This window comes from Pseudomonas sp. 7-41 (genome assembly GCF_021233075.1).
Taxonomy (GTDB): domain Bacteria; phylum Pseudomonadota; class Gammaproteobacteria; order Pseudomonadales; family Pseudomonadaceae; genus Aquipseudomonas; species Aquipseudomonas veronii.
Genome location: NZ_CP089551.1, coordinates 2,009,288 through 2,066,004, shown reverse-complemented (window position 1 = coordinate 2,066,004; position 56,717 = coordinate 2,009,288). Strand labels below are relative to the sequence as shown.

Annotated in this window: 51 protein-coding genes and 3 pseudogenes (2 of these 54 running past the window's edge); 24 read left to right on the top strand and 30 right to left on the bottom strand. The window is 59.4% G+C overall.

Annotated elements, in window-relative coordinates:
• Together LQ249_RS09320 and LQ249_RS09315 are read right to left on the bottom strand one after the other, a co-directional pair.
• Nucleotides 1–199, bottom strand: the 5' portion of a protein-coding gene (locus LQ249_RS09320; protein WP_057003769.1) for a hypothetical protein. It extends 23 nt beyond the left edge of the window; 199 of the gene's 222 nt are visible here — the first part of the coding sequence; the start codon lies at nt 197–199; its stop codon lies beyond the left edge, outside the window.
• Between the two features lie 139 nt (nt 200–338).
• The gene (locus tag LQ249_RS09315) at nt 339–704 is read right to left on the bottom strand and encodes a DUF6124 family protein (RefSeq protein ID WP_057003770.1); all 366 of its coding nucleotides are present in this window, start codon (nt 702–704) and stop codon (nt 339–341) included.
• Between the two features lie 846 nt (nt 705–1,550).
• Here LQ249_RS09315 and LQ249_RS09310 point away from each other — a divergent pair.
• From LQ249_RS09310 to LQ249_RS09300, 3 genes are all read left to right on the top strand, one after another.
• Complete coding sequence (locus LQ249_RS09310) at nt 1,551–2,585, top strand: RNase LS family HEPN domain-containing protein (protein ID WP_232566411.1); 1,035 nt, start codon at nt 1,551–1,553, stop codon at nt 2,583–2,585.
• Entirely contained in the window at nt 2,582–2,950 is a 369-nt protein-coding gene (locus tag LQ249_RS09305) for a type II toxin-antitoxin system RnlB family antitoxin (RefSeq protein ID WP_053157307.1), read from the top strand. Before LQ249_RS09310 ends, LQ249_RS09305 begins: the two co-directional genes overlap by 4 nt.
• A 405-nt stretch (nt 2,951–3,355) precedes the next feature.
• Nucleotides 3,356–3,571 (top strand): hypothetical protein, encoded by a 216-nt coding sequence (locus tag LQ249_RS09300; protein WP_232566410.1) that lies wholly within the window; start codon nt 3,356–3,358, stop codon nt 3,569–3,571.
• A 105-nt stretch (nt 3,572–3,676) separates the two neighbouring features.
• Here LQ249_RS09300 and LQ249_RS09295 read toward each other — a convergent pair whose 3' ends face one another.
• Both LQ249_RS09295 and LQ249_RS09290 read right to left on the bottom strand, forming a co-directional pair.
• Complete coding sequence (locus LQ249_RS09295) at nt 3,677–4,453, bottom strand: hypothetical protein (RefSeq protein WP_232566409.1); 777 nt, start codon at nt 4,451–4,453, stop codon at nt 3,677–3,679.
• A 117-nt stretch (nt 4,454–4,570) separates the two neighbouring features.
• Nucleotides 4,571–5,137, bottom strand: coding sequence for a hypothetical protein (locus tag LQ249_RS09290; protein WP_232566408.1), 567 nt, complete (start codon nt 5,135–5,137; stop codon nt 4,571–4,573).
• Nucleotides 5,138–6,240: 1,103 nt separating this feature from the next.
• Between LQ249_RS09290 and LQ249_RS09285 the strand changes: the two genes are divergently transcribed.
• From LQ249_RS09285 to LQ249_RS09270, 4 genes are all read left to right on the top strand, one after another.
• Nucleotides 6,241–6,579, top strand: coding sequence for a hypothetical protein (locus LQ249_RS09285; protein WP_232566407.1), 339 nt, complete (start codon nt 6,241–6,243; stop codon nt 6,577–6,579).
• 25 nt (nt 6,580–6,604) lie between these two features.
• Nucleotides 6,605–7,285 carry an SOS response-associated peptidase family protein gene (locus LQ249_RS09280; RefSeq protein ID WP_232566406.1) on the top strand — a complete coding sequence of 227 codons (681 nt, stop codon included), beginning with the start codon at nt 6,605–6,607 and terminating at the stop codon, nt 7,283–7,285.
• Nucleotides 7,286–7,639: 354 nt separating this feature from the next.
• Nucleotides 7,640–8,506, top strand: coding sequence for a hypothetical protein (locus tag LQ249_RS09275; RefSeq protein ID WP_232566405.1), 867 nt, complete (start codon nt 7,640–7,642; stop codon nt 8,504–8,506).
• A gap of 517 nt (nt 8,507–9,023) precedes the next feature.
• Nucleotides 9,024–9,413 carry a hypothetical protein gene (locus tag LQ249_RS09270; RefSeq protein ID WP_232566404.1) on the top strand — a complete coding sequence of 130 codons (390 nt, stop codon included), beginning with the start codon at nt 9,024–9,026 and terminating at the stop codon, nt 9,411–9,413.
• Between the two features lie 15 nt (nt 9,414–9,428).
• On the opposite strand, the pseudogene LQ249_RS09265 reads toward LQ249_RS09270, so the two are convergent.
• Nucleotides 9,429–10,358 (bottom strand): annotated as a pseudogene (locus LQ249_RS09265) (phage portal protein); the annotation flags it as partial.
• Nucleotides 10,359–10,425: 67 nt separating this feature from the next.
• On the opposite strand from LQ249_RS09265, the gene dusA reads away from it, so the two are divergent.
• Both dusA and tal read left to right on the top strand, forming a co-directional pair.
• Entirely contained in the window at nt 10,426–11,412 is a 987-nt protein-coding gene (dusA, locus tag LQ249_RS09260; RefSeq protein WP_232566403.1) for a tRNA dihydrouridine(20/20a) synthase DusA, read from the top strand.
• 208 nt (nt 11,413–11,620) lie between these two features.
• Nucleotides 11,621–12,547 carry a transaldolase gene (gene tal / locus LQ249_RS09255; protein ID WP_017848890.1) on the top strand — a complete coding sequence of 309 codons (927 nt, stop codon included), beginning with the start codon at nt 11,621–11,623 and terminating at the stop codon, nt 12,545–12,547.
• A gap of 125 nt (nt 12,548–12,672) precedes the next feature.
• Here the strand turns inward: tal and rssC are convergent, their stop codons facing one another.
• Nucleotides 12,673–13,155: an anti-sigma factor antagonist RssC gene (rssC, locus tag LQ249_RS09250; protein WP_017848891.1), complete on the bottom strand. Its 483-nt coding sequence runs from the start codon at nt 13,153–13,155 to the stop codon at nt 12,673–12,675.
• Nucleotides 13,155–14,336: a two-component system response regulator RssB gene (gene rssB, locus LQ249_RS09245; protein WP_017848892.1), complete on the bottom strand. Its 1,182-nt coding sequence runs from the start codon at nt 14,334–14,336 to the stop codon at nt 13,155–13,157. Before rssB ends, rssC begins: the two co-directional genes overlap by 1 nt.
• Nucleotides 14,337–14,613: 277 nt before the next feature.
• Here rssB and LQ249_RS09240 point away from each other — a divergent pair, with 277 nt between their 5' ends.
• Nucleotides 14,614–14,910, top strand: a complete 297-nt coding sequence (locus tag LQ249_RS09240) for a PilZ domain-containing protein (RefSeq protein ID WP_057003772.1) — start codon at nt 14,614–14,616, stop codon at nt 14,908–14,910.
• A 60-nt stretch (nt 14,911–14,970) separates the two neighbouring features.
• Here the strand turns inward: LQ249_RS09240 and LQ249_RS09235 are convergent, their stop codons facing one another.
• Nucleotides 14,971–15,609 carry an MlaA family lipoprotein gene (locus LQ249_RS09235; RefSeq protein ID WP_371928131.1) on the bottom strand — a complete coding sequence of 213 codons (639 nt, stop codon included), beginning with the start codon at nt 15,607–15,609 and terminating at the stop codon, nt 14,971–14,973.
• Nucleotides 15,610–15,846: 237 nt separating this feature from the next.
• On the opposite strand from LQ249_RS09235, the gene LQ249_RS09230 reads away from it, so the two are divergent.
• A complete protein-coding gene (locus LQ249_RS09230; RefSeq protein ID WP_108524364.1) occupies nt 15,847–16,455 on the top strand; it encodes a phosphatase in 609 nt (202 codons plus the stop codon).
• Between the two features lie 110 nt (nt 16,456–16,565).
• Nucleotides 16,566–16,832, top strand: coding sequence for a DUF4404 family protein (locus tag LQ249_RS09225; RefSeq protein ID WP_108524363.1), 267 nt, complete (start codon nt 16,566–16,568; stop codon nt 16,830–16,832).
• A gap of 135 nt (nt 16,833–16,967) precedes the next feature.
• Here the strand turns inward: LQ249_RS09225 and LQ249_RS09220 are convergent.
• From LQ249_RS09220 to copI, 4 genes and pseudogenes are all read right to left on the bottom strand, one after another.
• Nucleotides 16,968–17,189: pseudogene (locus LQ249_RS09220) on the bottom strand (NADPH-dependent 7-cyano-7-deazaguanine reductase QueF); the annotation flags it as partial.
• 32 nt (nt 17,190–17,221) lie between these two features.
• Nucleotides 17,222–17,476, bottom strand: a pseudogene (locus tag LQ249_RS09215) (NADPH-dependent 7-cyano-7-deazaguanine reductase QueF); the annotation flags it as partial.
• A gap of 81 nt (nt 17,477–17,557) precedes the next feature.
• Nucleotides 17,558–18,388 (bottom strand): NADPH-dependent 7-cyano-7-deazaguanine reductase QueF, encoded by an 831-nt coding sequence (queF, locus tag LQ249_RS09210; protein WP_232566402.1) that lies wholly within the window; start codon nt 18,386–18,388, stop codon nt 17,558–17,560.
• Nucleotides 18,389–18,483: 95 nt separating this feature from the next.
• A complete protein-coding gene (gene copI, locus LQ249_RS09205) occupies nt 18,484–19,023 on the bottom strand; it encodes a copper-resistant cuproprotein CopI (protein ID WP_169881939.1) in 540 nt (179 codons plus the stop codon).
• 156 nt (nt 19,024–19,179) lie between these two features.
• Between copI and LQ249_RS09200 the strand changes: the two genes are divergently transcribed.
• On the top strand, nt 19,180–19,860 hold the full coding sequence (locus LQ249_RS09200) for a heavy metal response regulator transcription factor (protein ID WP_046384314.1): 681 nt from the start codon (nt 19,180–19,182) through the stop codon (nt 19,858–19,860).
• Nucleotides 19,857–21,260, top strand: coding sequence for a heavy metal sensor histidine kinase (locus LQ249_RS09195; protein WP_232566600.1), 1,404 nt, complete (start codon nt 19,857–19,859; stop codon nt 21,258–21,260). Before LQ249_RS09200 ends, LQ249_RS09195 begins: the two co-directional genes overlap by 4 nt.
• A gap of 56 nt (nt 21,261–21,316) precedes the next feature.
• Here LQ249_RS09195 and LQ249_RS09190 read toward each other — a convergent pair whose 3' ends face one another.
• Genes LQ249_RS09190 through LQ249_RS09180 form a run of 3 tightly spaced genes read right to left on the bottom strand, consistent with a single transcriptional unit; the run spans nt 21,317 to nt 24,563 of the window.
• On the bottom strand, nt 21,317–22,561 hold the full coding sequence (locus LQ249_RS09190) for a lipoprotein-releasing ABC transporter permease subunit (protein WP_046384315.1): 1,245 nt from the start codon (nt 22,559–22,561) through the stop codon (nt 21,317–21,319).
• A 60-nt stretch (nt 22,562–22,621) separates the two neighbouring features.
• Entirely contained in the window at nt 22,622–23,305 is a 684-nt protein-coding gene (lolD, locus tag LQ249_RS09185; protein WP_017477213.1) for a lipoprotein-releasing ABC transporter ATP-binding protein LolD, read from the bottom strand.
• A gap of 7 nt (nt 23,306–23,312) precedes the next feature.
• Nucleotides 23,313–24,563 (bottom strand): lipoprotein-releasing ABC transporter permease subunit, encoded by a 1,251-nt coding sequence (locus tag LQ249_RS09180; protein WP_128191937.1) that lies wholly within the window; start codon nt 24,561–24,563, stop codon nt 23,313–23,315.
• Nucleotides 24,564–24,657: 94 nt separating this feature from the next.
• On the opposite strand from LQ249_RS09180, the gene LQ249_RS09175 reads away from it, so the two are divergent.
• Together LQ249_RS09175 and LQ249_RS09170 are read left to right on the top strand one after the other, a co-directional pair.
• The gene (locus LQ249_RS09175; RefSeq protein ID WP_046490432.1) at nt 24,658–25,242 is read left to right on the top strand and encodes a PilZ domain-containing protein; all 585 of its coding nucleotides are present in this window, start codon (nt 24,658–24,660) and stop codon (nt 25,240–25,242) included.
• A 44-nt stretch (nt 25,243–25,286) separates the two neighbouring features.
• Nucleotides 25,287–26,009 carry a glycerophosphodiester phosphodiesterase gene (locus tag LQ249_RS09170; protein WP_017848786.1) on the top strand — a complete coding sequence of 241 codons (723 nt, stop codon included), beginning with the start codon at nt 25,287–25,289 and terminating at the stop codon, nt 26,007–26,009.
• Nucleotides 26,010–26,051: 42 nt separating this feature from the next.
• Here the strand turns inward: LQ249_RS09170 and sthA are convergent, their stop codons facing one another.
• The 3 genes from sthA to LQ249_RS09155 form a co-directional block, all read right to left on the bottom strand.
• On the bottom strand, nt 26,052–27,446 hold the full coding sequence (sthA, locus tag LQ249_RS09165; protein WP_046384317.1) for a Si-specific NAD(P)(+) transhydrogenase: 1,395 nt from the start codon (nt 27,444–27,446) through the stop codon (nt 26,052–26,054).
• A 188-nt stretch (nt 27,447–27,634) separates the two neighbouring features.
• Nucleotides 27,635–28,645 carry an FAD:protein FMN transferase gene (locus LQ249_RS09160; protein ID WP_134939472.1) on the bottom strand — a complete coding sequence of 337 codons (1,011 nt, stop codon included), beginning with the start codon at nt 28,643–28,645 and terminating at the stop codon, nt 27,635–27,637.
• A 287-nt stretch (nt 28,646–28,932) separates the two neighbouring features.
• Nucleotides 28,933–30,396, bottom strand: coding sequence for a glyceraldehyde-3-phosphate dehydrogenase (locus LQ249_RS09155; RefSeq protein ID WP_046384318.1), 1,464 nt, complete (start codon nt 30,394–30,396; stop codon nt 28,933–28,935).
• Between the two features lie 340 nt (nt 30,397–30,736).
• On the opposite strand from LQ249_RS09155, the gene mfd reads away from it, so the two are divergent.
• The 3 genes from mfd to LQ249_RS09140 are packed head-to-tail and all read left to right on the top strand — an operon-like array spanning nt 30,737 to nt 37,467.
• The gene (mfd, locus tag LQ249_RS09150) at nt 30,737–34,186 is read left to right on the top strand and encodes a transcription-repair coupling factor (RefSeq protein WP_026140243.1); all 3,450 of its coding nucleotides are present in this window, start codon (nt 30,737–30,739) and stop codon (nt 34,184–34,186) included.
• 11 nt (nt 34,187–34,197) lie between these two features.
• A complete protein-coding gene (locus LQ249_RS09145; RefSeq protein WP_017848781.1) occupies nt 34,198–34,764 on the top strand; it encodes a CsiV family protein in 567 nt (188 codons plus the stop codon).
• A 9-nt stretch (nt 34,765–34,773) separates the two neighbouring features.
• The gene (locus LQ249_RS09140) at nt 34,774–37,467 is read left to right on the top strand and encodes a DEAD/DEAH box helicase (protein WP_046384319.1); all 2,694 of its coding nucleotides are present in this window, start codon (nt 34,774–34,776) and stop codon (nt 37,465–37,467) included.
• 111 nt (nt 37,468–37,578) lie between these two features.
• On the opposite strand, the gene nagZ is transcribed toward LQ249_RS09140, so the two are convergent.
• Nucleotides 37,579–38,589: a beta-N-acetylhexosaminidase gene (gene nagZ, locus LQ249_RS09135; protein WP_046384320.1), complete on the bottom strand. Its 1,011-nt coding sequence runs from the start codon at nt 38,587–38,589 to the stop codon at nt 37,579–37,581.
• 143 nt (nt 38,590–38,732) lie between these two features.
• A complete protein-coding gene (locus tag LQ249_RS09130) occupies nt 38,733–39,440 on the bottom strand; it encodes a TetR/AcrR family transcriptional regulator (RefSeq protein WP_017848778.1) in 708 nt (235 codons plus the stop codon).
• A 263-nt stretch (nt 39,441–39,703) separates the two neighbouring features.
• On the opposite strand from LQ249_RS09130, the gene lexA reads away from it, so the two are divergent.
• Both lexA and sulA read left to right on the top strand, forming a co-directional pair.
• The gene (gene lexA / locus LQ249_RS09125; protein ID WP_003172575.1) at nt 39,704–40,312 is read left to right on the top strand and encodes a transcriptional repressor LexA; all 609 of its coding nucleotides are present in this window, start codon (nt 39,704–39,706) and stop codon (nt 40,310–40,312) included.
• Nucleotides 40,313–40,322: 10 nt separating this feature from the next.
• On the top strand, nt 40,323–40,796 hold the full coding sequence (sulA, locus tag LQ249_RS09120) for an SOS-induced cell division inhibitor SulA (RefSeq protein WP_017848777.1): 474 nt from the start codon (nt 40,323–40,325) through the stop codon (nt 40,794–40,796).
• A gap of 116 nt (nt 40,797–40,912) precedes the next feature.
• On the opposite strand, the gene LQ249_RS09115 is transcribed toward sulA, so the two are convergent.
• The 7 genes from LQ249_RS09115 to LQ249_RS09080 all read right to left on the bottom strand — a co-directional run bounded on the left by LQ249_RS09115 (nt 40,913) and on the right by LQ249_RS09080 (nt 49,410).
• Nucleotides 40,913–41,146 (bottom strand): hypothetical protein, encoded by a 234-nt coding sequence (locus tag LQ249_RS09115; protein ID WP_017254451.1) that lies wholly within the window; start codon nt 41,144–41,146, stop codon nt 40,913–40,915.
• 198 nt (nt 41,147–41,344) lie between these two features.
• Nucleotides 41,345–41,866 (bottom strand): DUF6586 family protein, encoded by a 522-nt coding sequence (locus LQ249_RS09110; RefSeq protein WP_017848776.1) that lies wholly within the window; start codon nt 41,864–41,866, stop codon nt 41,345–41,347.
• Nucleotides 41,867–42,056: 190 nt separating this feature from the next.
• Nucleotides 42,057–44,678 (bottom strand): type I DNA topoisomerase, encoded by a 2,622-nt coding sequence (gene topA, locus LQ249_RS09100; RefSeq protein WP_046384322.1) that lies wholly within the window; start codon nt 44,676–44,678, stop codon nt 42,057–42,059.
• A 114-nt stretch (nt 44,679–44,792) separates the two neighbouring features.
• Nucleotides 44,793–45,029, bottom strand: a complete 237-nt coding sequence (locus LQ249_RS09095; protein ID WP_010563748.1) for a DUF1653 domain-containing protein — start codon at nt 45,027–45,029, stop codon at nt 44,793–44,795.
• Between the two features lie 97 nt (nt 45,030–45,126).
• Nucleotides 45,127–46,302 (bottom strand): acetyl-CoA C-acyltransferase FadA, encoded by a 1,176-nt coding sequence (gene fadA, locus LQ249_RS09090; protein ID WP_026140242.1) that lies wholly within the window; start codon nt 46,300–46,302, stop codon nt 45,127–45,129.
• Nucleotides 46,303–46,331: 29 nt separating this feature from the next.
• The gene (gene fadB, locus LQ249_RS09085) at nt 46,332–48,479 is read right to left on the bottom strand and encodes a fatty acid oxidation complex subunit alpha FadB (RefSeq protein ID WP_104903749.1); all 2,148 of its coding nucleotides are present in this window, start codon (nt 48,477–48,479) and stop codon (nt 46,332–46,334) included.
• Nucleotides 48,480–48,972: 493 nt separating this feature from the next.
• Entirely contained in the window at nt 48,973–49,410 is a 438-nt protein-coding gene (locus tag LQ249_RS09080; protein WP_108524359.1) for a hypothetical protein, read from the bottom strand.
• Between the two features lie 105 nt (nt 49,411–49,515).
• Here LQ249_RS09080 and LQ249_RS09075 point away from each other — a divergent pair, with 105 nt between their 5' ends.
• On the top strand, nt 49,516–49,953 hold the full coding sequence (locus LQ249_RS09075; RefSeq protein WP_046384324.1) for a universal stress protein: 438 nt from the start codon (nt 49,516–49,518) through the stop codon (nt 49,951–49,953).
• A 122-nt stretch (nt 49,954–50,075) separates the two neighbouring features.
• On the opposite strand, the gene LQ249_RS09070 is transcribed toward LQ249_RS09075, so the two are convergent.
• Nucleotides 50,076–51,995: an ATP-binding cassette domain-containing protein gene (locus LQ249_RS09070; RefSeq protein WP_017848770.1), complete on the bottom strand. Its 1,920-nt coding sequence runs from the start codon at nt 51,993–51,995 to the stop codon at nt 50,076–50,078.
• A gap of 213 nt (nt 51,996–52,208) precedes the next feature.
• Between LQ249_RS09070 and LQ249_RS09065 the strand changes: the two genes are divergently transcribed.
• Complete coding sequence (locus LQ249_RS09065; RefSeq protein WP_232566401.1) at nt 52,209–54,137, top strand: transglycosylase SLT domain-containing protein; 1,929 nt, start codon at nt 52,209–52,211, stop codon at nt 54,135–54,137.
• A 64-nt stretch (nt 54,138–54,201) separates the two neighbouring features.
• Here the strand turns inward: LQ249_RS09065 and LQ249_RS09060 are convergent, their stop codons facing one another.
• On the bottom strand, nt 54,202–55,986 hold the full coding sequence (locus tag LQ249_RS09060) for an ABC transporter ATP-binding protein/permease (RefSeq protein ID WP_232566400.1): 1,785 nt from the start codon (nt 55,984–55,986) through the stop codon (nt 54,202–54,204).
• Nucleotides 55,987–56,232: 246 nt separating this feature from the next.
• On the opposite strand from LQ249_RS09060, the gene LQ249_RS09055 reads away from it, so the two are divergent.
• On the top strand, nt 56,233–56,406 hold the full coding sequence (locus LQ249_RS09055) for a PA1571 family protein (RefSeq protein WP_017848767.1): 174 nt from the start codon (nt 56,233–56,235) through the stop codon (nt 56,404–56,406).
• Nucleotides 56,407–56,463: 57 nt separating this feature from the next.
• On the opposite strand, the gene pdxB is transcribed toward LQ249_RS09055, so the two are convergent.
• A protein-coding gene (gene pdxB / locus LQ249_RS09050; protein WP_017848766.1) for a 4-phosphoerythronate dehydrogenase PdxB crosses the window boundary here: on the bottom strand, nt 56,464–56,717 show its final stretch. It continues 889 nt past the right edge of the window; only the last 254 of its 1,143 coding nucleotides appear in the window; its start codon lies off the right edge, out of view — the gene reads right to left on this strand; it ends in the stop codon at nt 56,464–56,466.

Genomic DNA, 56,717 nt, shown 5'->3' with positions numbered 1-56,717 from the left:
AACCATACTCACCATAACTACTACCCAGCCCACTGCCGCCAAAATTCATCTTGGCGGCCTTGTTGGGGCTGTGGTCACCAAACGCCTGGCATCCCCCTGCAAAACAAGGGTCGCGACTCACGCCCGACGAATCCGACGAACAAGCGCTCAACAGCAACGCGCCGGCGATCATCACGACTTTGACAAGGTTCGAGATCATTTTTTCAGTTCCCTGTGGGTTCGGGGGTTTCCCATAGAGATGATCGTAGGCCTCAACGGCACAGGGAATGATGAAACTTCGCCAGAAGACAGAATGGGTTCAGGTTGCCGCCTTGGGCTAAGGCGGCGGAGGTCGATTGTCAGGCTGTAGCCGGGCTGATGACACGAGCGACTTGGTCATGGGCCCGATCAACGAGTAGAGCGCTCAGGTCGATCAGTTGCTGAATGCCCAAGACAATGGAGCGCTGGGACTCGTCGAGGTTGAAAGCCACGGTAGCGGCCATTTCGCTGGCGGACGCGAGGTTTTCGGAAGCGTTGGCCAGGAGGGTTTCGGTGTCTATGTCGGGGCTGACGAGGAATAGGTTGTGGGTTGGGTGTTCGTCAGGCGCATTGTCGGTGGATTGAGGCAAGTCACGAGCAATGGCACGTTGAGCTGTGGCGTGAAGCTTGGTATCGACGGGCGAAGGGTCGCGATCAATAGAGCGACTGGGCGTGTTGCTGTGCATGGGCGAAGCTCCAAATAGTGACGGGAGTTAAAACGCCTTTAGCGATACGGACTTCCACCTCCGGCCACTGGATTGGCAGCGGCTTGAGGAGGTTAGCGGCGGGAGGTTTGAGGAGCAAGTCGAGAAGAATGCGGGATATTTCACCGACATTCCCGGCATATTCCACACATGACAACGCCCCCGCTCGAAGTGGTGAAGAGCACGGTATACACCTCCCCGACACCTAAGAAACATCCCCGATAAACTGCGCCATTCGCCTCGTTGACTCAGATTGCCAATGTCCCTACAGACAGGTCCACTTTCCCGCCGTTTATCTGTCGCGCCGATGATGGATTGGCACGGCTAATTCTACAGACCTCGAAACACCTGGCCTCCAGCGCCATCAAGAGACGCACGTACCACTTTCGTACCACCCATTTCCTTTTCCCCAGCCGGGACAAGCGACTTTCCTCTCACTTCGTCAGCACACGCACCTGTCGCTCCAATCCCCATCACCTCCTACAAGCGTTGGCGTGCGGGTAAAAAAGACCTGCGGGAGAGTGTCTCTTCATCATCTACATGGGTAAGTGGCGAAGCGATCGGCTGACCCCATCTAACGGGTGTTACCCTTTTTCGGTAACCAACACTTGGCCTTTGCCGCGCTTGTCCAGGTGCAGCACTACGGAAAAAAACCATCTGCCCCAGGCGAGGCGGGCGGACGACGGCGCATGCCGCTTTACAATCTCAAAATCAGATGGAAGGGCTACCACCCTAATGCAATCAAAAAGCCACATCATGTATAGTCACTCCTTTTTGCCGAACCGTTGACGATAAACGGTCGGTAGACCTTGTTCATGGATGGCTTCGATGGCTAAAAACCCGTTTCAGAAAATTGCGTTGCAATCACAGCAGATACCAGATTGCTTGGCGCGTAACGGTGCATCAGTTGTCGGCATAGACACATCGAAAAACAGCCCCCACATCTATGAATACTTACACAAAGAAACCCCCCATAAATTCAGTTTATTTATCCTGGGAAATGGAACATTCACTATTGGCCAATGCACTGGCTACTGCAAAGAAACCTTTAATTTTTTTGCGGAAAAAATAGTCAGTGAGTGCGCGGGTGACGACAAACCGTTTAATTATTCGAAATCAAATCTTGCTAATCGCGTTCAAGAGATAATTGATTATCTACTGCACGAAGGTGCTTTAATTGAAGAAGATGTAGTTGATGCAGCTGGCCGCCGCCTTCGCATGAGGGGACCACAGAAAGACACGCTCACAATAAAAATACATAAAAACGACACAGTTCAGTTTCAAGGAAAGCGCCTAGATCTTTCAACTAAGCTATCTGACTTTTTAAGCAATATCTTATCTTTAGATGATGTCCTACAGAGTCAAATAAAGATCTTCGCGGTTGCCTTAACGGTTTCAGAAGTAAAGGACGAACTCGCAGAGAGAATTCCTGCGGCATGCTCATACATTAGTGAAGCTGTCAGAATCCAGCTCTCGGCAGCGCTGACCCTTACTAAAGTCGTATTAGATATCGAAGACCACTCCTATATAACTTTTCCGGCATTACGAGGTTTGGAAGGTTTTCTAAAGGATGTCCTCAGAGCTGCGGGTTATCAAGTACAGCCAAAATTGGGCTTTGGAGAGTATTTTGATGAAGGGAAAATGCGACGTGATCAAGCTAACCATGCCGGAGATGTGAAAGCAAAAGTTCTGAACCAATGCTATCTTTACTGGTCAGACCAACGACACCGGCTTTTCCATATGGACAGCGTTGACACTCAGACAACACGGCGCTTAGATACGAATGAGGCTAGGAACGTCGTCACGCACGTGTTCGAACTGGTGGAAGCATCTTCACGAGCCCTACTTTGCGAGCAGCCATGAAAAACTACCTATGCACCTTGACTAACACTCCATCCCCTGACTTGAGGGCGGTCATTTTCGCGACTAGCCCACAGAGTCCTTTTGACGAAATACAAAATATCGAGAAGCAACTGTGCAAAAGCAAGATTAAGGGCAAAATCCTTTTTGATATGCTTTTGGCAAACGGCTCAAAGATAAATAGATTCTTCATCGCCGAGTTTGATGGCAATCATATTTCATTACAATCATTAAAGAATGCTGACGACAAGTACTCCTCCTTCTCTAAAGTTTGCGCTGCAACTCTGAGTGAGCACACCGAACAACTTGACGACTCATTGCTGACCAACGCAATGAAATACGCACTAAAAATCGGCACACCCTTTTAGGATAAATACATCTGGGTCAGACCACGATATAACCCCAACGCCCCAAAGATGACAGCTTCACTTAGCACAGGCTCTCGCGTCGCAGATCAACACCCAGCCCGTCTCTGAACCATTCCTGATAAATTGTCACACTTCGCATTCTCCATCCCAGATCCCAATGCCCTCAGTCATAGCTCCAAAGCAAGCCCTCTCCCGCCGCTTCTCCGTCGCCCTCATTCTGGATTGGAACATCTAAGCCTACAGGCCTTACAGGACGGTCACTGCAACACCGCCATCATCCGTCCGTACCACTTTCATACCAGCAGTAGCCCCACGCACTGACGCCCAGCCCCTTCTTCGCAGGCTTGAGCAATCCCGAGAGATGCCACTGCTCTGCTTAATGTCTTTCAAAACGAGTCGCCCACCATGGCAAGCGAGTACTCACTGACGGACATGCTGGAACGGATGTATCAAAATCAACTGGCCCTAGAAGCGGCATTGATGAAGATAACTCTTTGGGCTGAGCAGCAAAACGCTGTAGCGATGGGTACAAATGTTCGGGGGGCACTTCACACTATTGGTGAAAACGCGGGCCATATCAAACAAGGCCTAGCTCGATTGAGAGTGGCAGATCTCACCTAACTGGCAGTCATTAGCCAGTAGCTTCCGCCCAACAACGACTGCCGCCAAGCAAATTACCGACCGTGCTTTAGGCAGCAGTCAGCACCGCTGCAAAGCAGAAAACTGCTAACCAATTGGGTCCTCGTTGGCGTGTTGATCCTCGGCTAGCTTCAGTTCAAACTTGCTGTTGATTTCGCTGGTTTTAAGCTTGATAGCAATTCCATCAAGAGGACCGGCATGAAGAGTTTTCTCTCCCTCGGGATCGCTCGAGTCGAAAACAAATCTGAACTCTTTTTGATAGGAATAGATGTTGCGTTTTTTAAAAACGGACTCAACTTCTTCGAAACTGCCGTGAAAGGTCTCGGGATCAAAATAATCGACAAGGCCTCGCCATGACGAATAGCCTTTCGCCTTGGCTACTTCGCTTACTTTATCGATAAAATCCGCGACCTTGATGATGAGAACGGCATGTTCGCCAAGAGAAAGTATTTCCTCGCCTAGCGCTGAGTGGACCTTCAACATTGAATTAATTTTCTCTACTACGCGCAGTCGCTCTTCTTCCGTTTCATACGACTCCTCGAAGTCCGGGACGGTGACAGCATACATACAGTAGGCATTCAAACGATCGTGTTCCGTATGTTGCATCACTAGCGGGCCGGCCAGCCCTTCTATTGGAAAGGACTTCTCGTCCCCGCCCGGAGTCCTAAAAGAAAGAGTCATAGATATGCGGTCGGGTTGATGCCAGTCCGAGGGAGCCTCGAATTGGTCGCCCCGTGCGATATCACCCTCTATCCGCTTAAATTGCCCAATCGTCTTACAGAACATCTCTCCTGTCTGAATGAACGCATCAGCGTATTCCTCCTTATCAAACACCTTAACTAGAAGAACTATTTTTTTGGTCATGAGCCGATCTCAATATTAATTCGATATGCGGAGGCTACAGATTCAATTCCAGCGAGGGGAGAAGCAGCTTCGGCAGTGAGATTAGCCGATGACTTAGACTACCATCAGCGCTAACTCTCATGACTCACTAAAAGGCATCCAGGACGGCAAGCGCTGCCGGAGACGCCTGAGCTTCGACTTCCACACGATTCCATTATTGAATGAAACACACCAATCGACGAGCTCAACAATATCTTTGTCCGCTGGTACACGAACAACGAAAACATGATTTGATCCGGGAGGAATCTCCTTAGGCACATCGTCACGGATGGGAACCAGGAAAGTGCTCCAGTTTGGAATTTTATAGGCTGAATAGATTGATCCATCGGAGTCACTCAGCCAGACATCCTCCACGAACGCCGGCACCGATCCTATATTGCGTACTTTGACTTCGAAGATTTCGATCAACTGATGCCCCATGAAGCCTCCACGGGCATTGTGGCGCGCCGCGCTCTGCCTGTCCTCAAGGCCCGGTACCAGCTTACCCTCAGCCTTAACCCTACCCCTCCCCTTTCTGTATTCCATGACGGCTTTAAAAATGGTGGAGATTGGCTTAAGCGCTGCTAGGACATACCCAGCCACACCCGCAACAATCATTCCTTCCCACGCATGCCTTGCGTAATCCCAAGCTGTCTGCAACCACATAAATTTTGGCTCCCGTCCCTGATCGGCATTAGCCTACATGACTTATTTCAATTAAGTCCTTGCAAGTCCAGCGTATGAACGAAGGCAACGCCTGTGAATTCGATGCCACGTGGGCTGGCAGCGAGCCGTCGCGCATGTGCTTGAGTTCGGTCAAGCTGCGCCGCTGAGCTTAATAACGAGCATGAGTGAAGGTGATTGATGCTTGGACTGCGTAAATATGTATGCGGCTTCAGCAGACGCCCCGCCCTAGGCCCATCCTAAGTTTTCATGTTGCCCCATGGGAAAGAGGTTAGGAAGGTTAGTTTTTGGTAGATAACTCTGAGAGCCTTATTCCGTGGGACTTTGCCGCGAGTTGCCAAGGTTAGCTTCCGGTAAGTTTTTGGTAATCTCCTAACCTCTACTGATGTTAAATATCAAATCTATAAAATCCTTAAAAAACAATACCTTACAAAATACTAACTTTTTACCTAACCCTACCTAACCTCTTAAAGTTAGGTACAAAGCCCAATAAATACGGGCACTCCAGCTAAAAACACCCTACTCAAAAAAAACCTAACCCTTTTCCCGAGGGACCAACTGAACTCGACTGTCTATGTGTGATTGAAATCCCTTCGAAAAATCCCCCCCTCGCAGGGTTCCGCAGGGTTTTTTCCCCCCAATAACGCCAACCAAGCACCCAGCCCGGGCCGCCGCGAGGAGGATGCAGAAGTGCAGAAAAAGAGACCCATTTAGCCCGCAGGCGAGGTGGGGGGACGACGGCGCGCGCCGAGTGCTGAAGCACGTCACTGCCCCGATGTGACACGCCTGTACCCCGATGTGTGGCACGCCAACTCCCCACGTTGTCAGCAGCTCGCTGGGTGCCAACCGCGCAGCCTCCGAAGCCCCGTGTTTATTGGGCCGCGCAGCCGCTTTGGCTTGCCGTGACATCCTGCAAATGCTATGTTGAACTGGGTTTTTTCATGCTGCTGAAGGGTGAACTTTCATCTATCCCAGATGATTTTTCTGACCCAAAGCCCCCCCTCCCTCCTACAGTTCGTCGCCTCAAATCGCGTCATGGGCAAACCTCGATTACTGTATGCGTATACAGCATTGGATTCGCCCCCATGAATAACGATGAAGACACCCTCGGCTGGCTTCGCCTCCCTACCCCATTGCAAATGTACCGGCAGCACTGTCGCCTCCTGGAGAACGAGATCCAGGAACTGAACGTGCAACTGCGCAAAGCGCGGGAGGATGTTTTCGGAGTCAGTCAGATGCTGCTGACTACCCAAGCGAAGAACACCGAGTTCGCCGGATACCTCCGTCAGAGAGGCGGCGAAGCGGCTGAGATGCGAAAGCAGATCGATACGCTGACGACGTCACTGCGCGCAAGTCAGCGTGAAGCCGAAGGCCTGAAGCGAATCGTCAACGAAATGAGACCTCGACCGACAACGATTGTCTAAGATCAAACGGAAGGAGGGTTTGGCTATGTGCGGAAGGCTGTCGCAGTACAGAGGAATCCATGACTTCGTTGCGGCGCTGAGCATGCCCAACGCCCTGGCAAACTCAGTGGGTGACCAACCGATCGAACGGTACAATGTTGCTCCGACGACCCAGGTGGCATTGCTGCACATGCAAGGGGAATTGCTGCACGCCGATCCAGTTCGCTGGGGCTGGCGACCGCATTGGGCGAAAGACCGAGCCGCACCGATCAATGCGCGTGTCGAGAAGGTCGCACAGAGCCCGTTCTTCCGGGCGATCTGGCTGCATCGGGCAATCACGCCTATCGACAATTGGTTTGAGTGGGTAGATGAAGGTGGACCGAAAAAACAGCCCTACCTGATCCGCAGACGGGACGGCTCACCCATCTTGTTCGCGGCCATCGGCCAACTACCAGATGCTGATGAAGGCCCAGGGGAGCATGACGGATTTGTGATCATCACCGCCGACAGTGCTGGCGGCATAGTGGACATTCACGACCGGAGGCCCGTGGTACTGACGCCGGACCTTGCTCGTGAATGGCTCGACCCGGCGACACCAAAAGAGCGCGCCCAGCAGATGGTGTTGCACCAGGGCGAGCCAGCCGAGGCCTTTGAATGGTTCAAGGTCAGCTCCGCTGTGGGCAACGTGAGAAACAAGGAAGCAAGTTTGATTGAGTCCTTACCCTAGAAGAGCCCACCCAGTGCATCTGGCTCCCAATTCATGATCACCATGGCCATTGCATTCGGCTTCTCTCGGCAGCAAGGGCGTTGTGTACAATCATGGATCTGGTAGTAATATGCTGGCCCACAACCTTCGAGGTTAACCAACCAATTGCTTGAACATGGCCAGCGACTGCGATTCGATACTGCACTCCGCGATGCCCAATGGCAGGGCCAAACTCCGTGCTGCCCGTACAAAAACCTAACACTTCACATTCAGCCACCCGAGAGCGCACTAAATTATGGGTATTCGAACATGTAAAAAAGCAAATAGCTTTTAGCAAATACACTCTTTAAACACTAAAAATTATGGACAATTATTGTGGGCAATGTAGACCTAGACTCAACATATGAAAAGATGTACGTTTACGAAGAGGAGATAAAAGACAGCATAAGCATAAAAACCCAATTAATATTCACAGCGATATTTATTTTAATCTCAACAACCGTGTATCTTGCTCGCTTTCTAGACTTCTCTATTAAACCCGACATCGCTTACGTCATCGCGTTTCTTGTATGCCTTGTAGTAATTACTGCTGCTTTTTCAACCTACTTCAATTTCAGGGCCTTTAGCGGATCTGAATTCAACAGAATGCCCTATGCTTCAAGGGTCCAAGAATATTACGAAGAACAAATTCAATACAATATTGACGCAGAACAGTATAACTCCGCCGTAGAACCAGATGACGCCATAGAATATATAGACCCCAAAAAAGAGACCGAAGCCTTTATCTCAAGAACCTACATAAATTGTGCAACACACAATGCGCTAATCAATGAAGAACGCTCAAGATGGGTATTCAAGGCACTTGCTGGTTTCCTGCTCGCGTGTATCCCCCTAGCTATAGCCAGCTTGCTATTTGTAGTCTTTGATATGGACACATCGTCTCCCCGCAAAAATTTATCGATAAAAGACAGCTATGTTGGTGGCGAGATCTCCTCTTTGAGAAATCAACTAGCCACGTCATCTAATTCTGACGTCATAGCGGATCTTGAGAAAAGAACTATAATATTAGAAAGTATTGTCCGTAAAAAAGAGGAAATCCAATTGAGCGACTCAAAAAAGCCGAGTAACACCGAGCAACAACCGAAGCCCCAGGCTCCAGTTAAGCCGAGTGCTCCACCGTCACGAATGATGTACGATGATGTCAATGGTGGCTCGAATAGGAGTTTAAAAAATGAAAAATGATGGTGGTCAATCAAAACCAACTGCCACGCGGCCTACTCCGCCTAAGAAACCTACTGAGCCGGTCGTGCGTCGTATCGTGAACGAAAAAGTCATCAATCGGGATATAGCACTGGGACGCCGATGAGGTCTAGACCCAAGCGTGAGGGTCCCGAGGACGGCGCCACAGTCTTGTGGCGTCCGGCCTCGTTGCGTGAATAACAGAACGCACTGAGTGCTGAAACACGTCATGTCTTGGTGCAGCTAGGCAGCGCACAACATGTAGCACGTCAATCACCCTAGCCTGTTGCGGATGCCTGTACCCATCGGCAACATACCAAAAGCCCTGACTCCTCTGGCTCCCGCAGCCACTCCCGCTTGCCGTAAACCATGCCAACGCGAAGTTTAAGTGGTATTTTTAGTGCGTAAAGAGCTAGAACTCCTGATTTCAGAAGTCCAATCTTTGCAGCGTGGCAGTTCATTCCATGGACATAAAAAGCATATCAATTATGTAGTTTTACTCATATAGGGAGATTCACCAATGGGGCAAGAAAACTTTCACGCAAGTGTTCAATATGATGACTTCAAAGGCACTGCGGCAGCTGATCACCATGATACGAAGGATATTTCCAAGTACCTTTCCGCTCAGGGGTTGATAAACAAAGAGGAGTTCCTCGTCGGCATTGAAGCATATACAACAGAACTGATGGGAAACCCTAAAGTAACCGACGTCGAGGTTACCGTGCTGGTGACGAAGTACGAGGGACATGACAACGTCCAAACAGCTGTGGATAGCGGCGAACCACTGAAGGTCCGTAGGATTAAGTTTGAAATGCCGCTGGCGGATTTTTTCACACTGTTCAAGCGTTTCAAGATTTCAATTTCCAGCCACGGCATGATCGATAAGCGCGATATCACTTTCGACGACTGACCGCAGCGCCCCAGCTTAAACCGCCGGGGCCAACTCATACGGTTTGAACCGCATTACTTCCTCGCCGAGCCAATCATTCACCTGCGCCATACGCGCCTGAATCGGCTCCAGCTCATTGGCCGCATAGATCTGCGCCGCCTCCCTGATCGACCCAAACCCGCCCGCGTTCTGCGGCACGATGCCCATCAGTTGCGGAGGAATACGCAAGCTGGCCAGCACGTCGTCGCGGGTCTGGTTTTTGATCGAGTTGAATTCGTCCTTGGCCGTCACTTCGCTGACCGGGATGATCTGCAACCCGTCCTTTTTGCCGTTCGGCGAGTACACGAACAAGTTGCGGAAGTTGCCAGGCCCCTTGGAATCCTTGAGCGCCTTGCGCAGGGAGTCGACGTCCGCTTCGTTCTGCGCGGCGTCAGTCATGTAGAGGATGAAGCCGGCATGACTGCCGTTCTCGTAATACTTGCGCCGAAACAGCGTGGCCGACTCGTTCAGCAATGCCGACTGCAAGGCGCTGATCCACTCAGGCAGGCCGTACACTTCCTGGTGCAGATCCGCCTCCCGCAGATGGAAAACGGTGCCCGGTTCAAATTCGTGCTCTTCCTTCCAGCCCTGCACCATGAACTGCCGACCATCCTTGCCCGAGCGCATGTACTTCGCCAGCGGCGGTACCAGCTCGCGCACCGGGCCGAGCATCGAGCGCCGCCCTTCCAGATAGGCGTTGCCCAGGCACAGGAATTCCAGGGCGAACTGTTCGCATGCCGAGTGCGAAAGCAACCGATGTGGAATAAAGGTCTTGCTTAAAAGGTTGCGCCTGAACATCAGCCCAGAATGCGGATGCACGCTAGAACCCACCGACCGCGCCAGACCGTCCAGTAAAATTGGGCGCGACCCCGGCATATTCCACATACGGCAACGCCCCCCCTCGAAGTGGTGAAGAGCACGAAATACACCTCCCCGACACCTAAGAGACATCCCTGATAAACTGCACCATTCGCCTCGTTAACTCAGATTGCCAATGTCCCTACAAACTGCTCCACTCTCCCGCCGCTTCTCCGTCGCCCCCATGATGGACTGGACCGACCGCCACTGCCGGTTCTTCCTGCGCCTGCTCTCCAAACACGCGCTGCTCTACACCGAGATGGTCACCACCGGCGCGATCCTCCACGGCGATCACGAGCGCTTCCTGCGCCACAACGACGCCGAGCACCCGCTCGCCCTCCAACTGGGCGGCAGTGTTCCCGCCGATTTGGCCGCTTGTGCCCGTATGGCCGAGGCTGCCGGTTACGATGAAGTGAACCTGAACGTCGGCTGCCCCAGCGATCGGGTGCAGAACAATATGATCGGCGCGTGTCTGATGGGCCATCCGGCGTTGGTGGCCGATTGTGTGAAGGCGATGCGCGATGCGGTGTCGATTCCGGTGACGGTGAAGCACCGTATCGGGATCAATGGGCGGGACAGTTACGCCCAGTTGTGTGATTTCGTCGGGCAGGTGAAGGACGCGGGGTGTACCAGTTTTACCGTGCATGCGCGGATTGCGATTCTGGAGGGGTTGTCGCCGAAGGAGAATCGCGACATTCCTCCGTTGCGTTATGACGTGGCGGCGCAGTTGAAGCGGGATTTTGCCGAGTTGGAGATTATTCTCAACGGTGGGATCAAGACGCTGGAGCAGTGCCATGAGCATTTGCAGACGTTTGACGGGGTGATGCTGGGCCGGGAGGCTTATCACAATCCGTATTTACTGGCGGAGGTGGATCAGCAGTTGTTTGGCAGCGCGCGGCCGGTGATCAGTCGGGCAGAGGCGTTGGCGCAGTTGCGGCCTTATATCGCGGAGCATTTGGCAAGCGGTGGCTCGATGCATCACATTACGCGGCATGTGCTGGGGTTGGGCACGGGTTTCCCTGGGGCGCGCAAGTTCCGGCAGTTGTTGTCGGTGGATATTCATAAAGCGAGTGACCCGCTGGCGTTGCTGGATCAGGCGGCGGGGTTGTTGGAGGGCCGCTGAAACCGGCGCCCACAGGTTGATCGCAGTGCTCATCGAGCTGTTGGGTTGAACCTGCGGGCGATTTTGCCCTCCTATTTACCAGCAAGGCCAGTCATTCAAACGGCTGTTTTCAGGTTGTTGCCCTCGCAAACGATCGAACGCATTTGCGCCCTTGAGCGCCTGCCAGCGCTCGGGTAATGTCATCAGACCCATAGGACAGAGCACGCTCATGACTTCCAAGCTGGAACAACTCAAACAGTTCACCACCGTCGTCGCCGATACCGGCGATTTTGCGGCCCTCGCCAATCTCAAGCCGCAAGATGCCACCACCAACCCCTCCCTGCTACTCAAGGCCGCGTCGATCCCGGGCTATGCCAAGTTGCTGGATGAGTGCGTGAAGGACTGCAACGGTGATGTCGGCCTGGCCAGCGACCGTTTTGCGGTGGCGGTGGGTCAAGAGATCCTGAAAGTGGTGCCCGGCCGTATCTCCACCGAGGTGGATGCGCGCCTGTCGTTCGACACTGACGCCGTACTCAAGCGCGCGCACCGTCTGATCGACCTGTACGAAAAAGCCGGGGTTGGCCGTGATCGCGTGCTGATCAAGATCGCGTCCACCTGGGAAGGCATCCGCGCGGCGGAGAAGCTGGAAAAAGAAGGCATCCAGACCAACCTGACGCTGCTGTTCTCCTTCGCCCAGGCCGTGGCCTGTGCCGAAGCGGGCGTGTTCCTGATTTCGCCGTTCGTGGGCCGTATCTACGACTGGTACAAGAAAGCCAACGGCAACGACTACACCGGCGCCGACGATCCGGGCGTGCAGTCGGTGACGCGCATCTACAACTACTACAAGGCCAATGGCTACAAGACCGTGGTAATGGGGGCGAGTTTCCGCAACCTGAGCCAGATCGAAGAGCTGGCCGGCTGTGATCGCTTGACCATCAGCCCGGACCTGCTGGAGAAACTGGCGGCCGATACCGGCAAGCTGGAGCGCAAGTTGTCGCCAGGCCATGCCGGTGAAGCGCGGGTACATCTGACTGAAGCGCAGTTCCGTTGGGAGTCCAACGAGGATGCGATGGCGACCGAGAAGCTGGCCGAGGGGATTCGTCAGTTTGCCCGCGACCAGGAGAAGCTGGAGGCGTTGCTGGCTGCCAAGCTGTAACAGCGGCGGCAGCAAAAAGGGCGGAGCCTGTGAGGGTTCCGCCCTTTTTTTGTGTCAATCCGTTAGGCATGTACTGACAGGTCTGGGGCAATCGGGAGCAAGCCCCCTCCCACACCTGGGGAGTGTCAGTGGCGTTCGAGGGCGTTGACGAGGTCGTGGAAGGCTTCGCGGTTGGACTCGTTCAAGCCCATCAGGATTTTGTGCGCTTCCAGCACCTTGATCCGCACGATTTCCTCGGATTGGTCCTGGGACGGCAGGTCGGTCAGGCATTCCGGGCAGGGGATCGGGCGGTCAACGATGTTGAACACTTGATCGAAGCCCATGGACTGCAGCAGACGGGTGATGTCTTCGTGGGTAGTGACGACAGTGGGCAACAGGCCGACCTTCTGCCGAGACAGAATGGACAACTTGGCCAACAGCCCAAGCGTGGTGCTATCGATGCTGCGGGTTTCGGTCAGATCGATCACGATCGCCGAGAAATTCAGCGCTGTGAAGATCCGCTCAATCGTTGCATCCAGCGCCGAACACAAGGTCAGGCGCACTTCACCGACAAACTTCAGGACAAACGTCCCGTCTTGCTCGGCGAATTGGATTCTTCCGGTACTCATCAAAGATTCCTGCTCAACACCAATAGGGCGATATCATCCGGCATCTCCCCTAGCGTGGCCAATCCAAAAACCTGCCGCAGGCCATCCAGGCTGCCGCCCGCCGACTTGACCCGTTGGGGCAAGGCGGCTTCTTTCTCTTTGAGTGTAGGCTCTGGAAGAAGGTCGAGGATGCCATCGGACATCAGCGTCAGGCTGAAGGTCGGCGGCAGCTCCAGGATGTGGTCTTCGTAGGTGGCTTCATTGAACAAGCCGACGGGCAGACCACGCCCTTCCAGGTAGCGCACACTGTCAGGAGTGTATAAAACCGGCATCGGCAGGTGACCGCCGATGCTGTAGGTCAAAAGACCGGTTTCTTCATCAATCACGCCGCCCACCATCGTCACGTGCTTGCCCAGCTTGCAGCTGATCAGGCCTCGGTTGATGTGGCCCAGCACCTCGGAGGGGGTGAACTCCGGCAAGGTGCCATTGCGCTTGGATTCGAACAGCAGCCGTGTGGTCATGAACTTCAACAACACGGTGACAAATGCCGAGGACGCGCCGTGGCCGGACACGTCGGCCAGATAAAACGCCACCCGCCGCTCATCTACGCGGAAATAGTCGACAAAATCACCCGACAGGTACAGCGACGGGATGATCTGGTGCGCAAACTTGAACTCATCGATGGTCCACGGGCTGACCGGCAGCATGTTCATCTGCACCTGGCGACCGGCGTTCTGGTCTTCCTGGAGCAGGTTCAGGCTGGCTTCGAGTTCGCGGTTGGCGGTTTCGAGCTTTTCGCGGTAGCGCTGGTTTTCCACCAGCAGGCGTGCGCGATCCAGGGCGCGGCGCACCGAGTGCTCCAGCACCGCCAGGTCTTCCAGGGGCTTGATCAGGTAGTCGGCGGCGCCCAGGCGCAGGGCCTCGACGGCGTCGTTCATCACCCCGGCACCGGACACGACAATCACCGGCGTCTGCGGAGCAAGCTCGGTCACCTGGCGAATCAGTTCGAGGCCGCCCATCTGGGGCATGCGCAGATCGCAGATCACGAGGTCGGGCTTGTCGCGCTCGAATACCTGGAGACCCTGTTGGCCATTGCTGGCCTGCAGGACGCTGAAGCCACTGTCTTCCAAATAGGCCGCAAGGCTTGCGCGCACTACTTCGTCGTCATCGATTATCAGCAGCGTGGCACTGGTTTTTGGCATGTGGGCAAACGGCGCCAGAATTAGGTTGGCGTAGGCGGCTCGGCAATGGCCGGGCTCACGCTACTGGATTCGCTTTCTAGCCTCTCTGTCCTACAAAGCATAGGCTTTTTGCCCACGCACAAAGGTAAAGCAGAGGTGCCCTTCTAAGGCGCAGACGGTACTCCCATCCGACAGGGGTTTCAAGCTCATGCCGATGGTCGCCGAACGTCTTTACATCGCAAATCACCGGGAGTTATAAGAACAGCCATCACCACAACACAAAGTAAGGATGGAAGCTGTGAGCGAACACGAGCGCGACTACGCTGAAAAGCGCGATTTCATCCGCATGCGAGTGGATGCCAATGTCTCTTTGATCCATGCCGGGCAAGAAATTGACGGGGTTTGCGTGGACCTCTCCAGCTCCGGCATGCAGGTGCAGGCACCTCGCCAGTTCACGGTGGGCGATCTGCTGACCGTGCGTATCGAGTCGGAGCACGCGGCCCTCGCGGGCCTGGAAGCGGACACCCAGGTGGTATGGGCGAAGAACGAGGGCGACGGCCAGCATCTGGGGCTGAAGATCCTGAAAATGCGCTAATACCCGCGCACAAAAAAGGCGACCACATGGTCGCCTTTTTTCGTTTCAAGAGGTCTCGACCTAGAAGTCGTCGACAACCTTGCCGTCCTTGACCTTGAACTCGCGGTTCTGCAGATAGGCGTTGCGGATGAAGGTGTACTTGTCGCCGGTGATCAACTTCTCGCTGTCGAGCAGGCTGGCACGGGTGTCGACGATGTTCAGGCCGAAGGTGCTGTTGCGCCAGCCGATGTCGTTCATGTAGCGGTACGGTTGGGTGTAGCTGTCCACGTATTTGGACGGCGCGTCGCGCAGGGTGCTTGGGCCCAGCAGCGGCAGCATCACGTAAGGACCGCTGCCGACGCCCCAGTAACCGAGGGTCTGGCCGAAGTCTTCATCGCTGCGGTGCAGCCCCATTTTGGTGCCGACGTCGATAAAGCCCAGCACGCCGAAGGTGGTGTTCATCAACAGGCGGGCAGTGTCCACGCCGGCCGCGTGTGGCTTGAGTTGCAGCACGTTGTTGGCCAGGTTGCCGACATCGCCGATATTGCGGAAGAAGTTGTGCACGCCGTCCTGCACGAATTGCGGGGTCACAAACTGATAGCCTTGGGCCAATGGTTTGAGGGCGTAGGTATCAACGGTGTCGTTGAAGGTGAAGATCGGGCGGTTGATGCTTTCCCATGGATCATCTTCCGACGCGGCCTGTGCGGCGAAAGGGGCCATCAGGATAGCGGCACACACCGAAAACTGAGCGAAGTAGTGGCTCCAGCGCATAGCTTTTGCTCCTTGAATAGTCTGTCATGGGCGCTATGCCCTGAATAAGGCGCCAGTATATGACGGAAGTGTCCTTTTAGGCAGCTGCCAGGAAACGACATACGGAAAATGTACAAAATTCCTACAAACTGTCACGGACTTGTCACGCCACTTCGATAGCGTCGTAGCTATTTCAGGGATGTCGAAATGCCTCACGCCGAGATTGCCGTCGCCACTGCCCCCACCTTGACCGCCGTGTTGTTTGGCCTGAGTGGCTGCCTGGTCGATTTCGGTTCCCAGGCGCGTACCGATTCACCCTCCCCGCACGCCGAAGCCACGCCAGGTGCGCTGAAGGTCCTGCGCAGCCTCAAGGAACAAGGCGTGCCCTGCGCCTGGCTGGATGAGCTGCCGCCCTCGGTGACGACCCCGCTGGCCGCTGCGCTGCCCGATTGGCTCAAGGCCGCAGCGCCCTCTAGCATCCGCTGGCCCGCCCCACATGCATGCTGGCAAGCCTTGATGGAATTGAACATCGAACGCCTGGAAGGCTGCGTGCTGGTCAGCGGCGAGCCGCGCCTGCTGCAATCGGGCCTGAATGCCGGGCTGTGGACTATCGGCCTGGCGTCCTGCGGTTCGCTGTGCGGCCTGGCGCCCGAGCAATGGCAGGCACTGACCGACCAACAACGCGAATACAAACGCGGCAAGGCCACCGTGGCGCTGTATGGGCTGGGGGTGCATTCGGTGATCGATCACCTCGGCGAGCTCGGCACCTGCCTGGCAGACATCAGCCTGCGCCAGCTCAAAGGCGAAAAGCCCTGATTGAGATCATGCACAGACGGCGCCGGTAGATTAATCTACAGCTCCTCTCGTAGACCTTTCTCGGCGTGCCGTGGTCTATGCCAGTGCCTATCGATAAAAGGAACAACACCATGCCTGCCCGCGAAAAACTGCAAGAACAGGTCAACATCCTGCGCGAGCAACTGGACCAGGAACCACCGCTGCCAGCCGAAAAACGTGAAGCGCTGGAAGCCTTGCTGGCCAAGTTTGAAGTACAACTTGAACTGGAACCGGCCACCCAGCCGCCCAGCATCGTAGACGATGTGAACCGGGCGGTAGAAGGTTTCGAGTTAGACCACCCAGGCATTGCCGGGACGCTGCGCAATATCGTGATCACCCTGGGCAACATCGGCATTTAACCCGCGCCCAAACCAAGCACAGAACCAAATGTGGGAGGGGGCTTGCCCCCGATAGGGGTGAGTCAGGCACAGAGACTGTGACTGACACTCCGCTATCGGGGGCAAGCCCCCTCCCACATTGGGTTTGTGTAAAGGTTACTGGCGCGCCAGGCGCAGGTTCTGGAACGGCACCGCCTCAGTACTGCGATACGGGTTGATATCCAACCCGCCCCGCCGCACATACCGCGCATATACCGTCAACTTCTCCGGCTTCAGCAGGCGCTGCAGGTCCAGGAAGATCCGCTCCACGCACTGCTCATGGAAGTCCGAGTGCTGGCGAAAGCTCACCAGATACTCCAACAGGCTGGCGTGATCCAGCTGTGCGATGTGGGAGGGGGCTTGTGTAAAGGTTACTGGCGCGCCAGGCGCAGGTTCTGGAACAGCACCGCCTCAGTACTGCGATACGGGTTGATATCCAACCCACCCCGCCGCACATACCGCGCATATACCGTCAACTTCTCCGGCTTCAGCAGGCGCTGCAGGTCCAGGAAGATCCGCTCCACGCACTGCTCATGGAAGTCCGAGTGCTGGCGAAAGCTCACCAGATACTCCAACAGGCTGGCGTGATCCAGCTGTGCGATGTGGGAGGGGGCTTGCCCCCGATAGCAGTGGGTCAGGCACAGAGACTGTGACTGACACTCCGCTATCGAGGGCAAGCCCCCTCCCACATTGGGTTTGTGTAAAGGTTACTGGCGCGCCAGGCGCAGGTTCTGGAACGGCACCGCCTCAGTACTGCGATACGGGTTGATATCCAACCCACCCCGCCGCACATACCGCGCATATACCGTCAACTTCTCCGGCTTCAGCAGGCGCTTCAAGTCCAGGAAAATCCGCTCCACGCACTGCTCATGGAAGTCCGAGTGCTGGCGAAAGCTCACCAGATACTCCAACAGGCTGGCGTGATCCAGCTGTGCGCCGCGGTATTGCACGGCCACGCTGCCCCAGTCGGGCTGGCTGGTGACCGGGCAGTTGGATTTGAGCAGGTGGCTGTACACGCTCTCCTCGACAATGCGCGAGTCATCGCAACGCAGCAGTTCCGGACGCGGATGTTCGTAGTTGCTGACGCTGATATCCAGGTCATCGATGCACACTCCCGGCAACGCCACCACGCCTTCGGCTTCAACCTCGGCCAGGCTGCGCACGCGCACGCCCACCGGCTTGCCGGCAGCAGCGCCGAGGTCGGTGCGCAACGTCGCCTCCAGACTTTGCGTATCAGCAAACACGGTCTGGTTCAGCGAGTTGAGGTACAGCTTGAAGGACTTGGACTCGATGATATTCGGCGAGTCGGCCGCAATGCTGAATTCACCGATGGCCACCACCGGCTTACCCGACGGCAGCAGCCAGGACAGTTCGAAGCAGTTCCAGAAATCCACGCCCGTGTACGGCAGGGTCTCGGCGCTCAGGCCCAGCTCGGCCCATTTCGCGGCGCGCGGAATCGGGAACAGCAACGAAGGGGTGTAGGTGGAGATGTATTCACTGGACTTGCCCAGCGGCGAATGTTCGGCTGCGGGATGCATGGCGGAAACCTGGCTAAATTAACCCCACCAGTCTACCAGCCTTTGCCCCCGCCTCTAACAACCGCCGCATCGACACCGTCAGTTGCCGCAGCGGCTCAATCGACGTTGATCTTGCCGACCATGCCCGCCTGGTAGTGCCCGGGAATATTGCAGGCAAACTCCAACCCGGTGGCTTTGCTGAAGGTCCAGGTCAACTCAGCGGTTTTACCCGGTCCGACCAGAACACTGTTGGGATCATCGTGCTTCATCCCGCCCATATTGCCCATATTGCCCATATCGCCGTGCTCCATGGCGCCGTGGTCCATCTTGCCCATGCCGGTGGCGTTCAGCATGCCGCTGGCCTGCATCTGCATCATTTGCTTCTGATGCTCCGCATGCATGGCCGCATCGCCCAGGTTGAACTCATGGAGCAACTGGCCTTTGTTGACCAGTACAAAGCGCACGGTCTCACCGGCCTTTACATCCAGGGACTTGGGCGAAAAGGACATATCCTGCAGCACCACTTCCACGGTGCGCGTGGCCTTATCGACAGATGCCGGCTGGCCGAACGCATAGGTGTGGGCCGGGCCGGCCATTGCTCCGACACTCAACGCCAACAGGCAGCCCGCCAACAACAAGGGGGTACGCAACGCCATCTCAATTCTCCAAAGGTGTGGGATCAGTCTGAGGAGCACTCTAAGATTGCAGCGCTGCCAGCCAGCTGACTGCTAGATTACAACTTTGTCAGGTTGCGCCCCTCCCCTGGCCACCACGGTATAAAGCCTGACGTGACCCGCCGCCAAGAGCTGCCCATGAAACTGCTGATCGTCGAAGACCAACCCAAAACCGGCCATTACCTGCGCCAAGGCCTGACCGAAGCCGGTTTTACCACCGAGCTGGTGGCCGACGGCACCAGCGGCCAACACTTGGCGCTGACCGGCGATTACGACCTGCTGATCCTCGATGTGATGCTGCCCGGTCGCAATGGTTGGCAGATCCTACAGGCCGTGCGCAGCGCCGGCCTCGACGTCCCGGTGCTGTTTCTCACCGCCCGCGACGCAGTGGAAGACCGCGTACACGGCCTGGAACTGGGCGCCGACGATTATCTGGTCAAGCCGTTCGCCTTCTCCGAACTGCTTGCGCGGGTGCGCAGCCTGTTGCGCCGTGGCAGCAGCGCACCACAGGAAACCACCCTGCAACTGGCCGACCTGCGCCTGGACCTGATCCGCCGCCGCGTCGAGCGCGACGGCCAGCGCATCGACCTCACCGCCAAGGAGTTCGCCCTGCTCGAACTGCTGCTGCGGCGCCAGGGCGAAGTATTGCCCAAGTCGCTGATCGCGTCCCAGGTGTGGGACATGAACTTTGACAGCGACACCAACATCATCGAAGTGGCGATCCGCCGCCTACGCCTGAAAATCGACGACAACTTCCCCAATAAACTCATCCACACCGTGCGCGGCATGGGTTATGTGCTGGAGGAACGATGCAGTTGATCAAGCGACTGTCCCTGGCCAGCCGCCTGGCCCTGTTGTTTGCGGCCTGCACCGCGGTGGTCTCGTTGCTCGCCGGCGTGCTGTTCAACCGGGCCAGCGAGGCGCATTTTGTCGAGCTGGACCAGCAACTGCTCGAAAGCAAACTGGTGGCGCTGCGCAGCACCTTGCAGGGCGTCGACTCACCGCAGCTATTCGCCCAGCGCGAAGCGCAACTGCGTGCCGAGCTCAATCGCCAGCCCGACCTCGCAGTACGCATCACCGCCGCCGGCCAGCGCTGGTTTGACGGCGCGCCGGCCATTGTCCTGCCCGAGTCGCCCGGCCTGCACAGCCTGCAAAACACCGGCATCGACTACCGCGTGTACAACGCGCCGCTAAGGCCGGGCCAACCCGACTCGCCGCAACTGAGCCTGATGCTCGACATCACCCACCATCAGCACTTCCTGCAACGCATGCAGCATTTGATCTGGCTCACGGTCAGCCTCTCGGCCCTGGCCACCGCGCTGCTCGGCGCCTGGGCGGCGCGCAGCGGGCTGCGACCGTTGCGGCGCATGGGCGAAGTGGCCGCCAGCGTGTCGGCCCACTCCCTGACCCAGCGTTTGCCCGAGCAGGGCATGCCGGTGGAACTGGCGGAACTGGCCCAGGCCTTCAACGCCATGCTGGGCCGACTGGACGACGCGTTCCAGCGCCTCTCGGCGTTCTCCGCCGATATCGCCCACGAACTGCGCACGCCCCTGTCGAACTTGTTGACCCACACCCAAGTCATCCTCACCCAGCCGCGCCCGCTGGAGGATTACCGCGAGGCGCTGCACAGCAATCTGGAAGAGTTGCAGTGGATGGCGCAGTTGGTGAACGACATGTTGTACCTGGCCAAGGCCGATCACGGGCTGTTGGCGCCCACGCGCGAACCGTTGAAGCTCGCGGACGAAGTGGACGCGCTGCTGGAGTTCTTCGTCTTGCTGGCGGAAGACGCACACGTCAGCCTGGTGCGCGAGGGTATGGCTCACACAACCGGCGATCGCGGCATGTTGCGCCGGGCATTGTCGAACCTGCTGGATAACGCGCTGCGCTTTACACCCGCGGGCGGCGAAGTGCGGGTGCATCTGGCGCAGGGCGCACAAGGCGTGACGCTGACAGTGGAGAACAGTGGCGAAGGCATTCCGGCGGAGGTGTTACCGCGATTGTTCGACCGCTTCTACCGGGCCGACCCGGCGCGGCATGAAGGCAGCAGTGAACACGCGGGGCTGGGGCTGGCGATTACCCAGTCGATTGTGCGGGCGCATGGCGGGCGGATTTATTGCGAGTCTGAGCCGGGGTGGACGCGGTTTGTGATCGAGTTGCCAGGGGGGGTTGATGCAAGCTGTGCCGGCGCTATCGGGAGCAAGCTCCCTCCCACATTTTGAATGTATTCACAGATCAAAATGTGGGAGGGGCTTGCTCCCGATAGCGGTCTTAAATCCTACGAATACCTGAGGGCATGCGCCGGCTCGATCTTCGCCGCCCGATACGCCGGGTAAACCGTGGCCAAAAAGCTCAACACAAACCCGGCCGAGCAGATCAGCAGCACATCCCCACCCTGCAATTGCGAGGGCAGGTTGCTGACGAAGTACACGTCCGAACTGAAGATATGCTGCCCGCTCACGCGCTCCAGCCAACCCACCAGCTCACTGACGTTGAGCGCCGCAATCACGCCCAGCACACCGCCGATCAGGGTGCCGATGATACCGATCACCGTGCCCTGCACCATGAAGATCGCCATGATCTGCCGTGGCGTGGCGCCGATGGTCCGCAGGATCGCGATGTCCGCGCCCTTGTCGTTCACCACCATGATCAACGTGGCAATGATGTTGAACGCCGCCACCGCGACGATCATCAGCAACAGCAGGCCGATCATGGTTTTTTCCATCTTCATCGCGCTGAACAGACTGCCCTGGGTGTGGGTCCAGTCATCCGCCTTGTAGGCCGCACCGAGGCTGGCGGCGATGTCCGCCGAGACCTTGGGCGCCGCGTACAAGTCCTTCACCGCCAGGCGCACGCTCTGCACCTGGTTCGGCTGCCAATGCTGAATTTCTGCGGCGTCGGCCATATGGATCAACGCCATCGAACCGTCCAGCTCGGCGCCGACCTTGAAGATACCGACCACGTTCAATCGCTGCATGCGCGGGGTGATGCCACCCGGCGCGCTGCTGATTTCCGGGACGATCAGGGTCAGCTTGTCGCCCACGTTCAGGCGAAAGCGCCGCGCGGTGATTTCACCGACCACCACGCCGAACTCGCCGGGCTTCAAGTCTTCCAGTTTGCCCTGGACGATATGCTGGGCCACGATCGACACCTTGCCTTCCTGGGCCGGATCGACGCCGCTGATCTCGATCGGCTGCATCGCGCCCTTGTAGGAGAACATACCGTCCATCTGCGTGAACGGTACTGCGGCAGTCACTTCGGGATTCTTCATCGCCGCCGCAGCCACCGGCTGCCAGTTGTCGATCGGGTTCACGCCGACGATGGTGGCGTGAGGCACCATGCCGAGGATGCGCGAGCTCATTTCGCGTTGAAAGCCATTCATCACCGACAACACCACGATCATCGCCAGCACGCCCAGGGCGAGGCCGATCATCGAGGTCATCGAGATAAACGAAACAAAACGGTTGCGGCGCTTGGCGCGGGTATAGCGCGTGCCGATGAAAATCGATAACGGTCTGAACATTCGCTTGCACCGCCTGAAAAAATGAAAAAACCCGGCGTCATGCACCGGGCTTGAAACAGGTCAGATGGCGACCAGATGACCTTCCTGCAGGTGCAGTACGCGGTCCATCTGCCGGGCCATGCTCATGTCATGGGTCACCACCAGGAACGCGGTACGCATCTGGGTGCTCAGTTCGAGCATCAAGTCCTTGATGCCCTGGGCGGTGTGGGAATCGAGGTTGCCGGTCGGCTCGTCGAGCATCACCAGGCCCGGGTTGTTCACCAGGGCACGGGCAATCGCCACACGCTGGCGCTCACCGCCAGACAATTCGGCCGGTTTGTGCTCCAGGCGATGGCCGAGGCCAACGCGCTCCAGCAAAGCCTTGGCACGCTGGCGCGCCTCTGGGATCGCGGTCTTGCCGATCAGCAGCGGCATGCACACGTTTTCCAGGGCGGTGAACTCCGGCAACAGGTGGTGGAACTGGTACACGAAACCCAACGAACGGTTGCGCAGTTGGCCGCGGGCCTTTTCGCCGAGGGCCGAGAGTTCTTCGCCGGCCAGCCACACGCTGCCCTGGGACGGCGTATCGAGGCCGCCCAACAGGTTGAGCAAGGTACTTTTGCCGGAACCGGAACTGCCGACGATCGCCACGCGCTCGCCGGGGTGCAGCTCAAGTTGCAGGTTGGACAACACCACCACCGATTCCGGACCTTCCTCGTAGGACTTGCCCAGGTTGCGGCAGCTCAGGATTGCTTTTTCACTCATGCCCGATTCACTCATAACGTAAGGCCTGTGCTGGCTGGGTACGTGCCGCGCGCCAGGCTGGATACAGGGTGGCAAGGAAACTCAGGACCAACGCAGCGCCGCCCACCATCAGCACGTCCTGGGCCTGAACCTGGGACGGCAAGTAATCGATGAAGTAGACGTCGGCATTGAGAAACTTGTGGCCGATCAGGGTTTCGAGGCCGGCGATGGCAGCGCTGACGTTGAGCGCAGCCAGAATGCCCAGCGCGGTGCCGATCAAGGTGCCGACCACGCCGATCACCGTGCCCTGCACCATGAAGATCGCCATGATCTGCCCCGGCGTGGCGCCCAGGGTGCGCAGGATGGCGATGTCGCCCTTCTTGTCGTTCACCACCATCACCAGGGTGGAGATGATGTTGAAGGCCGCCACGGCGACGATCAGCAGCAACAGCAGGCCGATCATGGCTTTTTCCATGCGGATGGCCTGGTACAGGTTGCCGTGGGTACGGGTCCAGTCGCGGGCGTAGTACTGGCTTTCACCCAGGTGCTGGGCGATTTCCCAGGCGCCGCGCGGGGCGTCGAACAAATCGTTGAACTTCAGGCGCAGGCCCTGCACCTGATCCGGCTTCCAGCGATGCAGACGCGCCAGGTCGGTGAGGTTGGTCAGGCCGAGGTAGCCGTCGATCTCGCCAGCGCCGACGTGGAAGGTGCCGACCACGGTAAAGCGCTTCATGCGCGGAAACATGCCGGCCGGGGTCACGGTGACTTCCGGGGCGACGAAGGTCAGCTTGTCGCCGATGCCCACGCCGAGCTTGGCCGCGGCCTTGTCGCCGATGACGATACCGAAGCTGCCGGGCGCCAGGTCGTCAAGTTTGCCCTGCAGCATGAACTTGTCGATGATCGAGACCTTGCGCTCCTGGACCGGGTCGATGGCATTGAGCAGGATTTTCTGCACCTTGCCGTCATTGGTCAGCAACCCTTGCATCTGGGTGAACGGCGCCACGGCCACGACCTTGGGGTTCTGCTTGACCTTGTCGGCCAGGCTTTGCCAGTCGCTGATCGGTTCACCCGACTCGATGGTCGCGTGGGGCACCATGCCCAGCACGCGGGTACGCATCTCATGATCGAAGCCGTTCATCACCGACAACACCACGATCATCACGACCACGCCAAGGGCGAGACCGATCATCGAGGTCAAGGAAATGAACGACACAAAATGATTGCGACGCTTTGCACGGGTATAACGCGTGCCAATAAATACGAAGAGAGGTCTGAACATGTCGGGGCTTGTTCGGAGGAAAAGAAGACGTCCCGGTGGCGGGGTCTGGTAAGCAGCTTTACACTCAGACCATTACCGCTACTTTGGGTTCGCCATGTCGACATTAGATGAAGAAGAACGCCGCGAATACTACCGTATCGACGACATGATCGCACTTCAAATCAAAAGCCTGTCCGCCCCCGAAGCGGCGAGCAAGGAAGTGTTGCTGGATGATTCGCCGCTATTCAATCTACTCAGTGAACTGCACCTGAGCGAATTCGAAGCCCAACACCTGTTGCGCCAGCTCAGCGAGAAAGATCGCAGCCTGGCCGCCCTCCTCCGAATCCAGAACAAACGCCTGGATCTGCTCAGCCAGATCATGGCGCGCGGCCTGCTGGATGAAGTCGGCGCACCGCAGCCGGTGATCATTTCCGAAGGCGGCATCGACTTCCAGCACCCGACGCCCCTGGCACTCGACGCCCACCTGGCGGTCAAGCTGGTGCTGATGCCCCAGGCGCTGGGCCTGCTGTTACGGGCGCGGGTCACCCATTGCGATGCCAAGGGCGGCGCTTTTGCCATTGGCACGGAATTCGAATCGATGACCGACGCCCAACGCCAACTGCTGGCGCGCTACATCCTGCAGAAACAGGCGCAGCAACGGCGCCTGGCGCGGGAACAGAGCGACGCCAAAGACACCTGAATTCGTATTCACCCCGCCAGACGACCTGGCGCAAAGGAGCAACTGTGACCCTGATCTACGGCCACCGCGGTGCCAAAGGCGAAGCACCAGAAAACACCCTGACCAGCTTCCAGCAGTGCCTCAAGCACGGTGTACGCCGTTGCGAATTGGATTTGCACCTGTCCATGGACGGCGAACTGATGGTCATCCACGACCCGACCCTCAAGCGCACCGCCGACCGGCGCGGCAAAGTCGTCGAGTATTCGGCGGCAGACCTGGTGAAGATGGACGCCCGCAAAGGCGGCCCCGGCTGGATCAACCCCTGCCCGATCCCGCGCCTGGAAGAGCTGTTCGAAAAGTGCGACTTCGATCACTGGCAACTGGAAGTCAAAAGCGCCTCGCGCACCCGCGCCGCGACCACCGTGCTGGCGATCCGGGAAATGGCCGTGCGTTTCGGCCTCATGGACAAGGTCACAGTGACCTCAAGCTCACGGGAAGTGTTGAAAGCGGCAGTGGAACTCACCCCGGACCTGTCGCGCGGGCTGGTGGCCGAATACGCCTGGCTCGACCCGCTGAAGGTCGCGCAAAACTATGGCTGTGAGTTTCTGGCGTTGAACTGGACGTTGTGTACCCCCGAGCGTCTGGAAAAAGCCCAGCGCCAGGGATTGCACGTGTCGGTGTGGACAGTCAACGAACCTGCGCTGATGCGCAGGCTCGCCGACTTCGGCGTAGATAGCCTGATTACAGACTTTCCCGGTTTGGCCACTGCCACGCTCGAGAATTACTGAAATCGGTCTCCCCGGCCGGCTCAGGCCACCGGCCGGAGCCGCTCAAAAAAGCCGGTTGAGGCCGTCGTAGGCCGCGACCCGATAGGCTTCCGCCATGGTCGGGTAGTTGAACGTGGTGTTGACGAAATACTTGAGGGTATTTTGCTCGCCCGGCTGGTTCATGATGGCCTGGCCGATGTGGACGATCTCCGAAGCCTGGTAGCCGAAGCAATGCACGCCGAGGACTTCCAGGGTTTCACGGTGGAACAGAATCTTCAGCATGCCTTGCGGCTCGCCGGCGATCTGCGCACGCGCCATGCTCTTGAAGAACGCCTTGCCCACTTCGTAAGGCACCTTGGCCTTGGTCAGTTCGTGTTCGTTCTTACCGATCGAGCTGATCTCCGGAATCGTGTAGATCCCGGTCGGCACGTCGTTCACATAGCGCCAGCTGCCATTGTCGACAATGCTGCCAGCGGCCGAACGGCCCTGGTCATGGGCGGCGCTGGCCAGGCTTGGCCAGCCGATCACGTCGCCGGCACCGTAGATATTCGACACGCAGGTGCGATAGTTCTCGTCCACTTCGATCTGGCCACGGTTGTTGACCTTGACCCCGACATTTTCCATGCCCAGCTTGTCGGTGTTGCCGGTACGACCGTTGCACCACAGCAAGGCGTCGGCCTTGATCTTCTTGCCGGACTTGAGGTGCAGGATCACACCGTTGTCCAGGCCTTCGACGCGCTCGTACTCTTCGTTGTGGCGCACGGTGATGTTGTTGTTGCTGAAGTGATAACTCAACGCCTGGGAAATTTCCGAGTCGAGGAAGCTCAGCAACTGGTCACGGTTGTCCACCAGCTCTACCAGCACCCCCAGGCCGCTGAAGATCGAGGCGTATTCGCAGCCGATCACGCCGGCGCCATAGATGATCAGTTTGCGCGGGGTATGGCCCAGGCTGAGGATGGTGTCGCTATCGTAGATACGCGGGTGGAGGAAATCGATATCCACCGGGCGATACGGGCGCGACCCGGTAGCGATGATGATGTGCTTGGCCACCAGCTTCTCGACCACACCGTTGGAGCAGACCACTTCGACGGTTTGCTCGTCGGCGAAGCTGCCGGTGCCGAAGAACAGGTCGACACGGTTACGGGCGTAGTAGCCGGTCCGCGACGCCACCTGCTTGGCGATGACTTTTTCCGCGCTTTTGAGCACGTCCGGGAACGAAAACCAACGCGGCTCGCCAATGGCCCGGAACATCGGATTGGTATTGAACTGCATGATCTGGCGCACTGAGTGACGCAAGGCCTTGGACGGGATGGTACCCAGGTGGGTGCAGTTTCCGCCGACCTGGCGACGGCTATCGACCATTGCCACCTTGCGCCCTGCCTTCGCGGCGTTCATCGCCGCACCTTCTCCAGCCGGGCCGGAACCCAGTACTACCACGTCGTAGTTGTAGACAGCCATGCGTACTCCTCAGAACAGGCCAGGCGCGCGGTTTGACGCCTGGCTAAATCATGCCGCGGCCAGCGGTCATGAAGGACAATTTGGCTCAAGTGTGTGAACCGGGGCACAGTCTATATAAGGCTCAACGCCGCGCACATTAACCCTTGGTCGCGTCGTAGGCCAGTTTTGCCTTTACTACACAGCGTGGATTACGGTTTCACAGCGGTCATCTGTTCGAACGCCTGATTACTGCGCGTGACAAAAACATCCCCCTCGCGCTGCACAAAAAACGCGGCGATCTGGTGCCGTTCGGCGTAATCCCAGCCTTGCTCCGGCCCAAGGATCAACAGCAACGTCGACAACCCATCGGCCATCAGCGCCGACGGGTGCAACACTGTCACCGATGCCAGTTGATGGGTAATCGGCGCGCCGGTCCGCGCATCCAGGGTGTGGGAATAGCGCCGACCACCCTGCTGGAAATAATTACGATAGTCACCCGATGTGGACACACCAAAGCCGTCTACGCGGATGATTTTTTCGGCGACCTGCTGGTCATCGCGAGGCTCTTCCAGCGCGACGCGCCAGGGCGAACCATCCGGTTTGTGGCCGGCAGCCTTGAGTTCGCCGGTGGCTTCGGCGAGGTAGTGATGGATACCCAAGCCGCTCAACAGCTCGGCGATACGATCCACCGCGTAACCGGCAGCAATGCTGTTGAAGTCGACCTCGACGGCGGCGTCCTTGCACAGTTGCTCGCCGTCGATGCGCAGATGCTGGTGACCGACCCGTTGACGCACCTCGGCCAGCGTCGCGGCGTCCGGCACCTTGAGTTGCCGGGCCTGGGGCCCGAACCCCCACAGGTTCAGCAGCGGTTCCACCGTCAGGTCGAACGCACCCGCGCTGGCCTGGGACAGTTGCTCGCCGGTACGCACCAGTTGCAGCACCGGCGCGGGCATCGGCTGGCAGCTATTGGCTGGCAGATTGTTGAAACGCTCGATATCCGAGTCGCTGCGGTAGGTCGACATCTGTCGGTCGACATCCCCCAGGATTTTTTCCACCTGGCGCTGCAGCTCTTTCGGCGTAGGTGCCGTCGAGCTTCTGACATACTGGATCGAATAGGTGCTGCCCATGGTCGGCCCCCCAAACTGCTCCAGCGTATCGCCGCCACAGCCGGCCAGCGCCGCAAAACCGCACACCATCGCTATCTGTCGCAGATTGCCCATAAACCTGATCGCCGTCGAAAAGTGAATTAACCCGCAGGCACACACCCTGGCAGGACCGCCCATTATGCGGCATGCCGTTATCTGTTTATGGCTGATGTTCGCACTCCCGGCGCTCACCAATGAGGCGGATCGTCTCACCTTGGCCGGCCACAGTTGACGGCGTATCGCCTGAAAAAATGCATGCCCCTGTAGGCGCGGGCTTGCGCGCGATGCCTCCCACACAGCCGAAACCCACAGGCAGAAAAAAGCCCCGAACCAGTCGGGGCTTTTTCATTCAACCTGAACGCTTAGCGCGGGAATGCAGGCGGGTTGACCCCAGCCATGTCTTCCATCACACGAACGACCTGGCAGCTGTAGCCGAACTCGTTGTCGTACCACACGTACAGCACAACACGGTTGTCCTGGGTAATGGTCGCTTCCGCGTCCACCACACCGGCGTGGCGCGAGCCAACGAAGTCGGTGGAGACCACTTCCTGGGAGTTGACGAAGTCGATTTGCTTATGCAGATCGGAGTGCAGCGCCATGTAGCGCAGGTACTCGTTCATCTCGTCGCGGGTAGCGGCTTTCTCAAGGTTCAGGTTGAGAATGGCCATCGACACGTTAGGCGTCGGCACGCGGATCGCGTTACCGGTCAGCTTGCCGGCCAGCTCAGGCAGGGCCTTGGCGGCAGCGGTGGCGGCACCGGTCTCGGTGATCACCATGTTCAGCGCGGCGCTGCGACCACGGCGATTGCCCTTGTGGAAGTTGTCGATCAGGTTCTGGTCGTTGGTGTACGAGTGAACGGTTTCGACGTGACCGTTGATGATGCCGAACTTGTCATTGACTGCCTTCAGCACCGGCACGATGGCGTTGGTGGTGCAGGAAGCGGCGGACACGATCTTGTCGTCAGCGGTGATTTCCGTGTGGTTGATGCCGTGAACGATGTTCTTCAGCTTGCCTTTGCCAGGCGCGGTCAGGACAACGCGGGCAACGCCCGGGCAGGTCAGGTGCTGGCCCAGGCCTTCGGCGTCGCGCCATACGCCGGTGTTATCCACCAGCAGGGCGTCCTTGATGCCGTACTGGGTGTAATCCACCTCGGTCGGGTTCTTCGCGTAGATCACCTGGATCAGGTTACCGTTGGCGGTGATGGTGTTGTTTTCTTCGTCGATGACGATGGTGCCGTTGAACGGACCGTGTACCGAGTCGCGACGCAAGAGGCTCGCGCGCTTGGCCAGGTCGTTCTCGGCGCCCTTGCGTACCACGATGGCGCGCAGGCGCAGGCCGTCGCCGCCGCCGGTTTTACCGATCAGGATGCGTGCCAGCAGGCGGCCGATGCGACCGAAGCCGTAGAGCACAACGTCAGTGCCTTTACGGGCGGAGGCGTTCTGCTTGCCGACCACGTCGGCCATTTCTTCACGCACGAACTGCTCGACGGAGCGGCCGTTGGCTTCAGCGCGGAACTTGGCGGCCAACTTGCCCAGGTCTACCGAAGCCGCGCCGAGCTTGAGCTCGCTCATGGCTTTGAGCAGAGGGAATGTTTCGTGGACGGAGAGTTCGCTGTCGTTGGTCGAACGATGGCGAGCAAAGCGATGCGCCTTGAGAATCGCGATGACTGACTGGTTGATCAGACTGCGGCCATAGATCGAGCTCACCACATTGTTATTGCGGTACAGCTGACCGATAAGCGGGATCATCGCTTCAGCGAGTGCTTCACGGTCGATCCATTCACCAAGACACTGGTCGGGCTTCTGAGTCACGGGAACCTTCCACATGTAGGGGCTGAAAAAAGGGGCTACATTATGCCGCCCGGCCGCCCCCGGAGCAATGCGCGTCCTACAACAAAAAGCGCTTACCCAAAAAAGCCACCTCGCTGCAGCCCAGTAAATACGCGGGTTCCAGAAGGCCACTAGTGGAGCGGGCAGCACGACTTGTCCGTAACCCTCCGAAAACTATATGCATTTTGGCACTACATATTGAGTCAAAACGCGCCATTGTTTGTCTTAGCCACCACATTTCCCGCAAACCGTAATAGGCTCAGTCAGCAACTGACAGGCGGCACCTCGGGCCGTTACAATTACCGACTTTGTCGCAACGCTTGGAGCTCAACCTTCCGTGCCCGTTCTGCGTCTACCGCAACTCCCTGCCGCGGCAGGTAAACAGCACTGGGGCAATTTGCCCGGTGCCGCCCTGAGCCTGGCCATCGCCGAGGCTGCCAGCGCAGCCAAGCGCTTTACCCTGCTGCTTACCGCCGACAGCCAAAGCGCCGAACGGCTGGAGCAGGAGCTGAGCTTCTTCGCCCCCGATTTGCCGGTGCTGCATTTTCCCGACTGGGAAACCCTGCCCTACGACCTGTTCTCGCCGCACCAGGACATCATTTCCCAGCGCATCGCCAGCCTGTACCGCCTGCCGGAACTGGTCCACGGCGTGCTGGTGGTGCCGATCACCACGGCGCTGCACCGCCTGGCGCCGACCAAGTTCCTGCTGGGCAGCAGCCTGGTGCTGGATATCGGCCAGAAGCTCGACGTGGAGCAAATGCGTACACGCCTGGAAGCCAGCGGCTACCGCTGCGTCGACACGGTGTACGAGCACGGCGAATTCGCGGTGCGCGGAGCGCTGATCGACCTGTTCCCGATGGGCAGCAAGTTGCCGTACCGCATCGACCTGTTCGATGACGAAATCGAGACCCTGCGCACCTTCGATCCGGAAAACCAGCGCTCCATCGACAAAGTCGAGTCGATCAAACTGCTGCCGGCACGGGAATTCCCACTGCAGAAAGACGCGGTGACGCGTTTCAAGGCGCGCTTTCGCGAACGCTTCGACGTCGACTTCCGCCGCTGCCCGATCTTCCAGGACTTGAGCAGTGGGATTACTCCCGCCGGTATCGAGTACTACCTGCCGCTGTTCTTCGACGAAACCTCCACCCTGTTCGACTACCTGCCCCAGGACACCCAGGTGTTCTCGCTGCCGGGCATCGAGCAGGCGGCGGAAAACTTCTGGAGCGACGTGCGCAACCGCTATGAAGAGCGTCGCGTCGATCCGTCCCGTCCTTTATTACCGCCGGCTGAACTGTTCCTGCCGGTGGAAGACTGCTTCGCCCGCCTGAAAAACTGGCCGCGCGTGGTCGCCAGCCAAGAGGATGTGGACGCAGGCAGCGGCCGCACGCGCTTCCCCGCGCAAAACCTGCCGAACCTGGCGATTGAAGCCAAGGCCAGCCAGCCGCTCGAAGCGCTGTCCAACTTCCTCGGCGATTTCGCCGGGCGCGTGTTGTTTACCGCCGAATCGGCCGGGCGCCGCGAAGTGCTGCTGGAGCTGCTGGAACGCCTGAAGCTGCGCCCGAAAACCGTCGACAGCTGGCCGGACTTCGTCGCCGGCAAAGAGCGCCTGGCGATCACCATTGCGCCGCTGGATGAAGGCCTGTTGCTGGACGATCCGGCCCTGGCGCTGATCGCCGAAAGCCCGCTGTTCGGGCAACGGGTGATGCAGCGCCGTCGCCGCGAAAAACGCGCCGACGCCAACAACGACGCGGTGATCAAAAACCTCACCGAACTGCGCGAAGGCGCGCCGGTGGTGCATATCGACCACGGCGTCGGCCGCTACCTGGGCCTGCAAACGCTGGAAATCGACAACCAGGCCGCCGAATTCCTCACCATGGAATACGCCGAAGGCGCCAAGCTGTATGTGCCGGTGGCCAACCTGCACCTGATCGCCCGCTACACCGGCAGCGACGACGCCCTGGCGCCGTTGCACCGCCTGGGTTCCGAGACCTGGCAGAAAGCCAAGCGCAAGGCCGCCGAACAGGTGCGCGACGTCGCCGCCGAGCTGCTCGACATCTATGCCCGTCGCGCCGCCCGCGAGGGTTATGCGTTCGCCGACCCGAAAGCCGACTACGCCACCTTCAGCGCCGGCTTTGCCTTCGAAGAAACCCCGGACCAGCAAACCACCATCGAAGCCGTGCGCGCCGACATGCTCGCGCCCAAGCCGATGGACCGCCTGGTGTGCGGCGACGTGGGCTTCGGCAAGACCGAAGTGGCGATGCGCGCCGCCTTCATCGCGGTGCATGGCGGCAAGCAAGTGGCGATCCTGGTGCCGACTACCCTGCTCGCCCAGCAGCACTACAACAGCTTTCGCGACCGCTTTGCCGACTGGCCGGTGACCGTGGAAGTGATGAGCCGCTTCAAATCCGCCAAGGAAGTGAACGCCGCCGTCGCCGACCTGGCAGAGGGCAAGATCGACATCGTGATCGGCACCCACAAGCTGCTGTCGGACGATGTGAAGATCAAGAACCTGGGCCTGGTGATCATCGACGAAGAACACCGCTTCGGGGTGCGTCAGAAAGAACAGCTCAAGGCCCTGCGCAGCGAAGTCGACATTCTGACCCTCACCGCCACGCCGATTCCGCGCACGCTGAACATGGCGGTGTCGGGCATGCGCGACCTGTCGATCATCGCCACTCCACCGGCGCGGCGCCTGTCGGTACGCACCTTCGTGATGGAGCAGAACAACAGCACGGTCAAGGAAGCGCTGCTGCGCGAATTGCTGCGCGGCGGGCAGGTGTATTACCTGCACAACGATGTGAAAACCATCGAGAAATGCGCCGCCGACCTCGCCGCACTGGTGCCGGAAGCACGCATCGCCATCGGCCACGGGCAAATGCGCGAGCGCGACCTCGAACAGGTGATGAGCGACTTCTACCACAAGCGCTTCAACGTGCTGATCGCCTCGACCATCATCGAGACCGGCATCGACGTGCCGAGCGCCAACACCATCATCATCGAGCGCGCCGACAAGTTCGGCCTGGCACAACTGCATCAACTGCGCGGCCGCGTCGGACGCAGTCACCACCAGGCCTACGCCTACCTGCTGACGCCACCGCGCCAGCAAATCACCGGCGATGCGGAAAAACGCCTGGAAGCCATCGCCAACACCCAGGACCTGGGCGCCGGCTTTGTGCTGGCCACCAACGACCTGGAAATCCGTGGCGCCGGCGAACTGCTCGGCGACGGCCAGAGCGGGCAGATCCAGGCCGTGGGCTTCACCTTATATATGGAGATGCTCGAACGCGCAGTGAAAGCCATCCGCAAGGGCGAGCAACCGAACCTCGACCAACCCCTGGGCGGCGGTCCGGAGATCAACCTGCGCTTGCCGGCATTGATCCCCGAAGACTACCTGCCGGATGTCCACGCGCGACTGATCCTGTACAAGCGCATCGCCTCGGCCACCGACGAAGAAGGCCTCAAGGACCTGCAGGTGGAGATGATCGATCGCTTCGGCCTGTTGCCGGAACCGACCAAGAACCTGGTGCGCCTGACCCTGCTCAAATTGCAGGCCGAGCAACTGGGGATCAAGAAGGTCGACGCGGGGCCGCAGGGCGGGCGCATCGAGTTCGAAGCGCAGACGCCGGTGGACCCGTTGGTGCTGATCAAGCTGATCCAGGGCCAGCCCAACCGGTACAAGTTCGAAGGGGCTACGCTGTTCAAGTTCATGGTGCCGATGGAACGTGCCGAAGAACGCTTCAATACCTTGGAGGCGCTGTTTGAGCGCCTCATCCCGAAATCTGTTTGAAGGACGCCCCAATGCGCGTGTTTCGCATTCTGAGCTTGTTATTAGTGGTACTCGCACCTTCGGCGTTTGCCGACAGCCTGTACCAAGTGGAAATGGTCCTGGTGCGCCAGAACGCGGAGCCGGTGATCAACAGCCGCGCCGCGCCGGAAGATTGGGATGCCGGTGCCGAGCGCCTGGGCGACAGAAGCAGCCCGGCGCGCCTGGGCACGATCGTCGACAAACTCCGCGCAGACGCCAACTACACGGTGCTGGCGCACAAGGCCTGGGAACAGAACCTCGGTGAGCAGCCGGTAAAAATCGCGATCACCGACGGCCGGGAGCAGTTCGGTCAGTTTCCCCTCGAGGGTGTGCTGAGCCTGCAACTGGGGCGCTTTACCGATATCGACGCGGACTTCTGGATCAACCAGTTCGACGGCAACGGCAGCGTCATCGCCAGCGAGCATCTGGCGCAGAAAGACGTGCGGACCAAGAACAACCAGCTCAACTACCTGGATGGCGGCCACCTGGCGCTGCTGATCAAGATCACTTCGTTGACCGCCAAACAGCCCAGCGCACCGCCCGTCGACTTTCAGGACTGATCCAGCGCCATGCCCCTGACGTCGCCGCTCACCAAGCCCCTGGCCCCTTCGTGGGCCAATCGCTTCAAAGAACAAAGCCTGGAGCGCGGGCGGCGCTATGCCTTGGAGAACCGGGTACGCATCGTCGAGTCGGGCGACAGCACCATCATCGCCAGTTGCGAAGGCTCGGGCAGCAACGTCTACCGGCAGACCATCTCGTTGCGCGAATCGGCCAAGGGCACGCTGATCCTGGTGGACAGCCGCTGCACCTGCCCGGTACACACCAACTGCAAACACATCGCGGCGGTGCTGCTCAAGGTCCAGGAAACCCTGGCCTACCCGGCGGCGGCCCAGGACGCCGAACTGCTGGAAAAACTCCAGGCCGTGCTGGACAACCGCGTGGTGCTGCCGCAGGTGGTGATGGACGACGTGCTGCCCGTGCCGCGCCTGTGGCTGGCCAGTGTCGCGTTCAGCGCGTTCGAGCCGCGCAACGGCAAGATGCAGCGCTATATCCAGCACCGTGCGGCGCTGTCGTTCAACTATCTGGGCAACTACGTCAGCGGGCAAAAGAACGCCGACATCATCGTCCGCCAGGAAACCCAGAGCCTGCGGATCAAGCGGCACCCCGAGCTGGAACAGCGCTATCGCGAACAACTGCGCCTGCTCGGTTTCAAGATCGCCACGCGCCAGAGCAAAGCGTTGCCGGAAAGTGCCGGCGAACTGTTCGAGATGATCAATGACAGCGCCTGGCTGAACTTCACCCTCAACGCATCGCCGACACTGCGGGCCGAAGGTTGGGAGTTGCAGATCGACGACGACTTCGGCTTCGACCTGAGCCCGGTGGACGACTGGTATGCCACCGTCGACGAAGGGCCGGAGCGCGACTGGTTCGACCTGGAACTGGGGATCATCGTCAACGGCGAACGCCTGAGCCTGCTGCCGATCCTGCTCAACCTGATGCGTTCGCACACCGAAATCCTCAACCCGGAAAAACTCGCACGCCGCCGCGATGACGAACTGATCCTGGTCAACATCCCCGGCCTGCCCAACGGTGGCCACGGCCCGCTGCAAGTGGCGCTGCCCTACGGCCGTCTGAAACCCGTCCTGGCCACCCTCGGCGAGTTCTACCTGCAGGAACCCGGCACCACCACGCTGCGCCTGGCCAAGGCCGACGCGATCCGCCTCAACCCGCTGGAAGACCTGCCGCTGCAATGGGAAGGCGGCGAGAAGATCCGCACCTTCGCCCAGCGCCTGCGCGACATCAAGGATTTCACCTGCGTCGCGCCCGAAGGCTTGAACGCGACCTTGCGCCCCTATCAGCTGGAGGGTTTGAGCTGGATGCAGTCACTGCGCCAGCTGGAAGTGGGCGGCATTCTTGCGGACGACATGGGCCTGGGCAAAACCTTACAGACCTTGGCGCATATTCTCAGCGAGAAGATCGCCGGGCGCCTGGACCGCCCGTGCATGGTGGTGATGCCCACCAGCCTGATCCCCAACTGGCTCGACGAGGCCGCGCACTTCACGCCGCAACTCAAGGTCCTGGCGCTGTATGGCGCCACCCGCAAAAAGCACTTCGCGAACCTGCAGGACTACGACCTGCTGCTGACCACGTATGCGTTGCTGCCCAAAGACATCGAGCAACTCGCCGCCCTGCCCTTGCATGTGCTGATCCTCGACGAAGCGCAGTACATCAAGAACCCTTCGAGCAAGGCGGCCCAGGCGGCGCGTGAGCTGAACGCACGGCAGCGCCTGTGCCTGAGCGGCACCCCGCTGGAAAACCACCTGGGCGAGCTGTGGTCGCTGTTCCACTTCCTGTTGCCGGGCTGGTTGGGCGACGTGAAAAGCTTCAACCGCGACTACCGCGTGCCGATTGAAAAACGCGCCAGCGATGTGCGATTGCAGCACCTGAACGGTCGGATCAAACCGTTCCTGCTGCGTCGCACCAAGGAACAGGTGGCGACGGAATTACCGCCGAAAACCGAGATCATCCACTGGGTCGAGCTCAATGAAGCCCAGCGCGACGTGTACGAAACCATGCGCCTGGCCATGGACAAAAAAGTCCGCGATGAGATCACCCGCAAAGGCGTGGCGCGCAGCCAGATCATCATTCTTGAAGCGCTGCTCAAGCTGCGCCAGGTGTGCTGCGATTTGCGCCTGGTCAACGATGCCACCCTGCCAACGCGCGGCAGCAGCTCGGGCAAGCTCGACAGCTTGATGGAAATGCTCGAAGAGCTGTTTGCCGAAGGGCGCCGGATTCTGTTGTTCTCCCAGTTCACCTCGATGCTGAGCCTGATTGAACTCGAGCTGAAAAAACGCGGCGTCGCCTACGCGCTGCTGACCGGCCAGACCCGCGATCGGCGCACGCCGGTGAAAGACTTCCAGAGCGGCAAGCTGCAGATCTTTCTGATCAGCCTGAAGGCAGGTGGCGTAGGACTCAACCTGACCGAAGCCGACACCGTGATCCACTATGACCCGTGGTGGAACCCGGCCACGGAAAACCAGGCCACCGACCGTGCGTATCGCATCGGCCAGGAGAAGCCGGTGTTCGTCTACAAGATGATTGCACGGGGCACGGTGGAGGAGAAAATCCAGCACCTGCAGAAGGAAAAGTCCGACCTTGCAGCGGGCGTGCTGGACGGGCGGACCACCGGGGATTGGCAGCTGGGCAACGAAGAGATCGAAGCGCTGTTTGCGCCGCTGCCCAACAAACAAGAAAAACGCTGACGGTTAGATCGCCCTCACGGGCCAGCGCGCCGCCACATTCAACCGCACTTCGACAGAATGTACGCAATCAAGTGTAGGAGCGGGCTTGCCCGCGATAGGCGCGCCGCCGTTTCAATCGATCAACTGCGCATCCCGCAACGCGCCGAGCGCCACCAGCCAACGCGGGTCTTGCTTATACTCCGTCGACGCAACCGCCTGCCCACGCATCCGTGCGATCCGCGCCGATGGCGTGACCTTCATCCGCTGGGCCGCGCTCAGCGCCAGTTCGGCAGCCGCCCGATCGTTGCACACCAGGCCCATGTCGCACCCCGCCGTCAGTGCGGCTTCAATTCGGCTGGCCGCATCCCCAACCACGTGGGCACCAGCCATGGACAGGTCGTCGCTGAAAATCACCCCGTCAAATTGCAATTCGCCGCGCAGGATGTCCTGCAACCAGCGGCGCGAGAAACCGGCCGGCTGGGCGTCGACTTGCGGGTAAATGACGTGGGCTGGCATCACCGCAGCCAATTGCCGGCTCAGGCGTGCGAAAGGTACCAGGTCATTGGCGCGAATCTGTTCCAGGCTGCGTTCGTCATTGGGAATCGCAACGTGGGAATCGGCCTCAGCCCACCCGTGCCCCGGGAAGTGCTTGCCGGTGGCGGCCATGCCGGCGCTGTTCATGCCACGGATAAACGCCCCGGCAAGCACCGCGGCGCGCTCCGGGTTGCCCTCGAAGGAACGGCTGCCGACCACGGCGCTGCGCTGGTAGTCCAGGTCCAGCACGGGGGCGAAACTCAGGTCCAGGCCGACGGCCAGGACTTCAGTGGCCATGATCCAGCCACACTGTTCGGCGAGGTATTCGGCGTTAGGGTGATCCGCCAGCGCGCGCATGGCCGGCAGGCGCACAAAACCCTGGCGCAGGCGCTGCACGCGACCGCCCTCCTGGTCGACCGCCAGCAGCAGGTCCGGGCGCACGGCACGAATCGCCGCGCTCAATTCCCGCACCTGGCGCGGATGCTCGATATTGCGCGCAAAAATGATCAGGCCGCCCACCTCAGGCTGGCGCAACAGGTGGCGATCCTCGGCCGTCAGCCAGGTGCCGGCAACGTCGACCATCAAAGAACCTTGCAGGGCAGCAGTCATAAACCTTCCTTAAATAACGCACACAACCCATTGCCCTCGCGGCGCGGCGGGCGCGGCAAGAACAATGGGTTGCGAGTAAATAGCTGAATTCGGCATGGGCGGCTAGCTTAGCGGATGCTGGCGGCCGCGCACACCCGGGGCGGTCAAACCTTCGCGGGGACTGGCGTCGATTTGCTGCGCGGACGCAATTGCGCGGCGGCCATGGTCTGGTCGGTCACGCCGGTTTCGGCGCGCATGCCGGCAGCGAGGAACGGCACCATCAGGCGCATCACCTGCTCGATGGAGGTGTTGACGCCAAAGTCGGTCTCGGCAATCGCCCGCAAGGCCTTGATCCCGGACATGCTGAATGCCGCCGCGCCGAGCATGAAGTGTACGCGCCAGAACAATTCGATCGGCGGGATGCGCGGGGCGGCTTCGTTGACCAGCAACATATAGCGGCGGAACACCTTGCCGTACATGTCTTCCAGGTAGCGGCGCAGGTGGCCCTGGCTCTGGCTGAACGCCAGGCCCAACAGGCGCATGAAGATCGACAGGTCGTTGCCGCTGCGTGGCTGCACCACCAGCGCTTGCTCAACGAGGATTTCCAGCAGTTCTTCCAGGCTTGGCTTATGGTCGGCCTTGGCCTGGCGGCGTTCGAGCTCACGGTCGAGACTGGCGCAGAACGGCCCCAGGAAACGCGAGAACACCGCCTGGATCAGGGCTTTTTTCGAGCCGAAATGGTAGTTCACGGCGGCGAGGTTGACCCCGGCCTTGCTGGTGATCAGCCGCAATGAGGTTTCAGCAAATCCTTTTTCCGCGAACAATTGCTCGGCAGCATCGAGAATGCGTTCAACGGTTTCCGACTGGGCCATGGCTACTCCGCCTGACAAACACTTGTTTGAAACATACGTTTCAGCTTGTGTCTTGTCAAGCCTGTGGGTTCGCTTTCCGGCCAGGCAGTCATCTATTTGAACGCTATTTAATCACATCCTTTCAACTCTGTAGGCAGCGCTGTCTTTGCGTTGTAGGAGGGCTGACGAATGACCGTCCAGCGGACGCGCAAAAAAGGATGATTGCCAAGCGCAGTCCACTGTATATAATCCCAGTCACTGTATAAAAAGACAGAGCGATCAACATGCTAAAACTGACGCCACGCCAAGCTGAGATTCTGGCTTTTATCAAGCGCTGCCTCGACGACAACGGCTACCCGCCGACGCGCGCGGAAATTGCGCTGGAACTGGGGTTCAAATCCCCCAACGCCGCCGAAGAACACCTCAAGGCCCTCGCTCGCAAAGGCGCGATCGAGATGACCCCGGGCGCTTCGCGGGGCATTCGCATCCCCGGTTTCGAAGCCAAGGCCGACGAATCGACCCTGCCGATCATCGGCCGCGTCGCTGCCGGCGCACCGATCCTGGCGCAACAGCACGTCGAGGAATCCTGCAACATCAACCCAACCTTCTTCCATCCTCGCGCCGACTACCTGTTGCGGGTGCATGGCATGAGCATGAAGGACGTGGGCATTTTCGACGGTGACCTGCTGGCTGTCCACACCACTCGTGAAGCCCGTAACGGCCAGATCGTCGTCGCCCGCATCGGCGATGAAGTCACCGTCAAACGCTTCAAGCGCGAAGGCAGCAAGGTCTGGCTCCTGGCCGAGAACCCTGAGTTCGCCCCGATCGAAGTCAACCTGAAAGACCAGGACCTGGTGATCGAAGGCCTGAGCGTCGGCGTCATTCGCCGCTAAAGGAGGCATCATGCAGCTCGTGCACACCCCACAACACACACAACTGTCGCTGTTCGAGGCCTTCATGGCCCAACCCCTTGCGCCCATCCTCAAGGAAACGGTCGAGGCGCCCTGGTGCGCCGAGCCTGAGGCGTTCAGTGAGCTGTCGTTGCGCGGTGCGGCCGGGAGCTGCCTGAGCCTGCTGGCGCCGATCCTGCGCGAACTGAGCGAGGAACAGGATGCACGCTGGTTGACGCTGATCGCCCCACCCGCCAGCCTGACCCAAGCCTGGCTGCGGGACGCCGGTCTCAACCGCGAGCGCATCCTGTTGCTGCAACCACGCGGCGCGCAAAGTGCCCAGCAGTTGACCTGCGAAGCCCTGCGCCTGGGCCGCAGCCATACAGTGGTGAGCTGGTTGAACCCGCTGAATGCCAACGCCAAGCAACAGTTGATCAGCGCTGCGCGTACCGGCGATGCACAGAGCTTGAATATTCGTTTGGGGTAATTCGAGGTGCCGCAGGCTAGCCCTGTGGCAAGGGAGCTTGCTCCCATTGGACTGTGCAGCAATCGCATGTTCAGGGCCGCTTAGCGCCCCAGCGGGAGCAAGCTCCCACGCCACACTCAGTGCAGAACCCGTGGACCGTCTTCTTTCTCCGGTTCGCCTTCCGCCAGGCGGCCTGCCATCTGTACGCCAACGCTCAACATGGCTTTTGCCACTTCCACATGCTGGCCTTGCAGGAACGCCTTGGCGTCTTCGGAAAAGTCCAAGATAACCAGAGAACCCTCGTCCTCAGCCCGGCGCAGCTCGATTCGGCCGTCAGGCAATTCAACAATTTCCAGAAAGGACGTTGGCATAAAAGTCTGTTCTCCACGAAAGGCCGGGATTATATCAGTCATCTGCCGGGCCTCGCAGTGGATCTGGCGAGGTTTCTTTACGGCTGGATGAATGGTGCTTAGTGAGAGCAAGCCCACTGCCACAATTTTGATTGGCACCCATCTGCGCAGGTGCCTTGGCTGTCAGCTCGCAATGATCACCGGCTCAACGAGCGTGTCTCAGCACTCGTTCAAACCTTCACGAAACCGCAGCGCCATGTTTTTCAGCTCCTGGCGCCAGCCTTCAAGCTCTTCGCGGCTCAACGGCTTCGGCTCATCCTCTTCCAGCGACAGCGCCACGATCAACGGCTGGGTCACATCGCCCTTGGGCACATGGGGAACACGTGGCGGCTGGAACATATCGGCATGCGCTTTGAGCAGGCGTGCCACCCAACTGTCGGGGCTTTGCGCCATTTCCACCAGTTCGGCGAGTTCAGGGATCGCCATGGCGTCCAGTACTTCGCGATTCATGATCATTTCCGCACGCGGCGAACCGGCCTGGGGCAAACGGTAGAACCCGGCGATTTCATGACACAGCCCCAGCAAGGCGCCGTACAGGTGGAACAGGGCCGCCTCACGCCCCGCCTGGACCAGCGCGATGGCGTTCATCTCCTTCCCTTCCTCGGCACGGCCAAGGGCTTCCAGGGATAAACCCGCGAAGTAAATTTTCTGGTTGGTACGGGTATAGAGTTCGTTGGCCATGACGGCAATCTCCACAACGAATAGGCGTAATGCTGGTATGTAGGAGCGAGCTTGCTCGCGAAAAACCTGGGAGCGCCGTGGGGCATCAGGTTTTTCGCGTAATCGTTAGCGACCTTCGCGAGCAAGCTCGCTCCTACAGCAAGCAAAAGCCGTCTATGCAGACGGCTTTTAGCGTTATCAGATTAACCGATCAAGCGCCCTGGCGCTTGTCCTCGACCTTCCACTTGCCGCCGTCGTAGAACGCCTTCCAACCGGTCGGCTTACCGTCCACTTCGGACTGCACGTACTGTTCCTTGGTCTTGCGGCTGTAGCGGATCACGGCCGGGCGACCGTCCGGGTCCTTCTTCGGCGCTTCGCACAGGAAGTGGTACTTCGGATCGATCTCATCCTTGTGCGGCACGATCTCGAGCACCAGCGGCGCACGGGTCTCGCGGTTTTTCGGGAACTGGCTGGCAGCCAGGAACAGCCCCGAAGCGCCATCACGCAGGATATAGGTGTCGTTGACCTTCTCGCACTTGAGTTCGGGCATCTTCACCGGGTCCATCTTCGGCGGCGCCGCGTCACCGCTTTTCAGCAGTTTGCGGGTGTTCTTGCACGTCGGGTTGGTGCAACCGAAGAACTTGCCGAAACGGCCGGTCTTGAGTTGCATCTCGCTGCCGCACTTGTCGCATTCCAGGCTCGGGCCTTCGTAGCCTTTGATGCGGTAGCTGCCCTCTTCGATCTCGTAGCCGTCGCAATCCGGATTGTTACCGCAGATGTGCAACTTGTGCTTCTCGTCCAACAGGTAGGCATCCATCGCCGTGCTGCAGATCGGGCAACGGTGCTTGCCACGCAGCACCAGCGATTCGGATTCACCCTCGTCGTCGGCGGCGATTTCATCGCCCGGCACCAGGTTGACGGTGGCCTTGCAGCGCTCTTTCGGCGGCAGGCTGTAGCCCGAGCAACCGAGGAACACGCCAGTGGACGCGGTACGAATCTGCATCGGCCGGCCGCAGGTCAGGCACGGGATGTCGGTCATCACCGGCTGGTTGGCACGCATGCCGCTGTCCGGGCTTTCGGCCACTTCGAGTTTTTTCTTGAAGTCGCCGTAGAACTCGTCGAGCACGCTCTTCCAGTCGCGCTCGCCCTGGGCCACGTCATCGAGGTTCTCTTCCATGCCGGCGGTGAAGCCGTAGTCCATCAGGTTGGAGAAACTCTCGGACAGACGCTCGGTGACGATGTCGCCCATTTTTTCCGAATAGAAACGCCGGTTGTGCAGCGCCACGTAGCCACGGTCCTGGATCGTGGAGATGATCGCCGCATAGGTCGAAGGACGACCGATACCGCGTTTCTCCATCTCTTTCACCAGGCTGGCTTCCGAATAACGCGCCGGCGGCTTGGTGAAGTGTTGGGACGGGTCGAGCTTGATCAGCTTCAACGTGTCGCCCTGGGCCATGTCCGGCAGTACGTCGTCGTCGCCTGGCTTGGCGATTTGCGGCATCACGCGGGTGTAGCCGTCGAACTTGAGGATACGGCCCTTGGCACGCAGCTCAAAGTCGCCTGCGCCCACGCTGACGGTGGTGGACAGGTATTGCGCCGGCAGCATCTGGCAGGCCAGGAACTGGCGCCAGATCAGCTCATAGAGGCGCTCAGCGTCACGTTCCATGCCGCTCAGCTTGCTCGGCTCGGTGTTGGCGTCGGAAGGACGAATCGCTTCGTGAGCCTCCTGGGCGCCTTCTTTGCTGCTGTAGACGTTCGGCTTCTCCGGCAGGTACTTCTTGCCGAACTCGCTTTCAATATACGTGCGCGCCATCGCCACCGCGTCTTGCGACAGGTTGGTGGAGTCGGTACGCATATAGGTGATGTAGCCGGCTTCGTACAGACGCTGGGCCATCATCATGGTTTTCTTCACGCCGAAGCCCAGGCGGTTACTCGCGGCCTGTTGCAGGGTGGACGTGATGAACGGCGCCGACGGCTTGCTGCTGGTCGGTTTGTCTTCGCGCTTGACGATGCTGTAGCTGGAAGACTTGAGCTTCTCCAGCGCGGCCATGGCCTGGGCTTCGTTCAGCGGCTTGAAGGCCTCGCCTTTTTCACGGGCCACTTCAAAGCGCACGTTGGCGCCCTTGGCGGTGCCGAGGTCGGCGTGGACTTCCCAGTATTCTTCAGGGTTGAACGCACGAATCTCGCGCTCACGCTCCACCACCAGCTTGACCGCGACCGATTGCACACGGCCAGCGGACAGGCCACGGGCAATCTTGGCCCACAGCAGTGGCGAGACCATGTAACCCACGACACGGTCGAGGAAACGACGGGCCTGCTGGGCGTTGACGCGGTCGATATCCAGTTCGCCCGGCTTGGAGAAGGCTTCCTGGATGGCTTTCTTGGTGATTTCGTTGAACACCACACGCTTGTAGCGGCTGTCATCACCGCCGATGGCTTCCCGCAGGTGCCAGGCAATGGCTTCCCCTTCGCGGTCCAAGTCCGTTGCGAGATAGATGGTGTCGGCATCTTTGGCGAGCCGGCGCAGCTCTTCGATGACCTTTTCCTTGCCCGGAAGGATTTCGTACTTGGCCTTCCAGCCATGTTCCGGGTCCACACCCATGCGCGAGACCAGCTGCTTGCGCGCTTTCTCTTTAGGCGTGAGCACCGGACCTTCGCCCGCAGCCGCCTTGCCGCGCTTGGCGGCAGGCTCCTTGCTGGCGCTAGCCGAACCGCTGGTGGGCAGGTCTCGGATATGGCCGATACTCGACTTCACCACGTACTCGTTGCCCAAGTACTTGTTGATGGTCTTGGCCTTAGCCGGGGATTCCACAATGACCAGCGATTTGCCCATGGATCGGAAAATTCCTGAATTCGAGAAGTGAAAGGCAGTTGGCGCCTGACGCGGCAACGCTATATATAGTGGCAACCGGGTGAGGTCAAGCGCAGCATTCTGCGCAGCCTGCCGTTATTGCCCTGAAAAAAGACTGGGTTCGGCCTGCACCAAAGCAAAGCGTGGGACCTGTTCGCCGTCAACTTCGACGGACTCGAGGAACATGCTCAACGGGCGCACCCAAAAGCCGTAATCGCCATACAGTGCTTGGTAGAACACCACTTCTTCTTCGGTCTCGGAGTGCCGCGCCACATTAAAAACGCGGTACTGCGGACCTTTATAATGTTGGTAGAGCCCTGGTTCGACTTTCATGCTCTGGCCACCTTACAAAATTTGTTAAAAAAAAATAATAAAACTACCGAAAAACAAAAACCGGGGCACTGGGCCCCGGCTTCCGTCAACCCAACGCTTAAAGGCGTTCGAAGACGGTGGAAATGCCTTGGCCGAGACCAATGCACATGGTTGCAACCCCGAGGTTGCCGCCATTTTGCTTCATCACATTGAGCAAAGTGCCGGAGATTCGCGCGCCGGAGCAACCGAACGGGTGGCCCAGGGCGATCGCGCCGCCGTGCAGGTTAACCTTCTCGTTCATCTTGTCGAGTACTTTCAAATCTTTCAGCACCGGCAGGGCCTGTGCGGCGAAGGCTTCGTTGAGCTCGAAGAAGTCGATATCGGCGACGGTCAGGCCCGCGCGCTTCAAGGCTTTTTGTGTCGCCGGTACCGGACCATAGCCCATGATCGCCGGGTCCACACCCGCTACGGCCATCGAACGAATCACCGCCATCGGCTGGATACCCAGGTCCTTGGCACGCTGCGCCGACATCACGATCATGCACGAGGCACCGTCGGTGATTTGCGACGAAGTGCCGGCTGTCACGGTGCCGCCCTTTGGATTGAACGCCGGTTTCAAGGCGGCCAGGCTTTCCAGGGTGGTATCCGGACGAATGGTTTCGTCGTAGTCGAACAGTTTCAGGAAACCGTTCTCGTCGTAGCCGTTCATCGGGATGATTTCATCCTTGAACTTGCCTTCCACGGTCGCCTTGTGGGCGAGCTGGTGGGAACGCAGGCCGAACGCATCCTGGGCTTCGCGGGTAATGCCGTGCATCTTGCCGAGCATTTCCGCGGTGAGGCCCATCATGCCCGAGGCTTTTGCCGCGTGCAGCGACATGTGCGGGTTGGGATCGACACCGTGCATCATGCTGACGTGGCCCATGTGCTCCACGCCACCGACCACGAATACATCACCGTTGCCGGTCATGATCGCCTGGGCGGCCGTGTGCAGTGCGCTCATCGACGAACCACACAGGCGGCTGACCGTCTGGGCGGCCGCGGTGTGCGGGATCTGGGTCAGCAAGGAGGCCATGCGGGCGATGTTCCAGCCCTGTTCCAGGGTCTGGTTGACACAGCCCCAGATCACGTCTTCGACTTCGTTCGGGTCGACCTTGACGTTACGCTCCAGCAATTTGCTGATCAGGTGCGCCGACATGTCTTCGGCGCGGGTGTTGCGGTGCATGCCGCCCTTGGAGCGGCCCATCGGCGTGCGACCGAAGTCGACAATCACGACGTCTCTTGGATTCAAGCTCATAAATATTCTCGCTCAAGTGTATGGGACGCTTAACCGAAGAAGCTCTGGCCGTTCTTGGCCATCTCACGCAGCTTCGCGGTCGGGTGGTACAGCGGGCCCAAATCAGCGTATTGATCAGCCAGGGCAACGAACTCGGCCACACCGATCGAGTCGATGTAACGCAGTGCACCGCCACGGAATGGAGGGAAACCAATACCGTACACCAGGCCCATGTCGGCTTCGGCGGCGGTTTCGACGATGCCGTCTTCCAGGCAACGCACGGTTTCCAGGCAGAGGGCGATCATCATCCAGTTGATGATGTCCTCGTCGGACACCTCACGCTGTTCATAGATGACCGGCGCGAGCACTTCGTGGACCGACGGATCGGCAACCTTCTTCTGCTTGCCCTTCTTGTCGGTCTCGTAGGCGTAGAAGCCCTTGCCGTTCTTCTGGCCCAGGCGCTTGGCCTCGTAGAGCGCGTCGATCGCCGAGCGGCGGTCGTCTTTCATGCGGTCCGGGAAGCCTTCAGCCATCACGTCGCGACCGTGGTGGCCGGTGTCGATGCCGACCACGTCCATCAGGTACGCCGGGCCCATCGGCCAGCCGAATTTTTCCATGACCTTGTCGATACGCACAAAGTCCACACCGGCGCTGACCAGCTTGGCGAAACCGCCGAAGTACGGGAACAGCACGCGGTTGACCAAAAAGCCCGGGCAGTCGTTGACCACGATCGGGTTCTTGCCCATTTTCTTGGCGTAGGCAACGGTGGTGGCGACGGCCAGCTCGCTGGACTTCTCACCACGGATCACTTCCACCAGCGGCATCATGTGCACCGGGTTGAAGAAGTGCATGCCGACGAAGTTTTCCGGACGCTTGAGGGCCTTGGCCAGCAGCGTGATGGAAATGGTCGAGGTGTTGGACGCCAGGATGGTGTCGTCTTTGACCTGGGCTTCCACTTCCGCCAGTACCGCTTGCTTGACCTTCGGGTTTTCGACAACCGCTTCGACCACCAGGTCGACGTGGCCGAAATCGCCGTAGGACAGCGTAGGACGAATGCCGTTGAGCACTTCAGCCATTTTCGCCGCGGTCATGCGACCTTTATCAACCCGACCCACCAGCAGCTTGGCCGCTTCCGCCAGGCCTTGCTCGATGCCGTGTTCGTTGATGTCTTTCATCAGGATCGGCGTGCCTTTGGACGCCGACTGATAGGCGATACCGCCGCCCATGATGCCGGCACCGAGTACGGCGGCCTGTTTCACATCCTTGGCGACTTCATCGTAGGCCTTGGCCTTTTTCTTCAGTTCCTGATCGTTCAGGAACAGGCCGATCAGGCTCTGGGCAGCGGAGGTCTTGGCCAGTTTGACGAAACCTGCCGCTTCCACTTCCAGGGCTTTGTCGCGACCGAAGTTCGCGGCTTTCTGGATGGTCTTGATCGCTTCAACCGGCGCCGGGTAGTTCGGGCCGGCCTGGCCAGCCACGAAACCTTTGGCGGTTTCGAACGCCATCATTTGTTCGATGGCGTTGAGCTTGAGTTTTTCCAGCTTCGGCTGACGCTTGGCCTTGTAATCAAATTCGCCGCTGATGGCGCCCTTGATCAGGTTCAGCGCGGCTTCGGCCAGTTTGTCCGGAGCAACCACAGCATCGACGGCACCGACTTTCAGCGCGTCTTCAGCTTTGTTTTCCTTGCCGGCGGCGATCCACTCGATGGCGTTGTCGGCCCCGATGATGCGCGGCAGGCGCACAGTGCCGCCGAAACCTGGGTAGATGCCCAGCTTGACTTCCGGCAGGCCGATTTTCGCAGTGGCCGACATGACGCGAAAATCCGCGGCCAGGCACATTTCCAGGCCGCCGCCCAGCGCGATGCCGTTGATCGCGGCAACGGTCGGCACGTTGAGGTCTTCGAAATCGCTGAAAATCTTGTTGGCTTCGAGGTTGCCAGCCACCAGCTCGGCATCGGGCAGCTTGAAGCTCTCGACGAATTCGGTGATGTCGGCGCCGACGATAAACACGTCCTTGCCGCTGGAGACGATCACGCCCTTGACCGAAGCATCTGCTTTGATGGCGTCTACGGCCTGACGCAGTTCGTTCAGGGTTAGACGGTTGAACTTGTTGACGGACTCACCCTTGAGGTCGAATTTCAGTTCGACGATGCCACTTTCAAGAGCCTTAACCGTGATGGCTTTACCTTCGTAAATCATCAACTGATCTCCACGATATGGAAGCTGAACAGTACACATCGGACGCTGGCCTCTGGTTGGACATTGATGATTTCGTCAATGCTCACCCCAATGCGCCAGGCACACCCGCCAATGCGATAGTCGGGATTCTGTATGAGACGTCTGACAGACAAACGCTCAATTCATACGCCCGTTTGATTTGGGTACGCCACCTTCATCCAATTCCGGGCAATTGTCAATCGCTCGAAAGCGCTAGGAAAAACGCGACTTTCCAGTCATTTCAGAACCCCAACCCTTGGCCCACGCTTCGCCAATATTCAACTATTCACCAAATCAATAATGAACACAGCGTAGGAAAAGACTGTACAGATCCGGATATCCGGCTAGGCTTGCGGCAGCCATTACAGAATAGTCAAAACGCCTGGGTGAATACCCGGCGTGAAACACACAGCTTTACCGGCCTGCCTGGCCAACCCCGCCCGATGATGATGTCGGGCTTTTTATTGCCCGACGTTCAGGCCAGGGCCTTGAGCAACCTATCAATGGCCTGCAGGTCGCTCACCTCACCCTTCTCGCCCCAGCACAACGCGATCATTTGCCGGTCTGCCTCGACTTTGTAGACGTTGGCCGGCAGCGTCGCAAAATGCGCCAGCAATTGCTCGTCCACGCAGGCTTCCTGCCACTGGTTGACCCACACGCCAGGCTCCAGCTGCCAATAACTCCATAGTGCAGGGACCTTGCCGCGCCGTGGCCGGTGGTATTGCGCGCACGGGCTCGGCGGCTCCTGCTTGAGCCAGTGCGGCCACGCCTGGGGCGCCAGTTGCATCGCCAGGCCCATGCGGCGCGCCTCCATGCGCAGGGCCATGCGCCCACTCTGATGGCGCGACGGGCGCAGCCATGCCAGGGGGCTCAAAACCACCGCAAGGATTGACACCACTATCCAGACCGTCATATGTGTACTCCCGATTTTTTAGATAAGCGGATTTGACCTGACGCAACCCCATCCGCTTGAAAGCAGCCATACTGAACTTATTGCAGTCCCCTGGAGGAACGCCCCATGTCATACGAACATATTCTGGTCGCCGTAGACCTGACCGAAGAGTGCGATCCAGTGATCAAACGCGCCGTGGATCTGGCTGGCACCACTGCCAAGCTGTCCCTGGTGCATATCGTCGAACCGATGGCCATGGCCTTTGGCGGCGACGTGCCGATGGACCTGTCACAACTGCAACAGCAGCAATTCGATCAAGCCAAGGAACGCCTTGAGCGCCTGATCACCAAGTACCCGAACCTGAAAAAAGGTCAGAGCCACCTGACCTATGGTCAGCCACGCCAGGAAATCCATCACCTGGCCAAGGAACAGGGCTGCGACCTGATCGTGGTCGGCAGCCATGGCCGTCACGGCCTGGCCTTGCTGCTGGGCTCCACCGCCAATGACGTCCTGCACGGCGCACCGTGCGATGTGCTGGCGGTGAAGCTGAAAAAGAACGCGTAAGACCGATCGAGACCCAAATATGGGAGGGAGCTTGCTCCCTCCCATATGTTGGACTGCAGCTCATATAAAAAACCCGGTGCTCATTGAAATGAACACCGGGTTTTTTAATGCACTGGAATCAATCAGGCGTCCAACTCGGCCCAACGTTCAACCAGCACTTCCAGCTCCTGGTTCAAGGTTTCCAGGGACGCGATGACCTCGGCGGTTTCCGCCGCCGGACGCAGGTAGAAACCCGCGTCAGCCATTTGCGCTTCGACCGCAGCGATCTGCTGCTCCTTGGCGTCGATTTCACCCGGCAGGGCTTCCAGCTCACGCTGCAGCTTGTAGCTGAGTTTCTTCTTCGCGGCAGGCGCGGCTTCCGGCGCCGGTGCAGCGGCGGCCACGGGGGCGACGACGGCAGAGGTCAAGTCGGCCTTGCCGGACTTGCTCTCGGTCACGCCCAGCAGGCGCGGCGAGCCGCCCTGGCGCAGCCAGTCCTGGTAACCACCGACGTACTCGCGCACCTTGCCTTCACCTTCGAAGACCAGGGTGCTGGTGACCACGTTGTCGAGGAATGCCCGGTCGTGGCTGACCATCAGCACAGTGCCGTTGAAGGTCAGCAGGACCTCTTCCAGCAGCTCGAGGGTTTCCACGTCGAGGTCGTTGGTCGGTTCGTCGAGGACCAGCAGGTTGGCCGGCTTGCTGAACAGCTTGGCCAGCAGCAAGCGCGCACGCTCACCACCGGACAAGGCCTTGACCGGCGTGCGTGCGCGCTGCGGGCTGAACAGGAAGTCGCCCAGGTAGCTCAGCACATGGCGGCTCTGGCCGTCGATATCGATAAAGTCGCGGCCTTCGGCGACGTTGTCGATCACGGTTTTTTCCAGGTCCAACTGGTGACGCAACTGGTCGAAGTAGGCCACGTCGATGCGCGTGCCCTCTTCCACTTTACCGCTGGTCGGTTGCAGGCCGTTGAGCATCAGCTTGAGCAACGTGGTCTTGCCGGTGCCGTTGGCGCCGAGCAGGCCGATGCGGTCGCCGCGCTGCAGGACCATGGAGAAGTCCTTGATCAGGAACGGACCGTCCGGGTGATGGAAGCTGACGTTCTCCAGCACCATCACCTGCTTGCCCGACTTGTCGGCGGTTTCCAGCATGATGTTGGCCTTGCCGGTGCGCTCGCGACGCTCACTGCGTTCAACGCGCAGGGCCTTGAGTGCGCGTACACGGCCTTCGTTACGGGTGCGGCGCGCCTTGATGCCCTGGCGGATCCACACTTCTTCCTGGGCCAGGCGCTTGTCGAACAAGGCGTTGGCGGTTTCTTCAGCGGCCAGGGTGGCTTCTTTGTGGACCAGGAAGCTGGCGTAGTCGCCGTTCCAGTCGATCAGGCCACCACGGTCCAGCTCGAGGATGCGGGTCGCCAGGTTCTGCAGGAAGGACCGGTCGTGCGTGATGAACAACACGGCGCCCTGGAAATCCTTGAGGGCTTCTTCGAGCCAGGCGATCGCGCCGATGTCCAGGTGGTTGGTCGGTTCGTCGAGCAGCAGCAGGTCCGGCTCGGACACCAGGGCCTGGGCCAGCAGGACGCGGCGACGCCAGCCGCCGGACAATTCGGCGAGGGTCTTGTCGGCCGGCAGTTGCAGGCGGCTCAGGGTGCTGTCCACCAGTTGCTGCAGGCGCCAGCCGTCGCGGGCTTCGAGGTCTTGCTGGACGTGCATCAGCTTGTCCAGGTCTTCCTCGGTGACGCAGTTCTGCGCCAGGTGATGGTATTGCGCAAGCAACTCACCGACGCCGTCCAGGCCTTCGGCGACCACGTCGAACACTGTCCGTCCGTCGGCCACCGGCAGTTCCTGCGGCAATTCGCCAATCTTGAGGCCCGGGGCGCGCCATACAGAGCCGTCATCGGGCTTCTGGTCGCCTTTTACCAGCTTCATCATGCTGGACTTGCCGGTGCCGTTGCGGCCGATGATGCACACCCGCTCACCACGGGCGATCTGCCAGGACACCTTGTCCAACAACGGCATAGCGCCGAAAGCAAGGGACACATCGCTGAATTTGAGCAGGGTCATACGCTTCTCCAAAAACTGGGCGCGCATTCTACCTGAGTTGAGGGTGGGATGCGGCCGGCATTTTCGCTACGGGTGGGTTCTGTAAGACAATTCCGGCGAACTTGAACGAACAGGTCGGCAAAGCTTTCACCGGCCGCTGGCAAAAGGCTAAGCTAGAGGCAATGAGTGTCGGCGGTGCCGGCGCTAGTCGTGATTTCTCTGCACGGACGTCTCATGCGCAGTCGCCTTTTCAACTTTTTATCTTGTCTGCTTCTTACTGCCACTGCCGCTCAACCCGCCCTGGCCGTGGACATAACCACCCAACGTCAATATTACGATGAAGCCAAACGCGCCCTGGCCAAGGGCGATACCGGGCCCTACATGCAATACAGTCAGGCCTTGGCCGACTATCCGCTGACGCCGTACCTGGCCTACGACGAGCTGACCGCACGCCTGAAGACCGCGAGTAACGAGGAAATCGAACAATTCCTCGCCAAAAACGGCGACCTGCCCCAGGCCAACTGGATGAAACTGCGTTGGTTGCGCTGGCTGGCCGAGCGTGGCGACTGGCAGACCTTTGAAAAGTACTACGACCCCAAGCTCAATTTCGTCGAGCTCGATTGCCTGCATGGCCAGTTCCAGCTCACGCACAATCTGAAGGCCGAAGGCTACAAAACCACCGAAAAACTCTGGCTGACCGGTAAATCGCAACCGTCCGCCTGTGATGCCACGTTCGCGCAGTGGGCCGCAGATGGCCAACTCACCGAACAGAAAATCTGGGACCGCGCCAAGCTCGCCGCCGAAGCCCGCAACTACGCGCTGGCCAACAGCCTGGTGAAAAGCCTGCCGACCCTCGGCGCCCAAGGCCGCCTGATGGTGGACGTGGCGCAAAAGCCGGAGATGCTCAGCGACCCGTCGCGCTTCCTGCCGGCCACCGAGGCCATATCTGACGCCGTGGGCCTGGGCCTGCGCCGCCTGGCGCGCCAGGACCCGGACAAGGCCATGGCCATGCTCGACGGCTATGCCAGCAGCATGCACTTCTCCCGTGACGAAAAAGTGGCGATTGCCCGCGAGATCGGCCTGACCCTGGCCAAGCGCTTTGACCCACGCGCCCTTGAGGTGATGACCAAGTACGACCCGGAACTGCGCGACAACACCGTGTCCGAATGGCGCCTGCGCCTGCTGTTGCGCCTGGCCCGTTGGGAAGACGCCTACCAACTCACGCGCAAACTCCCGCAGGACTTGGCCACCACCAACCGCTGGCGCTACTGGCAGGCCCGCAGCCTGGAACTGGCCGAGCCGAAAAACCCGCAAGCCCTGGTGCTGTACAAGAACCTGTCGCGGGAGCGCGATTTCTACGGATTCCTCGCCGCCGACCGCTCCAAAGCGCCGTACCAACTGATGAACAAGCCGCTGTTGATGAGCCAGGCGCTGATCAACAAAGTGCGCAACACCCCCGGCGTGCGCCGCGCCCTGGAGTTCTATGCGCGGGGCCAGGTGGTCGATGGCCGCCGCGAGTGGTACCACGTCAGCCGTCACTTCAACCGCGACGAAATGGTCGCCCAGGCCAGGCTGGCCTACGACATGAAGTGGTACTTCCCGGCGATCCGTACCATCAGCCAGGCGCAGTACTGGGATGACCTCGACATCCGCTTCCCAATGGCCCACCGCGACACCCTGGTGCGCGAAGCCAAGGTGCGTGGCCTGCATTCGAGCTGGGTGTTCGCCATCACCCGCCAGGAAAGCGCGTTCATGGACGACGCCCGCTCCGGCGTCGGCGCCAGCGGCCTGATGCAGCTGATGCCCGGCACCGCCAAAGACACCGCGCGCAAGTTCAGCATCCCGCTGGCCTCCCCGGCCCAGGTGCTCGATCCGGATAAAAACATCCAGCTCGGCGCCGCTTACCTGAGCCAGGTACACAGCCAGTTCAACGGCAACCGCGTCCTCGCTTCCGCCGCCTACAACGCCGGCCCGGGCCGCGTGCGCCAGTGGCTGCGCGGCGCCGATCACCTGAGTTTCGACGTGTGGGTGGAAAGCATCCCGTTCGACGAAACCCGCCAGTACGTGCAGAACGTGCTGTCTTATTCGGTGATCTACGGGCAGAAGCTCAATTCGCCACAGCCGTTGGTGGACTGGCATGAGCGGTATTTCGACGATCAATAAAGCGTGACGCACACACAAAAATGCCCGCATCGAAGGATGCGGGCATTTTTTATGCGCAGCGATTTCAGCGCGCAGCCTGTTCCTCCACGCCGTCACTGAACTGCAACGCCGCCAACCGCGCATACAGCGGGTTGCTCGCGATCAACTGCTGATGCGTGCCGATCGCCACCAGCTTGCCCTGGTCCATCACTGCGATCCGGTCCGCATGCTTCACCGTCGCCAGCCGATGCGCGATGACCAGCGTGGTGCGGCCCTGCATCAGTTGTGGCAGCGCCTGCTGGATCAGGTGTTCGCTCTGGGCGTCGAGGGCGCTGGTGGCTTCGTCCAGCAGCAGGATCGGCGCATCTACCAGCAACGCGCGGGCGATCGCCAGGCGTTGCCGTTGGCCGCCGGAGAGGCCCATGCCGCCGTCGCCGAGGTGGGTCTGGTAGCCATCGGGCATTTGCAGGATGAAGTCGTGGGCATGGGCAATCCGCGCCGCGGCTTCGACCTGCTCGCGAGTGGCGCTCGGGTTGCCGTAGCGGATGTTGTCTTCGACACTGCCAAAGAACAGCGCCGGGCTCTGGGACACCAGGGCAAAGTGGCGGCGCAGGTCCTGGGGGTCGAGTTCGGTGAGCGGCTGGCCTTCGAGCAGGATGCGGCCGTGCTGGGGATCATAGAAGCGCAGCAACAGGTCGAAAATCGTCGACTTGCCCGCGCCCGACGGCCCCACCAGCGCGAGGGTTTCGCCGGGGTTGATGGTCAGGTTCAAACCGTCGATGGCGTAAGTGTCCGGCCGCGACGGGTAGGAAAAGCGCAGGTCTTGCAGCTCCATGCGGCCGCTGACGCGTGGCGGTAATTGCACGCAGCCGGCGACGGGCGCCTGGATCTCGTTGTGCGACTGCAGCAACTCGCCGATCCGCTCTGCCGCCCCCGCGGCGCGCTGCAACTCGCCGAGCACTTCGCTCAAGGTGCCGACGGCGCTGCCGACGATCAGGCTGTAGAACACGAACGCGGCCAGTTCGCCGCCGGAAATGCGCCCGCTGATCACATCCATGCCGCCGACCCACAGCATCACCCCGACGGCGCCGAGCACCAGCATGATCACCAGGGTAATCAGCCAGGCGCGCTGGGCGATGCGCTTACGTGCGGTGCTGAAAGCGTCCTCGACGGTCACGGCAAAGCGTTGTTCGTCCTGCGCCTGGTGGTTATAGGCCTGCACGGTCTTGATCTGGCCGAGCGTCTCGGACACGTAGCTGCCGACGTCGGCGATACGGTCCTGGCTCAAGCGCGACAGGCTGCGCACGCGGCGGCCGAAAATCAGGATCGGCGCCAGCACCAGCGGCAGCGCCACCACCACGATGCTGGTGAGCTTGGGGTTGGTGACAAACAGCAGCACGATGCCGCCGATGACCATCAACGCATTGCGCAGGAACAGCGACAGCGAGGAGCCGATCACCGATTGCAACAATGTGGTGTCGGTGGTCAACCGCGACTGGATTTCCGAGCTGCGGTTGTTTTCATAGAAGCCAGGATGCAGGTAGATCAGGTGGTTGAACACCTGCCGACGAATGTCCGCCACCACCCGCTCGCCGATCCACGACACCAGGTAAAACCGCGCAAACGTGCCGACGGCCAGGCCCAGTACCAGGATCATGAACAGGCCGATGGATTGGTTGAGCAAGTGCGGCGACTGGGTCATGAAGCCCTGGTCCACCAACAGGCGAATGCCCTGGCCCATGGACAAGGTGATGCCGGCGGTGACGATCAGCGCCACCAGCGCGCCGAGCGCCTGCCAGCGATAGGGCGCAATGAAGCGGCTGGCCAGGCGAATTGCACGGCGTTGTCGGACTGAGAACATGGGGGGCATCACCTGATGAGGGGGAGATCGGAACCTACAGACAACATTGGGGGAACTTGGGTAAATAACAATGAGTCGGGTTAATTATGCCCGCCCACTCTGCCCCCTAGAGGTTATCGGTCTAACACCCGGCTGGAAATTTGTAACGGTTTCTGGTGGACTGAGTATTCGAAGCGATGATCTTGCAAGGAGTTGTAACAGCTCGGTCACGCGGGGGGGTTAAAGTTGGTACACAACCTGATGAGGAGACAGGCCATGACCTTGCAAAACAGCAGCGATGCCAAGATTGAAGTAATCCGCCAACCGCAATACCTGCCTTGCTCCGTCATCGACGCCCAAGGCCGCGAAGTGCAGATTACCGAAGACATGATCCAGCAAGCGTGCCGCGAGCTGGAACAGCGACTGGTCAAGCCTGCCCAGCAAGGCTGAAGCGCCCACGCTCTTTCAGAACCGGCCTTGATGGCCGGTTTTTTTGTGACCTCGTTCCTACAGCAGCTCAGCGCCCAATGCCTCGACGATGCCGGACAACAGCGCCGATTGCCCATGGATACGCACCTTCAAGCCATCGATCTCACGGCGCTCCGGATAGTGCTTGCGCAGCAGATCGAACGCCTTGCGTTGCTCGTCCACCGTTCCCACGAGGCTGCGACGGAAATCCGCATCGTCGCGACGCGGGTCGTACACGCTGCGGCATAACGTCGCCAGCGCCCAGGCCGGATCGGTAGACGCATTCAAGTGGA

Excerpts from the sequence above, each read along its gene's own strand:
- LQ249_RS09315 (WP_057003770.1), bottom strand. The coding sequence starts at position 704 with ATGCACAGCAACACGCCCAGTCGCTCTATTGATCGCGACCCTTCGCCC.
- LQ249_RS09310 (WP_232566411.1), top strand. The coding sequence starts at position 1,551 with ATGGCTAAAAACCCGTTTCAGAAAATTGCGTTGCAATCACAGCAGATA.
- LQ249_RS09305 (WP_053157307.1), top strand. The coding sequence starts at position 2,582 with ATGAAAAACTACCTATGCACCTTGACTAACACTCCATCCCCTGACTTG.
- LQ249_RS09300 (WP_232566410.1), top strand. The coding sequence starts at position 3,356 with ATGGCAAGCGAGTACTCACTGACGGACATGCTGGAACGGATGTATCAA.
- LQ249_RS09295 (WP_232566409.1), bottom strand. The coding sequence starts at position 4,453 with ATGACCAAAAAAATAGTTCTTCTAGTTAAGGTGTTTGATAAGGAGGAA.
- LQ249_RS09290 (WP_232566408.1), bottom strand. The coding sequence starts at position 5,137 with ATGTGGTTGCAGACAGCTTGGGATTACGCAAGGCATGCGTGGGAAGGA.
- LQ249_RS09285 (WP_232566407.1), top strand. The coding sequence starts at position 6,241 with ATGAATAACGATGAAGACACCCTCGGCTGGCTTCGCCTCCCTACCCCA.
- LQ249_RS09280 (WP_232566406.1), top strand. The coding sequence starts at position 6,605 with ATGTGCGGAAGGCTGTCGCAGTACAGAGGAATCCATGACTTCGTTGCG.
- LQ249_RS09270 (WP_232566404.1), top strand. The coding sequence starts at position 9,024 with ATGGGGCAAGAAAACTTTCACGCAAGTGTTCAATATGATGACTTCAAA.
- dusA (WP_232566403.1), top strand. The coding sequence starts at position 10,426 with ATGTCCCTACAAACTGCTCCACTCTCCCGCCGCTTCTCCGTCGCCCCC.
- tal (WP_017848890.1), top strand. The coding sequence starts at position 11,621 with ATGACTTCCAAGCTGGAACAACTCAAACAGTTCACCACCGTCGTCGCC.
- rssC (WP_017848891.1), bottom strand. The coding sequence starts at position 13,155 with ATGAGTACCGGAAGAATCCAATTCGCCGAGCAAGACGGGACGTTTGTC.
- rssB (WP_017848892.1), bottom strand. The coding sequence starts at position 14,336 with ATGCCAAAAACCAGTGCCACGCTGCTGATAATCGATGACGACGAAGTA.
- LQ249_RS09235 (WP_371928131.1), bottom strand. The coding sequence starts at position 15,609 with ATGGCCCCTTTCGCCGCACAGGCCGCGTCGGAAGATGATCCATGGGAA.
- LQ249_RS09230 (WP_108524364.1), top strand. The coding sequence starts at position 15,847 with ATGCCTCACGCCGAGATTGCCGTCGCCACTGCCCCCACCTTGACCGCC.
- LQ249_RS09225 (WP_108524363.1), top strand. The coding sequence starts at position 16,566 with ATGCCTGCCCGCGAAAAACTGCAAGAACAGGTCAACATCCTGCGCGAG.
- queF (WP_232566402.1), bottom strand. The coding sequence starts at position 18,388 with ATGCATCCCGCAGCCGAACATTCGCCGCTGGGCAAGTCCAGTGAATAC.
- copI (WP_169881939.1), bottom strand. The coding sequence starts at position 19,023 with ATGGCGTTGCGTACCCCCTTGTTGTTGGCGGGCTGCCTGTTGGCGTTG.
- LQ249_RS09200 (WP_046384314.1), top strand. The coding sequence starts at position 19,180 with ATGAAACTGCTGATCGTCGAAGACCAACCCAAAACCGGCCATTACCTG.
- LQ249_RS09190 (WP_046384315.1), bottom strand. The coding sequence starts at position 22,561 with ATGTTCAGACCGTTATCGATTTTCATCGGCACGCGCTATACCCGCGCC.
- lolD (WP_017477213.1), bottom strand. The coding sequence starts at position 23,305 with ATGAGTGAAAAAGCAATCCTGAGCTGCCGCAACCTGGGCAAGTCCTAC.
- LQ249_RS09180 (WP_128191937.1), bottom strand. The coding sequence starts at position 24,563 with ATGTTCAGACCTCTCTTCGTATTTATTGGCACGCGTTATACCCGTGCA.
- LQ249_RS09175 (WP_046490432.1), top strand. The coding sequence starts at position 24,658 with ATGTCGACATTAGATGAAGAAGAACGCCGCGAATACTACCGTATCGAC.
- sthA (WP_046384317.1), bottom strand. The coding sequence starts at position 27,446 with ATGGCTGTCTACAACTACGACGTGGTAGTACTGGGTTCCGGCCCGGCT.
- LQ249_RS09160 (WP_134939472.1), bottom strand. The coding sequence starts at position 28,645 with ATGGGCAATCTGCGACAGATAGCGATGGTGTGCGGTTTTGCGGCGCTG.
- LQ249_RS09155 (WP_046384318.1), bottom strand. The coding sequence starts at position 30,396 with ATGTGGAAGGTTCCCGTGACTCAGAAGCCCGACCAGTGTCTTGGTGAA.
- LQ249_RS09145 (WP_017848781.1), top strand. The coding sequence starts at position 34,198 with ATGCGCGTGTTTCGCATTCTGAGCTTGTTATTAGTGGTACTCGCACCT.
- LQ249_RS09140 (WP_046384319.1), top strand. The coding sequence starts at position 34,774 with ATGCCCCTGACGTCGCCGCTCACCAAGCCCCTGGCCCCTTCGTGGGCC.
- nagZ (WP_046384320.1), bottom strand. The coding sequence starts at position 38,589 with ATGACTGCTGCCCTGCAAGGTTCTTTGATGGTCGACGTTGCCGGCACC.
- LQ249_RS09130 (WP_017848778.1), bottom strand. The coding sequence starts at position 39,440 with ATGGCCCAGTCGGAAACCGTTGAACGCATTCTCGATGCTGCCGAGCAA.
- lexA (WP_003172575.1), top strand. The coding sequence starts at position 39,704 with ATGCTAAAACTGACGCCACGCCAAGCTGAGATTCTGGCTTTTATCAAG.
- sulA (WP_017848777.1), top strand. The coding sequence starts at position 40,323 with ATGCAGCTCGTGCACACCCCACAACACACACAACTGTCGCTGTTCGAG.
- LQ249_RS09115 (WP_017254451.1), bottom strand. The coding sequence starts at position 41,146 with ATGCCAACGTCCTTTCTGGAAATTGTTGAATTGCCTGACGGCCGAATC.
- LQ249_RS09110 (WP_017848776.1), bottom strand. The coding sequence starts at position 41,866 with ATGGCCAACGAACTCTATACCCGTACCAACCAGAAAATTTACTTCGCG.
- topA (WP_046384322.1), bottom strand. The coding sequence starts at position 44,678 with ATGGGCAAATCGCTGGTCATTGTGGAATCCCCGGCTAAGGCCAAGACC.
- LQ249_RS09095 (WP_010563748.1), bottom strand. The coding sequence starts at position 45,029 with ATGAAAGTCGAACCAGGGCTCTACCAACATTATAAAGGTCCGCAGTAC.
- fadA (WP_026140242.1), bottom strand. The coding sequence starts at position 46,302 with ATGAGCTTGAATCCAAGAGACGTCGTGATTGTCGACTTCGGTCGCACG.
- fadB (WP_104903749.1), bottom strand. The coding sequence starts at position 48,479 with ATGATTTACGAAGGTAAAGCCATCACGGTTAAGGCTCTTGAAAGTGGC.
- LQ249_RS09080 (WP_108524359.1), bottom strand. The coding sequence starts at position 49,410 with ATGACGGTCTGGATAGTGGTGTCAATCCTTGCGGTGGTTTTGAGCCCC.
- LQ249_RS09075 (WP_046384324.1), top strand. The coding sequence starts at position 49,516 with ATGTCATACGAACATATTCTGGTCGCCGTAGACCTGACCGAAGAGTGC.
- LQ249_RS09070 (WP_017848770.1), bottom strand. The coding sequence starts at position 51,995 with ATGACCCTGCTCAAATTCAGCGATGTGTCCCTTGCTTTCGGCGCTATG.
- LQ249_RS09065 (WP_232566401.1), top strand. The coding sequence starts at position 52,209 with ATGCGCAGTCGCCTTTTCAACTTTTTATCTTGTCTGCTTCTTACTGCC.
- LQ249_RS09060 (WP_232566400.1), bottom strand. The coding sequence starts at position 55,986 with ATGCCCCCCATGTTCTCAGTCCGACAACGCCGTGCAATTCGCCTGGCC.
- LQ249_RS09055 (WP_017848767.1), top strand. The coding sequence starts at position 56,233 with ATGACCTTGCAAAACAGCAGCGATGCCAAGATTGAAGTAATCCGCCAA.